The 55,156-nt window shown below is 69.0% G+C and carries 52 protein-coding genes and 1 pseudogene (1 of these 53 cut by a window edge); 24 read left to right on the forward strand and 29 right to left on the reverse strand.

What is annotated here, in order from left to right:
- The 3 genes and pseudogenes from AC6LKG_RS13980 to AC6LKG_RS13990 all read right to left on the reverse strand — a co-directional run.
- A pseudogene (locus AC6LKG_RS13980) lies at window positions 1-175 on the reverse strand (Zn-dependent hydrolase); the annotation flags it as partial.
- A gap of 26 nt (window positions 176-201) precedes the next feature.
- A complete protein-coding gene (locus tag AC6LKG_RS13985; RefSeq protein WP_498165193.1) occupies window positions 202-1,596 on the reverse strand; it encodes an MATE family efflux transporter in 1,395 nt (464 codons plus the stop codon).
- Between the two features lie 116 nt (window positions 1,597-1,712).
- Entirely contained in the window at window positions 1,713-2,504 is a 792-nt protein-coding gene (locus AC6LKG_RS13990; RefSeq protein ID WP_498165195.1) for an enoyl-CoA hydratase/isomerase family protein, read from the reverse strand.
- A gap of 135 nt (window positions 2,505-2,639) precedes the next feature.
- On the opposite strand from AC6LKG_RS13990, the gene AC6LKG_RS13995 reads away from it, so the two are divergent.
- Window positions 2,640-3,551: an SDR family oxidoreductase gene (locus tag AC6LKG_RS13995; protein ID WP_498165196.1), complete on the forward strand. Its 912-nt coding sequence runs from the start codon at window positions 2,640-2,642 to the stop codon at window positions 3,549-3,551.
- Here the strand turns inward: AC6LKG_RS13995 and AC6LKG_RS14000 are convergent.
- Complete coding sequence (locus AC6LKG_RS14000; protein ID WP_049074811.1) at window positions 3,515-4,240, reverse strand: TetR/AcrR family transcriptional regulator; 726 nt, start codon at window positions 4,238-4,240, stop codon at window positions 3,515-3,517. The two genes, AC6LKG_RS13995 and AC6LKG_RS14000, sit on opposite strands and share 37 nt — an antisense overlap.
- Before the next feature lie 132 nt (window positions 4,241-4,372).
- On the opposite strand from AC6LKG_RS14000, the gene AC6LKG_RS14005 reads away from it, so the two are divergent.
- The 10 genes from AC6LKG_RS14005 to AC6LKG_RS14050 all read left to right on the forward strand — a co-directional run bounded on the left by AC6LKG_RS14005 (window position 4,373) and on the right by AC6LKG_RS14050 (window position 15,205).
- A complete protein-coding gene (locus tag AC6LKG_RS14005) occupies window positions 4,373-5,995 on the forward strand; it encodes an acyl-CoA synthetase (protein ID WP_498165198.1) in 1,623 nt (540 codons plus the stop codon).
- Between the two features lie 166 nt (window positions 5,996-6,161).
- A complete protein-coding gene (locus AC6LKG_RS14010) occupies window positions 6,162-8,018 on the forward strand; it encodes a phosphoenolpyruvate carboxykinase (GTP) (protein WP_498165199.1) in 1,857 nt (618 codons plus the stop codon).
- A 69-nt stretch (window positions 8,019-8,087) separates the two neighbouring features.
- Complete coding sequence (locus tag AC6LKG_RS14015) at window positions 8,088-8,717, forward strand: class I SAM-dependent DNA methyltransferase (RefSeq protein ID WP_498165201.1); 630 nt, start codon at window positions 8,088-8,090, stop codon at window positions 8,715-8,717.
- A 381-nt stretch (window positions 8,718-9,098) separates the two neighbouring features.
- A complete protein-coding gene (locus AC6LKG_RS14020; protein WP_498165203.1) occupies window positions 9,099-9,887 on the forward strand; it encodes an SDR family oxidoreductase in 789 nt (262 codons plus the stop codon).
- 68 nt (window positions 9,888-9,955) lie between these two features.
- Entirely contained in the window at window positions 9,956-11,197 is a 1,242-nt protein-coding gene (locus AC6LKG_RS14025) for a styrene monooxygenase/indole monooxygenase family protein (protein ID WP_498165205.1), read from the forward strand.
- A complete protein-coding gene (locus AC6LKG_RS14030) occupies window positions 11,197-11,700 on the forward strand; it encodes a flavin reductase family protein (RefSeq protein WP_498165206.1) in 504 nt (167 codons plus the stop codon). Before AC6LKG_RS14025 ends, AC6LKG_RS14030 begins: the two co-directional genes overlap by 1 nt.
- Complete coding sequence (locus AC6LKG_RS14035) at window positions 11,700-13,328, forward strand: phytoene desaturase family protein (protein WP_498165286.1); 1,629 nt, start codon at window positions 11,700-11,702, stop codon at window positions 13,326-13,328. The genes AC6LKG_RS14030 and AC6LKG_RS14035 overlap by 1 nt, the downstream gene beginning before the upstream one ends.
- Window positions 13,325-14,224, forward strand: coding sequence for a SphA family protein (locus tag AC6LKG_RS14040; RefSeq protein WP_498165208.1), 900 nt, complete (start codon window positions 13,325-13,327; stop codon window positions 14,222-14,224). The genes AC6LKG_RS14035 and AC6LKG_RS14040 overlap by 4 nt, the downstream gene beginning before the upstream one ends.
- A gap of 171 nt (window positions 14,225-14,395) precedes the next feature.
- Window positions 14,396-14,770: a glutaredoxin family protein gene (locus AC6LKG_RS14045; protein WP_498165210.1), complete on the forward strand. Its 375-nt coding sequence runs from the start codon at window positions 14,396-14,398 to the stop codon at window positions 14,768-14,770.
- A 12-nt stretch (window positions 14,771-14,782) separates the two neighbouring features.
- Window positions 14,783-15,205, forward strand: a complete 423-nt coding sequence (locus AC6LKG_RS14050) for a hypothetical protein (protein WP_498165212.1) — start codon at window positions 14,783-14,785, stop codon at window positions 15,203-15,205.
- An 87-nt stretch (window positions 15,206-15,292) separates the two neighbouring features.
- Here the strand turns inward: AC6LKG_RS14050 and AC6LKG_RS14055 are convergent, their stop codons facing one another.
- The 5 genes from AC6LKG_RS14055 to AC6LKG_RS14075 form a co-directional block, all read right to left on the reverse strand.
- Entirely contained in the window at window positions 15,293-16,360 is a 1,068-nt protein-coding gene (locus AC6LKG_RS14055; protein WP_498165214.1) for an AraC family transcriptional regulator, read from the reverse strand.
- Window positions 16,361-16,660: 300 nt separating this feature from the next.
- Complete coding sequence (locus tag AC6LKG_RS14060) at window positions 16,661-17,650, reverse strand: Bug family tripartite tricarboxylate transporter substrate binding protein (protein WP_498165215.1); 990 nt, start codon at window positions 17,648-17,650, stop codon at window positions 16,661-16,663.
- 74 nt (window positions 17,651-17,724) lie between these two features.
- Window positions 17,725-18,768 (reverse strand): hydroxyacid dehydrogenase, encoded by a 1,044-nt coding sequence (locus tag AC6LKG_RS14065; protein WP_498165216.1) that lies wholly within the window; start codon window positions 18,766-18,768, stop codon window positions 17,725-17,727.
- Window positions 18,765-19,433, reverse strand: a complete 669-nt coding sequence (locus AC6LKG_RS14070; protein WP_498165217.1) for an RraA family protein — start codon at window positions 19,431-19,433, stop codon at window positions 18,765-18,767. Before AC6LKG_RS14070 ends, AC6LKG_RS14065 begins: the two co-directional genes overlap by 4 nt.
- 132 nt (window positions 19,434-19,565) lie before the next feature.
- The gene (locus tag AC6LKG_RS14075) at window positions 19,566-20,465 is read right to left on the reverse strand and encodes a LysR family transcriptional regulator (RefSeq protein WP_498165218.1); all 900 of its coding nucleotides are present in this window, start codon (window positions 20,463-20,465) and stop codon (window positions 19,566-19,568) included.
- A gap of 171 nt (window positions 20,466-20,636) precedes the next feature.
- Between AC6LKG_RS14075 and AC6LKG_RS14080 the strand changes: the two genes are divergently transcribed.
- Window positions 20,637-21,794, forward strand: a complete 1,158-nt coding sequence (locus tag AC6LKG_RS14080; protein ID WP_498165220.1) for an alpha-hydroxy acid oxidase — start codon at window positions 20,637-20,639, stop codon at window positions 21,792-21,794.
- Between the two features lie 10 nt (window positions 21,795-21,804).
- Here the strand turns inward: AC6LKG_RS14080 and AC6LKG_RS14085 are convergent, their stop codons facing one another.
- From AC6LKG_RS14085 to AC6LKG_RS14095, 3 genes are read right to left on the reverse strand one after another with little or no spacing between them, the layout of a single operon-like run.
- Window positions 21,805-22,029, reverse strand: coding sequence for a hypothetical protein (locus tag AC6LKG_RS14085; protein ID WP_498165222.1), 225 nt, complete (start codon window positions 22,027-22,029; stop codon window positions 21,805-21,807).
- Window positions 21,996-22,289, reverse strand: coding sequence for a cold-shock protein (locus AC6LKG_RS14090; protein WP_498165223.1), 294 nt, complete (start codon window positions 22,287-22,289; stop codon window positions 21,996-21,998). The genes AC6LKG_RS14085 and AC6LKG_RS14090 overlap by 34 nt, the downstream gene beginning before the upstream one ends.
- A gap of 15 nt (window positions 22,290-22,304) precedes the next feature.
- Window positions 22,305-23,405: an NAD(P)-dependent alcohol dehydrogenase gene (locus tag AC6LKG_RS14095; RefSeq protein ID WP_498165225.1), complete on the reverse strand. Its 1,101-nt coding sequence runs from the start codon at window positions 23,403-23,405 to the stop codon at window positions 22,305-22,307.
- A 225-nt stretch (window positions 23,406-23,630) separates the two neighbouring features.
- On the opposite strand from AC6LKG_RS14095, the gene AC6LKG_RS14100 reads away from it, so the two are divergent.
- Window positions 23,631-23,786, forward strand: a complete 156-nt coding sequence (locus AC6LKG_RS14100) for a hypothetical protein (RefSeq protein WP_498165227.1) — start codon at window positions 23,631-23,633, stop codon at window positions 23,784-23,786.
- A 56-nt stretch (window positions 23,787-23,842) separates the two neighbouring features.
- Here AC6LKG_RS14100 and AC6LKG_RS14105 read toward each other — a convergent pair whose 3' ends face one another.
- The 3 genes from AC6LKG_RS14105 to AC6LKG_RS14115 form a co-directional block, all read right to left on the reverse strand.
- Entirely contained in the window at window positions 23,843-24,604 is a 762-nt protein-coding gene (locus tag AC6LKG_RS14105) for a class I SAM-dependent methyltransferase (RefSeq protein ID WP_498165228.1), read from the reverse strand.
- A gap of 154 nt (window positions 24,605-24,758) precedes the next feature.
- The gene (locus AC6LKG_RS14110; protein WP_498165229.1) at window positions 24,759-26,234 is read right to left on the reverse strand and encodes a GGDEF domain-containing protein; all 1,476 of its coding nucleotides are present in this window, start codon (window positions 26,232-26,234) and stop codon (window positions 24,759-24,761) included.
- A gap of 489 nt (window positions 26,235-26,723) precedes the next feature.
- On the reverse strand, window positions 26,724-27,587 hold the full coding sequence (locus tag AC6LKG_RS14115; RefSeq protein WP_498165230.1) for a pirin family protein: 864 nt from the start codon (window positions 27,585-27,587) through the stop codon (window positions 26,724-26,726).
- Between the two features lie 252 nt (window positions 27,588-27,839).
- Between AC6LKG_RS14115 and AC6LKG_RS14120 the strand changes: the two genes are divergently transcribed.
- The gene (locus tag AC6LKG_RS14120) at window positions 27,840-28,382 is read left to right on the forward strand and encodes a DNA-deoxyinosine glycosylase (RefSeq protein WP_498165232.1); all 543 of its coding nucleotides are present in this window, start codon (window positions 27,840-27,842) and stop codon (window positions 28,380-28,382) included.
- A 114-nt stretch (window positions 28,383-28,496) separates the two neighbouring features.
- Here AC6LKG_RS14120 and ccmI read toward each other — a convergent pair whose 3' ends face one another.
- From ccmI to ccmA, 9 genes are read right to left on the reverse strand one after another with little or no spacing between them, the layout of a single operon-like run.
- Window positions 28,497-29,504, reverse strand: a complete 1,008-nt coding sequence (gene ccmI, locus AC6LKG_RS14125; RefSeq protein WP_498165233.1) for a c-type cytochrome biogenesis protein CcmI — start codon at window positions 29,502-29,504, stop codon at window positions 28,497-28,499.
- A complete protein-coding gene (locus AC6LKG_RS14130; RefSeq protein ID WP_498165234.1) occupies window positions 29,501-30,064 on the reverse strand; it encodes a cytochrome c-type biogenesis protein in 564 nt (187 codons plus the stop codon). Before AC6LKG_RS14130 ends, ccmI begins: the two co-directional genes overlap by 4 nt.
- A complete protein-coding gene (locus AC6LKG_RS14135) occupies window positions 30,054-30,587 on the reverse strand; it encodes a DsbE family thiol:disulfide interchange protein (RefSeq protein WP_498165236.1) in 534 nt (177 codons plus the stop codon). The genes AC6LKG_RS14130 and AC6LKG_RS14135 overlap by 11 nt, the downstream gene beginning before the upstream one ends.
- The gene (locus tag AC6LKG_RS14140; protein WP_498165238.1) at window positions 30,584-32,575 is read right to left on the reverse strand and encodes a heme lyase CcmF/NrfE family subunit; all 1,992 of its coding nucleotides are present in this window, start codon (window positions 32,573-32,575) and stop codon (window positions 30,584-30,586) included. Before AC6LKG_RS14140 ends, AC6LKG_RS14135 begins: the two co-directional genes overlap by 4 nt.
- Entirely contained in the window at window positions 32,572-33,021 is a 450-nt protein-coding gene (gene ccmE / locus AC6LKG_RS14145) for a cytochrome c maturation protein CcmE (protein ID WP_498165240.1), read from the reverse strand. Before ccmE ends, AC6LKG_RS14140 begins: the two co-directional genes overlap by 4 nt.
- A complete protein-coding gene (gene ccmD / locus AC6LKG_RS14150; protein ID WP_498165241.1) occupies window positions 33,018-33,227 on the reverse strand; it encodes a heme exporter protein CcmD in 210 nt (69 codons plus the stop codon). Before ccmD ends, ccmE begins: the two co-directional genes overlap by 4 nt.
- On the reverse strand, window positions 33,224-34,027 hold the full coding sequence (ccmC, locus tag AC6LKG_RS14155; RefSeq protein ID WP_498165242.1) for a heme ABC transporter permease CcmC: 804 nt from the start codon (window positions 34,025-34,027) through the stop codon (window positions 33,224-33,226). Before ccmC ends, ccmD begins: the two co-directional genes overlap by 4 nt.
- Window positions 34,028-34,029: 2 nt before the next feature.
- Window positions 34,030-34,710, reverse strand: coding sequence for a heme exporter protein CcmB (gene ccmB / locus AC6LKG_RS14160; protein WP_498165244.1), 681 nt, complete (start codon window positions 34,708-34,710; stop codon window positions 34,030-34,032).
- Window positions 34,707-35,333: a cytochrome c biogenesis heme-transporting ATPase CcmA gene (ccmA, locus tag AC6LKG_RS14165; RefSeq protein ID WP_498165245.1), complete on the reverse strand. Its 627-nt coding sequence runs from the start codon at window positions 35,331-35,333 to the stop codon at window positions 34,707-34,709. Before ccmA ends, ccmB begins: the two co-directional genes overlap by 4 nt.
- Before the next feature lie 413 nt (window positions 35,334-35,746).
- On the opposite strand from ccmA, the gene AC6LKG_RS14170 reads away from it, so the two are divergent.
- The 7 genes from AC6LKG_RS14170 to AC6LKG_RS14200 all read left to right on the forward strand — a co-directional run bounded on the left by AC6LKG_RS14170 (window position 35,747) and on the right by AC6LKG_RS14200 (window position 45,587).
- Window positions 35,747-35,911, forward strand: a complete 165-nt coding sequence (locus tag AC6LKG_RS14170) for a periplasmic nitrate reductase, NapE protein (protein ID WP_498165247.1) — start codon at window positions 35,747-35,749, stop codon at window positions 35,909-35,911.
- A gap of 38 nt (window positions 35,912-35,949) precedes the next feature.
- The gene (gene torC / locus AC6LKG_RS14175) at window positions 35,950-37,170 is read left to right on the forward strand and encodes a pentaheme c-type cytochrome TorC (protein ID WP_498165248.1); all 1,221 of its coding nucleotides are present in this window, start codon (window positions 35,950-35,952) and stop codon (window positions 37,168-37,170) included.
- 7 nt (window positions 37,171-37,177) lie between these two features.
- The gene (torA, locus tag AC6LKG_RS14180) at window positions 37,178-39,709 is read left to right on the forward strand and encodes a trimethylamine-N-oxide reductase TorA (RefSeq protein ID WP_498165249.1); all 2,532 of its coding nucleotides are present in this window, start codon (window positions 37,178-37,180) and stop codon (window positions 39,707-39,709) included.
- Window positions 39,710-39,812: 103 nt separating this feature from the next.
- On the forward strand, window positions 39,813-40,439 hold the full coding sequence (gene torD / locus AC6LKG_RS14185; protein ID WP_498165288.1) for a molecular chaperone TorD: 627 nt from the start codon (window positions 39,813-39,815) through the stop codon (window positions 40,437-40,439).
- A 106-nt stretch (window positions 40,440-40,545) separates the two neighbouring features.
- A complete protein-coding gene (gene dsrO / locus AC6LKG_RS14190; RefSeq protein WP_498165251.1) occupies window positions 40,546-41,313 on the forward strand; it encodes a sulfate reduction electron transfer complex DsrMKJOP subunit DsrO in 768 nt (255 codons plus the stop codon).
- A 13-nt stretch (window positions 41,314-41,326) separates the two neighbouring features.
- The gene (nrfD, locus tag AC6LKG_RS14195; RefSeq protein WP_498165252.1) at window positions 41,327-42,361 is read left to right on the forward strand and encodes an NrfD/PsrC family molybdoenzyme membrane anchor subunit; all 1,035 of its coding nucleotides are present in this window, start codon (window positions 41,327-41,329) and stop codon (window positions 42,359-42,361) included.
- Window positions 42,362-42,398: 37 nt separating this feature from the next.
- Complete coding sequence (locus tag AC6LKG_RS14200; protein WP_498165253.1) at window positions 42,399-45,587, forward strand: tetrathionate reductase subunit A; 3,189 nt, start codon at window positions 42,399-42,401, stop codon at window positions 45,585-45,587.
- Window positions 45,588-45,659: 72 nt separating this feature from the next.
- Here AC6LKG_RS14200 and AC6LKG_RS14205 read toward each other — a convergent pair whose 3' ends face one another.
- Entirely contained in the window at window positions 45,660-46,514 is an 855-nt protein-coding gene (locus AC6LKG_RS14205; RefSeq protein ID WP_498165255.1) for a beta-keto acid cleavage family enzyme, read from the reverse strand.
- Window positions 46,511-47,473 (reverse strand): 3-hydroxyacyl-CoA dehydrogenase family protein, encoded by a 963-nt coding sequence (locus AC6LKG_RS14210; protein ID WP_498165257.1) that lies wholly within the window; start codon window positions 47,471-47,473, stop codon window positions 46,511-46,513. Before AC6LKG_RS14210 ends, AC6LKG_RS14205 begins: the two co-directional genes overlap by 4 nt.
- 146 nt (window positions 47,474-47,619) lie before the next feature.
- Between AC6LKG_RS14210 and AC6LKG_RS14215 the strand changes: the two genes are divergently transcribed.
- Window positions 47,620-48,528 (forward strand): LysR family transcriptional regulator, encoded by a 909-nt coding sequence (locus AC6LKG_RS14215; RefSeq protein WP_498165259.1) that lies wholly within the window; start codon window positions 47,620-47,622, stop codon window positions 48,526-48,528.
- Between the two features lie 137 nt (window positions 48,529-48,665).
- On the opposite strand, the gene AC6LKG_RS14220 is transcribed toward AC6LKG_RS14215, so the two are convergent.
- Both AC6LKG_RS14220 and AC6LKG_RS14225 read right to left on the reverse strand, forming a co-directional pair.
- On the reverse strand, window positions 48,666-49,349 hold the full coding sequence (locus AC6LKG_RS14220) for a GntR family transcriptional regulator (protein WP_498165261.1): 684 nt from the start codon (window positions 49,347-49,349) through the stop codon (window positions 48,666-48,668).
- Between the two features lie 17 nt (window positions 49,350-49,366).
- Window positions 49,367-51,142 (reverse strand): IlvD/Edd family dehydratase, encoded by a 1,776-nt coding sequence (locus AC6LKG_RS14225; protein ID WP_498165263.1) that lies wholly within the window; start codon window positions 51,140-51,142, stop codon window positions 49,367-49,369.
- A gap of 220 nt (window positions 51,143-51,362) precedes the next feature.
- On the opposite strand from AC6LKG_RS14225, the gene AC6LKG_RS14230 reads away from it, so the two are divergent.
- Together AC6LKG_RS14230 and pdeR are read left to right on the forward strand one after the other, a co-directional pair.
- Window positions 51,363-52,358 (forward strand): tripartite tricarboxylate transporter substrate binding protein, encoded by a 996-nt coding sequence (locus tag AC6LKG_RS14230; protein WP_498165265.1) that lies wholly within the window; start codon window positions 51,363-51,365, stop codon window positions 52,356-52,358.
- Between the two features lie 309 nt (window positions 52,359-52,667).
- The gene (gene pdeR, locus AC6LKG_RS14235) at window positions 52,668-54,665 is read left to right on the forward strand and encodes a cyclic di-GMP phosphodiesterase (RefSeq protein WP_498165267.1); all 1,998 of its coding nucleotides are present in this window, start codon (window positions 52,668-52,670) and stop codon (window positions 54,663-54,665) included.
- Between the two features lie 22 nt (window positions 54,666-54,687).
- Here pdeR and AC6LKG_RS14240 read toward each other — a convergent pair whose 3' ends face one another.
- Window positions 54,688-55,156, reverse strand: partial view of a crotonase/enoyl-CoA hydratase family protein gene (locus AC6LKG_RS14240; RefSeq protein ID WP_498165269.1) — the 3' portion only. The gene runs 416 nt beyond the window's last position; 469 of the gene's 885 nt are visible here — the last part of the coding sequence; its start codon lies beyond the right edge, outside the window — the gene reads right to left on this strand; its stop codon occupies window positions 54,688-54,690.

Below are 55,156 nucleotides of genomic sequence, written 5' to 3' on the forward strand. Positions count from 1 at the left end.
CCAGGCCGGCGGCCTCGAACTCACCGCGCAGCCAGTCGCGCGCTTGCAGGAACAGCGGCGAGAAGGCGCGGCGGGTCCAGGGTTGGTCGGGCAGGGTGTAGCGCGACAGGGTCTCGACGCGCGACCACAGGCGCTCGGCGTTCAACGGGGGAAAAACGGGCAAGGCGGTGGGCATGGAGGTTCCAGAAAATGCATCGGCGATTATGGCATGTGGGACACGCGCCGCCCCACCAGCCCCAGTGGCGCGCGGCGCGTCCAGCGCTGCATCATCAGCACCGCCACCACCGCCAGGCCGATGGCCAGCCCGCTCCAGATGCCGACGCCGCGCCAGCCGGCCCGGAACGCCAGCCAGGCCCCGCACGGCAAACCCACGCCCCAATAGCCGATGGCCGCGTAGATCATCGGCACGCGCGTGTCGTGCAGGCCACGCAGCATGCCCGCGCCCAGCACCTGCGCGCCGTCGACGATCTGGAACACCGCCGCCACCGCCAGGTAGCTGACCGCGAAGGCCAGCACCTTGGCGTTGGCCGGGTCGTGCACGTCCATGAATACCGACACCAGCGCGTACGGCACGGTCAGCATCAGGGCCGCGGCGATCACCATCGAGCCGATGCCCAGGCCGAAAGCGCTCCAGCCGGCGCGCGTCACGCCCACGCCGTCGCCCGCGCCCTGGGCGTAGCCGACCCGCACCGTGGCCGCCTGCGCCACGCCGTAGGGAATCATGAAGGTCACGCTGGCGATCTGGATGGCGATGGCATGCGCCGCCAGTTCGGCCTCGCCCAGCCAGCCGATGAGGAAAGCGGCGGCGTTGAAGATGGTGACCTCGAAGGCGGTTGCGACGGCGATCGGCAGGCCCAGTTTCCAGAAGGCGCGCAAGCGCTGCCAATCGGGTTGCAGCAGGTCGCCGAACAAGCGGTAGCGGCGAAAGCGCCGGTCACGCAGCACCACCACGACCATGCCCACGAACAGCGACAGGCTGGCCAGGGCGCTGGCCACGCCCGCGCCGATCAAACCCATGGCGGGAAAGCCGAGATTGCCGAACACCAGCACCCAATTGCCGAACACATTGAATAGGATCGCGCCCACCGCCACGATGAAGGCCCAGCGCGGCTGCTGCAGCGCGGCCACGAACGAGCGCAGCACCAGGAAACCCAGGAACGGCGGCATGGCCCACAGCAGCGCGCGCAGGTACTGGCCGGCCGGCGCGGCCAGCTCGGGCGGCTGGCGCAGCAACAGCAGGATGTGTTCGCCGAACCACAGCGCCAGGCAGCCCGGCACCGAGATCAGCAGCGCGCTCCAGAACCCCTGGCGCACCGTGCGGCGCACTTCCCGCACCGAGTTGCGGCGCGCGCCCTCGGCACGCGCCGCCATGGGCGCGGTGGCGCTGACCAGGCCGAGTGCGAAGAAAGCAATCGCCGAATACAGGTTGGCGCCCAGCGCGCTGGCCGCCAGCGCTTGCGAGCCCAGGTGGCCGATGAACATCACATCGGTCACCGTCATCGCGATCTGCGCCAGGTTGGTCAGCACCAGCGGCAGGCTCAGCAGCAGGGTGGCGACGATTTCACGTTTCCAGGCGGCGCGGCGTAGGGCGGGCATGCGGCTTCTCTTGTGGACGAAGTCCGCATCTTAAACGTCGTTCCGGGTTAACCCGGATATCCCCCTGGCCTGGGCGGGGCATCTTGCTTGCCGTGTTCGCGCCGCCGCAGCTTGCGTCAGGACGCGCGCCAGGCCGGCGGGCGCTTTTCCAGGAATGCGCTGACACCTTCCCGCGCTTCATCCGAGGCACGCACCGCCGCGATGCGTTCGACCGAATCGGCCACCAGCGCGTCGTCCAGCGGCCGGCTGGCAAAGTCGCGCACCAGCCGCTTGCTGGCCTGCACCGCCTGCGGGCCGTTGTCGCACAGCGCGCGGCAGACGGCGTCGGCTTCGTCCTGCAGCCGCGCCAGCGGCACCACGCCATGCAGCAGCCCCATGCGGTACGCGGCCGCGGCGTCGAAGCGTTCGGCGGTCAGGAAGTAACGATTGGCGGCGCGTTCGCCCATGGCGCGGATCACGTAGGGGCTGATGGTGGCCGGCAGCAGGCCCAGGCGCGTTTCCGACAGGCAGAACTGGGCGTGATCGGCGGCGATGGCGACGTCGCAGGCCGCCACCAGGCCCATGCCGCCCGCATAGGCGTCGCCGTTGACCGCCGCCACCACGGGTTTGGGGCAGGACCAGATGGCGCGCAGCATCCGCGCCAGGCGGTCGGCGTCGGCGCGATTGTCGGCGTCGGTCAGCGTGGCCATCCTGCGCATCCAGTTCAGGTCGCCGCCCGCGCAGAACGCCTTGCCCGCGCCGGTCAGCAGCAGCACCCGCACGGCCGGGTCGTCCGCCGCCTCGCGCACCGCCGTCGTCAGCGCCGCGATCAGCGTCTCGTCGAAGGCATTGCGCATGTCCGGGCGGTTCAGCGTCAGGCGGGCGACGGGGCCGTCGCGGTCCACCAGCAGCGGGGTCGGCGTGCTCATGCGGGTCTCCGAATTATTGATAAAAGCTCAATTAATATCCTGAATCGACGCATTGTTTCCATAGGGTTATACGCCTACATGGCGTGCTTTTCGTCAAGTAATTGAGTTATCCTCAAAAAAACAATGGAGCGAGACATGAACCCATCCCCCGACGGCGCCGCCGCGGCGGCGCGCTACGCGTCGGTGTTCCGGCCGGGCCTGTTCGACGGCAAGACCGTCATGGTCACCGGCGGCGGCAGCGGCCTGGGGCGCTGCACCGCGCACGAGCTGGCCTCGCTCGGCGCGCGCCTGGCGCTGGTGGGCCGCAAGCCGGAAAAACTGCAGGCCGCGCGCGATGAACTGGCGCGCATCTATCCCGAGGCCGCCGGCCACATCACGCTGCACGCCTGCGACATCCGCGACGAAACCGGCGTGCGCGGCGCGGTGGCCGACGCGCTGGCCGCGCATGGCGCCATCGACGGCCTGTTCAACTGCGCCGGCGGCCAGTTTCCGGCGCCGCTGGAGCAGATCAGCTTCAATGGCTGGAACGCGGTGGTGCATAACAACCTGCACGGCACCTTCCTGATGGCGCGCGAGGTCTACACCCAGCACATGCGCCAGCACGGCGGCGCCATCGTCAACATGCTGGCCGACATCTGGGGCGGCATGCCCGGCATGGGGCATTCCGGCGCGGCCCGCGCCGGCGTCTGGAACCTGACCGAAACGGCGGCCTGCGAATGGGCCCACGCCGGTGTGCGCGTGAACGCGGTGGCGCCGGGCTGGATCGCCTCCAGCGGCATGGACAGCTACGACGAGGACTACCGCGCGGTGTTGCGCGGGCTGGCCGCCAAGGTGCCGCTGCAGCGCTTCGGTACCGAGGCCGAGCTGGCGGCGGCGGTGGTGTTCCTGCTGTCGCCGGCGGCGGCCTTCATCAACGGCAGCGTCATCCGCGTCGATGGCGGCGTGCCCAACGCGCGCCATTCCTGGACGCTGGCGCCGGCCGCGCGCGGCGAGACCTACGACGGTTTTCCTCAGTACGCGCCGCCGTCCTTGTTCTCGGCGGACTGAAGCCGATGCAGGGCGTCTTGCACCTCGCCCCGGAATCGCGCCAGCGCCAGCGCGTCGCGGCGCGGCGGCTGCAGCGCCTGCCACAGGAAGTCGACCAGCTGGTCGGCGGTGGCCGCCACGTCGACCCGCGTGCCGCGCAGGATGGCGTCCCACAGCACGTGTTCCATCGGGCCATAAATGGCCGAGCGCAGCAGGCGCAGCGGCATGTCCTGGCGGATGTGGCCGTCGGCCTGGCCTTGCGCCAGGATGCGCATCAACGGCGCGGTGTAGCGCCGCTGCAGGCCGGCGTAGATCTCGCCGAAATCGTCATTACGGGCCCGGCCTTCGGACAGGATGAAGGCGCACAGCCCGGTGCCCTCGGCCAGCAGGTGGCGCAGGTGTGCATGCACCAGGTAGTGCAGTTGCGCCCGCGCGCCCTGCACGTGCGGCAGGTAGTCCTCGACCTTGGCGATGATCTCGTCGTACCAGTCGCTGATGACGCGCACGCACAGCTCGCGCTTGCCGCCGAAGTAGGTGAAAACCGTGCCTTCGGACACGCCCAGCCGCTGCGCGATCTCGGTGGTGGTGGCGGCCTGGAAGCCGGCCTCGGAAAACACCTGCCGCGCGACCCGCAGGATGTCCCGTATCCGTTGCTCGGACTTGGCGCTGGCCGGCGGGCGGCGCATCGGGACGGCGGCGGTTTTTTCCATGGGGGCGGCGGGGCGATGGGAAGTGACCAGGGCTTACTATCATAACGACCCGCGGCGCCGCGCCTCAAAGCCCCCGCCATGAATACAAAAGAACAGCGAACACAAGAACCGCGACACGGAGACCCGAGCATCATGCTGTCCAGAACCGAAACCTACGCGCAGTTGGCGTCTTCCTTCCAATGGCGCGTGCCGGCGGCCTACAACATCGGCGTGGATGCCTGCGACAAGTGGGCCGACGGCAGCGGCCGCCTGGCGCTGATCCACGAGAAAAGCGACGGCAGCCAGACGCGCTACAGCTTCGACGACATCAAGGCGCGCGCCAACCAGTTGGCCAACGCGCTGCGGCGCCAGGGCGTGCGGCGCGGCGACCGGGTGGCGGTGTACCTGCCGCAGGCGCCCGAGACCGCCGTGACCCACATCGCCGTGTACAAGCTGGGCGCGGTGGCGGTGCCGCTGTTCACCTTGTTCGGGGTCGACGCGATCCAGTACCGACTGGCCGACAGCGGCGCCGCCGCGCTGGTCACCGACGCCGAGGGCTGCCGCCGCCTGCGCGAGATCCGCGCCACGCTGCCGGCCCTGCGAACGGTCTATTGCATCGACGGCCCGGGCGAGGGCGGGGCGCTGCCGTTTCACGCGTCGCTCGACGCCGAATCCGCGCAGTTCGAAGCCGAACCCACGGCGGCCGACGACCCGGCCGTCATCATCTACACGTCGGGCACCACCGGCAAGCCCAAGGGCGCGCTGCACGCCCACCGCGTGCTGCTGGGCCACCTGCCGGGCGTGGAGATGTCGCACGAATTCTTTCCCGAGCACGCCACGCTGATGTGGACGCCGGCCGACTGGGCCTGGATCGGCGGCCTGCTGGACGTGCTGCTGCCGGCCTGGCACCACGGCGTGCCGGTGCTGGCGCGGCGCTTCGAGAAATTCGACGGCGCCGCGGCCTTCGACCTGATGGCGCGCCATGGCGTCACCCACACCTTCCTGCCGCCCACCGCGCTCAAGATGATGCGCGGCGTGGACAGCCCGCCGGCGCCGGGCGCGCTGGCGCTGCGCTCGGTGGCCAGCGGCGGCGAATCGCTCGGCGCCGAGCTGATCGACTGGGGCCGCCGGGTGCTGGGCGTGACCATCAACGAGTTCTACGGCCAGACCGAATGCAACATGCTGGTGTCGTCGTGCTCGTCGCTGTTCGCGCCGCGCATCGGCAGCATCGGCCGCGCCGCGCCCGGCCACCGGGTCGCCATCGTGGATGAACAGGGCGCCGAAATGGCCGATGGTCAGGAGGGCAACATCGGCGTATTGCGGCCCGACCCGGTGATGTTCCTGGGCTACTGGAACAACCCGCAGGCCACCGCCGAGAAATTCGCCGGCGATTACCTGCTGACCGGCGACATGGGCGTGCGCGACGCCGATGGCTTCATCCGCTTCGTCGGCCGCAACGACGACGTCATCACCAGCGCCGGCTACCGCATCGGCCCCGGGCCGATCGAGGACTGCCTGCTGGGCCACCCGGCGGTGCGCATGGCCGCCGTGGTGGGCGTGCCCGACGCCGAGCGCACCGAGGTGGTGATGGCCTACGTGGTGCTGCACGATGGCGTGGCCGGCGACGACGCGCTGGTCAAGGCCCTGCAGGCACACGTACGCAACCGCCTGGCGGCCCATGAATACCCGCGCCGCATCCGCTTTGTAACGAGTTTGCCGACCACCGCCACCGGCAAGATCATCCGCCGTTCCCTGCGCGACGGCAGCTATGCCTGAGTCCTGGCGGCGCGGCGAAAACCGGGTGACAAACCCGGTGACAAACTCGTCCGTTTGGTCGGGTTGACGGCCTGCCCGGCGCTGCAAGTATGATGGCGCAAACATGTATACGGCCCCAGTCAAACGGGGCCGTATCGCCATCAGCCTTAGTATGGAGATAACCCTGATGAATAAGCCCTTGGACGGGGGCCTGGCGGCCTTGAACGTACCCGCGTACGTCAAGCACCGCGGCCTGATCGACTGGGTCGCCAGCGTCGTGGCGCTGGCCAAGCCGGACCGCGTCGAATGGTGCGATGGTTCGCAGGAGGAATACGACCGCCTCTGCGAACAGATGGTCCAGGCCGGCACCATGCGCCGGCTCAACCCGGCCAAGCGGCCCAATTCCTTCCTGGCCTGTTCCGACCCGTCGGACGTGGCGCGCGTCGAGGACCGCACCTTCATCTGCTCCGACCGCGCCGAGGATGCCGGCCCGACCAACAACTGGGCCGACCCGGCCGAGATGCGCGCCACCCTCAACGGCCTGTTCGACGGCGCTATGCGCGGCCGCACGCTGTACGTGGTGCCGTTCTCGATGGGTCCGCTGGGTTCGGACATCGCCCACATCGGCGTCGAACTGTCCGACAGCCCCTACGTCGTGGTCAACATGCGCATCATGACGCGCATGGGCAAGCAGGTCTACGACGTGCTCGGCGCAGACGGCGACTTCGTGCCCTGCGTGCACTCGGTCGGCAAGCCGCTGGCCGCCGGCGAGGCCGACGTGGCCTGGCCCTGCAACGCCACCAAGTACATCGTGCACTTCCCCAAGAGCCGCGAGATCTGGAGCTTCGGCTCGGGCTACGGCGGCAACGCGCTGCTGGGCAAGAAGTGCTTCGCGCTGCGCATCGCCTCCACCATGGGCCGCGACCAGGGCTGGCTGGCCGAACACATGCTGATCCTGGGCGTGACCTCGCCCAAGGGCCGCAAGTACCACGTCGCCGCCGCCTTCCCGTCGGCCTGCGGCAAGACCAACTTCGCCATGCTGATCCCGCCGCAGGGCATGGACGGCTGGAAGGTCACCACCATCGGCGACGACATCGCCTGGATCAAGCCCGGTGCCGACGGCCGCCTGCATGCCATCAACCCCGAGGCCGGCTATTTCGGCGTGGCCCCGGGCACCAGCGAACAGACCAACTTCAACGCCATGGCCACGCTCAAGGCCAACGTCATCTTCACCAACGTCGCCCTGACCGACGACGGCGACGTCTGGTGGGAAGGCATGACCGACACGCCGCCGGCGCACCTGATCGACTGGCAGGGGCAGGACTGGACGCCCGCCATCGCCCGCGAAACCGGCCGCAAGGCCGCCCACCCCAACGCGCGCTTCACCGCCCCGGCGGCGCAGTGCCCGTCGATCGACCCCGAATGGGAAAACCCGCAGGGCGTGGTGATCGACGCCTTCATCTTCGGCGGCCGCCGCTCCACCACCGTGCCGCTGGTGACCGAGGCGCGCAACTGGGTCGAAGGCGTCTACATGGCCGCCACCATGGGCTCGGAAACCACCGCCGCCGCCGTCGGCCAGCAGGGCGTGGTGCGGCGCGATCCGTTCGCCATGCTGCCGTTCTGCGGCTACAACATGAGCGACTACTTCACGCACTGGCTCAAGCTGGGCAAGCAGCTCGAAGCCGCCGGCGCCACGCTGCCGCGCATCTACTGCGTCAACTGGTTCCGCAAGGGCCCCGACGGCAAGTTCGTCTGGCCCGGCTTCGGCGAGAACATGCGCGTGCTGCGCTGGATGCTGGGCCGCATCGACGGCCAGGCCGGCGGCGTCGACCAGGTGTTCGGCATCTCGCCCAGCTACCAGGACATCGACTGGACCGGCCTGGAATTCAGCCCCGACAAGTTCGAACAGGTCATGTCGGTCGACGACGGCGCCTGGCGCGACGAACTGGCGCTGCACGACGAGCTGTTCGGCCAGCTGGCCCAGGGCCTGCCCGACGACCTGCCCGCCGCCAAGGCCCGGATCGAAGGCCGTCTGGCCGCCTGAGCCGGCCGCGCCCGACCCCAAACCCGCGCAGGGTGACGTGCGCGGGTTTTTTTGCGGCACAATCGTTCCATGAAACTCGACGCCGAAGACCTCGCCAAGATCACCGAACTGACCCTGGCCCACTACGAAGAAAGCGCCCGGTCCTTCGAGGCCGGCACGCGCGACCACGACGTCAGCCAGAACATCGCCGCGCTGCTGCGCCATATCGACGGCGAGCCGCCCTACGACATCCTCGACCTCGGCTGCGGCCCCGGCCGCGACCTCAAGACCTTCGCCGCCCTTGGCCACCGCCCTGTCGGCCTGGACGGCACCCCCAGCTTCGTCGCCATGGCCCGCGCCGCCAGCGGCCGCGAAGTCTGGCACCAGGACTTCCTGCGCCTGCAACTGCCCACCGCCCGCTTCGACGGCATCTTCGCCAACGCCGTCCTGTTCCACGTCCCCACCCAGGAACTGCCCCGCGTCCTGCGCGACCTGCGCGCCACCCTCAAACCCGGCGGCGTCCTCTTCAGCTCCAACCCGCGCGGCGGCAATCAGGAAGGCTGGAACCGCGGCCGCTACGGCGCTTACCACGACCTGGCCGGCTGGCGCACCCTGCTGCAAGCCGCGGGCTTCGAAGAACTCGAACACTACTACCGCCCCGACGGCCTGCCATGCGAACAACAACCGTGGCTCGCCAGTGTGTGGAGAAGGGTGGACTGACCGCGCGACGCGATACACGCGTCACTTTCCGCTCCCCGCATCGGTGGAATGGCCAACCCCTCTCTATCTCCCAGCAAGTTGCGGAAGATGGATATGCATCGATCACCGGCGCGCAGCGCATTCGCCACCCCCTCAAACGCCTGCCCGAGGGGCGACCTACGAAGCACCTCCTCCCAAAGCCACAACTCCCCCCCGCTCGCATACATACGAAGCAAAAACCGGATACCCACCGCAGCCACCGGCCATCCCCCCCTGACGGCCATCAACCCGCCCCGCAATACCCGCACTCCCCGGATACCCACCGCCAAATCCGGCTACCCCCCAGCAAGCGCCCAGCCGCAACATCCGCCTCACGATCTCAGCAATCCAGGAGGCAAGCAAATGAAGGGACTGGTCCACAAAACCGCCATCGTCACCGGCGGCGCCACGCTGATCGGCGCCGGCGTCGTCGCCGCGCTGCGCGCCAACGGCGTGCGCGTCGCCATCTTCGACATCGACGCCGACGGCGCCGCCCGCGTCGCCGCCACCGACCCCGACGGCATCCGCGCCTGGCCGATCGACATCACCGACGACGCCCAGCTGGCCCGCGCCGTCGCCGAGGTCGCCGCCCACTTCGGCCGCATCGATTACCTCGTCAACCTCGCCGCCACCTACCTCGACGACGGCGCCGCCTCCGGCCGCGCCGACTGGCTGCGCGCCCTGGACATCAACGTCGTCAGCGCCGTCATGGCCGCCCGCGCCGTGCACCCGCACCTGGTGGCCGCCGGCGGCGGCGCCATCGTCAACTTCACCAGCATCTCGTCGCGCGTCGCGCAGACCGGCCGCTGGCTCTATCCGGTCTCCAAGGCCGCCTTGCTGCAGGTCACCCGCAGCCTGGCGATGGACTACGCCGGCGACCGCATCCGCGTCAATTCGGTCTCGCCCGGCTGGACCTGGTCGCGCGTGATGGACGAACTGACCCAGGGCAACCGCGCCAAGACCGACCGCGTCGCCGCCGACTTCCACCTGCTGGGCCGCGCCGGCGATCCGGCCGAGGTGGCCGAGGTGGTCGCCTTCCTGCTGTCGGACCACGCCAGCTTCGTCACCGGCGCCGACTACGCCGTCGACGGCGGCTATTCCGCCATGGGTCCCGAACAGGCCCGTCCCGCCATTCCGCGCCTGGCCGAATAAGGCCGGCCTCACCGCCCATCGGCCCGCCAGGAACCCGGCGGACCCGCACACCAAACAGGAGAAGCATCATGCGTCGAATCGCAATCGTCGGAGGCGGGCAGGCCGGCCTGCCGTTGGCCCTGGGCCTGCTGGACAAAGGCTACGAGGTAACCGTGGTCACCAACCGCGAGCCCGCTGACATCCGCCGCGGCAAGGTCATGTCCAGCCAGTGCATGTTCGATGCCTCGCTGCAGATCGAGCGCGACCTGGGCCTGAACCAGTGGGAAGCCGACTGTCCGCCGGTTGAAGGCATCGGCCTGGCCGTGCCGCATCCCGAGCGCCCCGGCCACAAACTGATCGACTGGGCCGCGCGCCTGGACCGCCCGGCGCAGGCCGTGGACCAGCGCATCAAGATGCCAGCCTGGATGGAATTGTTCGCCGCCCGCGGCGGCCGCCTGCTGATCCAGGATGGCGGCGTGGCCGAACTGGAACTGCTGGCCGCCTCGCACGACCTGGTGCTGCTGGCCGCCGGCAAGGGCGACGTGGTCAAGCTGTTCGAGCGCGACACCGCGCGCTCGCGCTTCGACAAGCCGCAGCGCGCGCTGGCCTTGACCTACGTGCACGGCATGCGCCCGGCGCCGGTGTTCTCGCGGGTCGCCTTCAACCTGATCCCCGGCGTCGGCGAGTACTTCGTGTTCCCCGCGCTCGCTGCCACCGGCCCCTGCGAAATCATGGTGTTCGAAGGCGTGCCGGGCGGCCCGATGGACTGCTGGCGCGATATCAAGACGCCGCAGGACCACCTGGCCAGGAGCCTGGACATCCTGCGCACCTTCCTTCCCTGGGAGGCCGAGCGCTGCGCGGCCGTCGAGTTGACCGACGCCAACGGCATCCTGGCCGGCAGCTTCGCGCCCACGGTGCGCAAGCCGGTCATGACCCTGCCGTCCGGCCGCCTGGTATTCGGCCTGGGCGACGCCGTGGTCACCAACGACCCCATCACCGGTCAGGGCTCGAACAATGCCACCAAGGCCTGCGCCGTCTACCTGGAGGCGATCCTGGCGCGCGGCGATCAGGCCTTCACGGCCGAGTGGATGCAGCAGACCTTCGAGCGCTTCTGGGACTACGCCAGCGCCGTGGTCGACTGGACCAACTCGATGCTGCTGCCGCCGCCGCCGCACCTGCTGCACCTGCTGCAGGCCGCCGGCGACGCGCCCGCGCTGGCCAGCGCCGTCGCCAACGGCTTCAACCATCCGCCCAACTTCTTCCCGTGGTGGACCGACGCCACCGCCTGCGAGGCCTTCATCGCCGCCAAATCCACCCGGGCGGCGGCGTGATGGCGGCCCTGGACTGGGGCAGCACCGACCTGCACCCCAAGGTCCTGCGCGGCGTGCTGGGCAGCTACCCGACCGGCGTGGCCATCGTCGCCACGCGCTGTCCGGACGGCCGCAAGGTCGGGCTGACCATCAACTCGTTCGCCTCGCTGTCGCTCGATCCGCCGCTGGTGTTGTGGAGCCTGGTGAACCGCTCGCCCAACCTGGTGGCGTTCCGCGACTGCGACCACTTCACCATCAGCGTGCTGGCCTGCGGCCAGGAGGCGCTGGCGCGGCGTTTCGCCGATCCGGCGGTGCCGGACAAGTTCGAAGGCGCCGAGCTGCACGAGGTGCCCGAGGGCGTGCCCGCCATCGCCGGCGCCGTGGCCACGCTGGTCTGCGCCAACGACCAGCAGAGCCCGGCCGGCGACCATCTGCTGTTGTTCGGCCGGGTGCTGCGCGTGGCCAGCGTGGCCGCCACGCCGCTGGTGTTCCACGCGGGGCGCTTCACGGCGCTGACCCTATGATGTCCTTATCTTCCGCCTCCGACGCCCAGATCATCGTGGTGGGCAGCGGCATGAATTCGCTGGTGTGCGCCGCGCTACTTGCGCAGCGCGGCAAATCGGTGCTGGTGCTGGAGCGCAACGACCGCCTGGGCGGCTGCATCCGCACCGAGGAACTGTTTCCCGGCTACCGTCACGATGTGCTGTCGAGCTGGTATCCGCTGTTCGTCGGCGGCCCCGCCTACGCCGCCCTCAAGCCGGCCCTGCGGGCGGCCGGCCTGGAATTCGTCCAGTGCGACTACACCACCGGCCTGGCGCTGCCCGACGGCAGCGGCATCGCGCTCAAGCAGGACGTTGCCGACAGCGCGCGGCGCCTGGACGCCTGGGCGCCCGGCGACGGCGCCGCGTTCGGCGCCATGGCGCAACGCCTGTTCGGCGAAGACGCGGCGCTGACCTTCGGCCTGCTGGGCCAGAACCCCTATGGCGCCGGCATGCTCAAGCTGCTGTTCGGCGAGTGGCGCCGGCGCGGCCTGGACGGGCTGATGGCGTTCGCCGCCGATTCGCTGGAGAGCTTTCGCCGCTGGTCCGAGCGCGAACTGCGGTCCGATGCGGCGCGCGCGCTGATCGCGCCCTGGGTGCTGCACACCGGCCTGGGCCCTGACGACGCCTGTTCGGCGCTGATCGGCAAGCTGACCTTCGCCGCGGTGGTGGCCGGCGGCATGCCGGTGGTCAAGGGCGGCAGCCAGGGCGTGGTGGACGCCCTGGCCAAGGTCATCGAGCAGCACGGCGGCCGGTTGCACACCGGCGCCGCCGTCGAGCGCATCCTGACGCATGGCGAAGGCCGTCGCCGCCGCGCCGTCGGCGTCATCGCGGCCGGCCGTGAATACCGCGCGAGCGAAGCCGTGGTCTGCAACGTCACGCCCGGCCAGTTGTACGGCGCGCTGCTGCCCGATGCGCCCGAGCCGGTGCGGCGCCGCGCCGCCGGCTACCGCCATGGCCGCGGCGGCATGCAGATCCATTTCGCGCTCGACGCGCCGCCCGACTGGCGCACGCCCGAACTGCGCCACGTGCCGCTGGTGCACCTGACCGAGAGCATGGAGCAGGTCTGCGCCTCGGTCACCGAGGCCAACAACGGCCTGTTGCCGGCGCGGCCGACGTTGGCCATCGGCCAGCCGGTCGCCGTCGATGCGTCGCGCGCGCCGGCCGGCGGCTGGATCCTGTGGGTGCAGATGCAGGAGCTGCCGGTGCGCGTCAAGGGCGATGCCGCCGGCCTGATCGACACGCCCGCCGACGGCCGCTGGACCCAGGCCCTGCGCGAAGCCGTCGCCGACCGGGTGCAGGCGCGGCTAGAGCCGGTCATGCCCGGCCTGGCGCAACGCATCGTCGGCCGCCGCAGCTACTCGCCGGCCGACCTGGAGGCGCTGAACTGCAACCTGGTGGGCGGCGATCCGTACGCGGGCATCTGTTCGCCCGACCAGTTCTTCTGGCTGCGCCCGTTCGCCGGCAGCCAGGGGGCGCGCGGCCACCGCACGCCGTTGCGCAACCTTTTCCACATCGGCGCCGCCACCCACCCGGGCCCCGGACTGGGCGGCGGCTCCGGTTATCTCGTCGCGCAACATCTCGCGCCCCGCGGGGGCAGGAGCGGAACATGAAGAGACACCTGACACGCCGGCTGGCTTGCGCCGCGGCATTGGCATTGGCGTTGGCTGGCGGCGTGGCGCAAGCCACCGAAGGCGGCGGCCTGGGCATCTATCCGGATGGCCTGGAGAACTTCATGTCGGGCGCGCTGCCGCCGCCCGGCGTGCACATGCTGGTCTACGGCGGCGGTGCGCGCTACGACAAGCTGCGCGGCAACGATGGCGAGCGCCTGCCGGTGCCGGACTTCAAGGTCGACGTCAACGTGCTGGCCCCGCGCCTGATCTGGGTCACGCCGCAGCAGGTGCTGGGCGGCCAACTCGCTTTCCATGCCATCGCGCCGCTGCTGGACGTCACCTTCAAGGCCGGCGGCCAGCGTTACCGCAGCACCGGCCTGGGCGACATGACGCTGGGCGTGGCGCTGGGCTATCACCTGTCCGAATCGCTGCACTACGTGGTCGGCCTGGACATGTACGCGCCCACCGGCGAATACGACCGCAAGGACCCGTCCAGCCTGGGCAAGAACTACTGGACCGCCCAGCCCGTGTTCGCGCTCAGCCGTATCAGCCCGGACGGTTTCAACGCCGACCTGAAGCTGATGTACGACTTCAACTTCCGCAACGCCGCCACCGACACCCGCTCGGGCCAGGCCATCCACGCCGACTACGCGGTGGGTTGGGGCGTGGGCAAGGGCTGGGTTCTGGGCGTGGGCGGGCATGCCTTCCAGCAGGTCACCGACGACAAGGGGCCCAACAGCGCCGCCGGCCGCGCCCGTGCCTTCGGCATCGGCCCCTCGGTGCGCTACATGAACGACCGCGGCTGGCTGTTCACCGCCAAGTGGCAGCAGGAATTCCAGGTCAAGAACCGGCCGGAGGGCGCGCAGTTGTACGTCAAGCTGGCGATTCCATTCTAGGGCCCGGGCCGGGTTCCCTTCAGGGGACACAGGCCCTGGGGTAGCGCGCGGCACGCCGGCCCGGCGGCGGGTCCGCCGCGGGGAAGGGGGGCGAAGGCAAGGCGGGCGCCACCCGCCCGCCGCCGCGAATGGGCTAGACTCGAGGCCTCTCTTCGTTTCAAGTTGCCATCCATGATTGTCAAAACCTTGCGTGTCGGTTTGGGTCAACTGATTGTCCTGGGCGATGCGCTGACGCGTCCGCGCCCGCAGCAACGTTCGGCCCAGGGCCAGGCCGCCGTCGACCGCGAGGCGGCCGCGCTGTCGCTCTACCAGTTCCATGCCTGCCCGTTCTGCGTCAAGACGCGGCGCGCCATCCACCGCCTGAACGTGCCCGTTGCGCTGCGCGATGCCAAGCGGGATCCGCAGGCGCGCGCCGAATTGCAGGCCGGCGGCGGCAAAGTCAAGGTGCCGTGCCTGCGCATCGAGGAAGCGGGCGGCACGCGCTGGATGTACGAGTCCAGCGACATCATCGCCTATCTGGAACAACGCTACGCCAACGTGGCCTGACGCGGCGGCTCCATGACACGCCCCGCCCGCCTGGCTCTTCTCGCCCTGTGCGCGGCGGTGGTGCTGGCTGGTTGCGACTCGTCGCTGCCGCCGCCGCCCGCCGGGTCCAGGCTCACGGCGCAAACCCTGGCCACCCAGGAAACGCCACCCGAACTCCAGTTCAAGGGCGCCTTGGCGGGCAAGCCTGTCCACCTGCTCATGCACGAATGCAAGGTCTACAAGGTGGACCCGGCGGAAGGCGGCAATGTTGCCTGGACGCTGGTGCTGGAAGGTGATTTTTCCCTGTTGCCCACGCGCTGCGTGCGCCAGGAACTGACGGCGGGCAAGGGCTTCGTACAGGCCTTCATCGGCCGCCAGGCGTTCGGCGCCGGCGGCTGCTGCACCGGCACCCCGGAGTACCGCTCGACCGACGGGCTGACCTGGAAGCCGCGCTGAACGCATTCAGCGCGAGCGGCTGATCGTTTGCGCCGGGCCATCGCGCGGTAGCTGGAAAGCCAGGCGCGGCGCGTCGGCGTTGCCGCCTCAGCCGTGCCGGCGCACGCTCTGGCTGGGGCTTTCGCCGTAGCGCGCCTTGTAGCTGGCGCTGAAACGCCCCAGGTGCGCGAACCCCCAGCGCAGCGCCACCCCCGCGACGTTCTGGCATTCGCCCGACAGCAGCTCGGCGCGCGCCCGCTCCATGCGCAGGTCGCGCAGATAGTGCATGGGGCTGATCCCCAGGAATTCCTTGAAGCCGGCGTACAGGCTGCGCACGCTGACCCCGGCGATGCGCGCCAGTTGCTCGGCGCTGACCGGCTCGTGCGCATGCGCCTGCAGGTAATCCTGCACGCAGCGCACGTGGCGCGGCAGCACCGCGCCGCGGCGGCCCGCCGGCGTGGCGCTGTAGTTGTGGGGCAGGGTGGACAGCAGCGTCGCCGCCACCAGTTGCTCCATCTGGTGCACGATCAGCTTGTGCTGGGCCAGGTCGGCGTGCTGCGAGGAACAGTCCAGCAGATACGCCATCAGGCAGCGCCAGGCCGGGCACTCGCGCCAGCGGAACCCCAACTGGAAGCGCAGCGGCCGGTCCAGCGTACAGCCCAGGTGGCCCACCAGCGTGCGCTCCAGCAGCGAGCGGCCCACGCGCAACATGAACTGGTCGTTGTCGCCGGTCCAATGCATCGCCAGGTCGTCATCCGGGCTGACCACCGACGCCACGTCCGGCGTCGAATCCACCCGCTGCGGCCCGCTCTCGATCAGCGCGGTGCCCGACAGCGGCATCTGCACCAGGAAGAAGTCCTCCAGCGGTCCCGGCCGGATCTCGACATGCGCCCCGTAGCGCAGCCGGTTCAGCGACACCTCGCCCAGCGGCTGGTGATGCATGCGCGCGTTCAAGCGCTGCGTCGACCCGACCACGCCCAGGTGGTGCGGCCGCATCACCCGGCCCACCATGGCGCGCGCCTCGTCCAGGTCGCCCGAGGCGAACAATTGCTGCGCGGGTGTCGCCAGGATGGTGTCGATGCGCCACCCCGGGGCGCCAGCCATTGCCCCGCCGGGCGCGCGCGGTTCGGCGGCTTGCCATGATGTCTCGGCATCGGACTGCATCGTGTTCAGCATGGCCGGGATTCCTTGCTCAGGTCCTGATGTCCGGCGGGCAGCGGCCGCCGGTTCCCCTGGCGGCCACGTCCGCGGCGCGCCTTTATGATGGTCCTCATAGTAAAACGCCACGCCCGCGGCGGGACTGCTGGAAAACCCGTCCCGGCGGGCATGGGGCTATCCGTTTCTTGCGCTGGCTGTCCAGGGCGTGCGGGAAAACGTCCGGGGCCGGTCGCCCGTCAACGCTTGAGGCAGTTGGACACCGACTCGGTCTGCCGGCGGGCTGGCGCCGGAACCAGCCCGCGCGCGTCCTCGAACCGCCTACTTATCCAGCCACGGCGCTTCCTTCCAGAGCGCCTGGAATTCCGCTTCGCCGGCCGCCAGTTCCTTGGCGTACTCCGGCGGCGGCAGATAGCGCAGCGGGGCGAACATGTCCTTGGCCTTGGCCTGGAATTCCGGATCGTCCACCGTGCGCTTCACCGCGGAGACGAGCCTGGCGCGCACATCGTCGGGCAGGCCTTTGGGCGCGGCCAATCCTCGCAGCGACGCCAGCTCGAAATCGAAGCCCTGTTCCTTGAAGGTGGGCACGTCCGGCAGCGCGGCCGAACGCGTGTTGCCCATCTGTCCCAGCATGCGCAATGGGGTGCCGCCTTTCTGGTATTGCAGCGCTTCGCCCACGTTGATGGCGCCGATCGTGATCTCGCCGCTCGCCAGCGCGCCTCGCACTTCTCCCGCGCCCTTGTAGGGAATATGGCTGAGTTTGCTGCCAGACACGCGTTCGAAGCGAAGCATGGCCAGGTGGTCATCAGAGCCCGTGCCGGTGGTGCCCACGGTGACCTTGCCCGGGTTCTTCTTGGCATAGGCGGACAGGTCGGCCAGGGTCTTGATCGGGTTGTCGTTCAGCACGGAAAACGCGCCGGGGTCGTCGATCAGGTTGCCCAGCAGATCGAAGCTGCGCCAGGTGAAGCTGGTCTTGCGTTCAATGGGAATCGTCAGCAGGTTCGGCGTGTTGATGAAACCGATGGTGTAGCCGTCGGGCTGGGCGCGCGCCAGCTCCGCGAAACCAATTGCGCCACCCGCGCCGGGACGGTTCAGCACGACGATGCGGGCGTCGCCGCCCAGGTGTTTCTGCAGGAAGGGCGCCATCATGCGGGCCACCAGGTCGGTGCCGCCGCCCGGCCCGTAGGACACGATAAGATTGATCGGGCGCTCGGGATAGCCGGCGGCTTGTGCGCCTCCGGTGAACAGGGCGGTACCCGCGAGCAGGATGGCCAGCGCGCGCAGCGTCCGGCGTTTATTGTGTTTTTGCATGAGTTGTCTCCTTTGGGTTTTGGCGGAGGCCTGCGCCTGGCTTGTGGGCTCGGGCGGGCATCCATGCCGTGTTGTTATGCCAGGTTTGCGATGCGTTCGGCCGCCAGCGGCCAGACCTCCGGATTGACGAGTTGCGGTGGGCGTTCGCCGCGCAGCATCGCAACGAGCTGCGTGGCCGATGATCGGGCGACGTTGCGCCGGGCTTCGTGGGTCACGCCGGCGGTATGGAAGGTGGCAACCACGTTGGACAGGCCCAGCAGCGGGGCACCACGGTCGGGCGGCTCCTGTTCCCAGACGTCCAGCCCCGCGCCGCGCAGATGCCCGGCGCGCAGCGCGTCGTGCAGCGCCGTTTCGTCATGGATGCCGCCGCGCGCGGTCGAGATGAACACCGCATCGCGTTTCATGGCCGCGAAGGCCTTTGCGCCGAACAGGCCGCGCGTGGTGGCGTCCAACGGGCAATGCAGCGACACCACGTCGGACTGCGCCAGCAATTCGTCCAGCGACACCGGCTCGGCGCCGCGGTCGCGGATGGCGTCGGCGGACAGCAGCGGATCGTGGGCGATCACGCGCAGGCCGAAGCCGCGCGCAATGCGGGCGACGCTGGTGCCGATCTTGCCGATGCCGACCAGGCCGAGGACGAGGCCATGGATTTCATGGCCCATGAGGTCCTCGCGCGTGAAGCCGGTGTCGTGGCGCAGGCGTTGGTGCGATTCCGCCACGCGACGCTGCACGGCGAGCAGCAACGCATAGGTGTGCTCGGCCACGGACTCCGCGTTGCCGCCAGCCTGATTGACCACGGCGATGCCCGCCGCGGTGCAGGCCGCCACGTCGATCGTGTCGTAGCCGGCGCCGCCGGACGAGACACACACCAGGTCCGGGCATTGCGCGATCAGGTCGGCATTGACGAACCATTGCCGCGGCAGCTCGTCCTTGGCCGCGGAAACGTGATACGCATGGGCCGATTTCAGGCCGGCCAGCGTGCGGGCATCGTCGCCCCTTGCCCGCAGCACCGATAGCGAGATGCCGGGCGCGGCGCCGATGATCTCGTCGAACACCGGATTGAGCCAGAGATCCAGTCGGCAGAGCCGGGCGGTCTTGGGATGGGGCGCCGCGCTCACAGCACGCCTCGCGCCTTGAGCGTCGCGTCGACCCAGGCGCGCTCCAGCGTGCCGCTCGCGATGTCTTCCAGCACGCGCGCTTCCGCGGCGGCGATCGCGCGCACCCGCTCCGCGATGGCGGGCGCCTCGTCGGGGCGGATGGCCAGAAGCCCGTCGGCATCGCCCACCAGCAGGTCGCCGGGCATGACCACCATGCCGTCGATCGACACCGGCACGTTGATCGCGCCGGGACCGTCCTTGTACGGGCCGCGATGCGCGACACCGCGCGCATAGACCGGGAATTCGCCCGCGCCGATCGTTTCGCTGTCGCGGATGGCGCCGTCGATCACGAAGCCGGCCAGCCCGCGCCGGGCGGCCCAGCCCACCATGATCTCGCCGATGATGGCGTTGTTCATGTCGCCGCCGGCATCGACCACGATTACGTCGCCCGGCTCGGCGGCGTCGATCGCCTTGTGCACCATCAGGTTGTCGCCCGGCCGCGTGCGCACGGTGTAGGCGCGGCCCAGGATGCGGCGCGAGCGATGCATAGGACGCAGGGCCGAGGTGCCGGTCGCGCGGCTCATCGCGTCGCTGATGTTGGCCACGGCCAGCGCTTGATAGGCCGCGAGCGTTTCGCGGCTGGGGCCGGCAGGGCATTCCTGCAGGGTGAATCCGTGCTCCGACATGGCGCTTTGTCTCCTTGGATGAATGTCCGGGGGGACTCTACGCCGGGCTCATGGCGGTTTAAAGCGAATAATTTGATGTTGAAAACAACACTTTTTGGAAAGTGTCGCGCATGGCGGGCGGCTGGACAGCGATCAGATCATCCTGGCGGGCGCGTGGAAGTCCAGGCAGGCCTGCGCATGCAGGCGCAGGCTTTCCAGCATGGGCCGCGTGTCGTCGCGGCGCCATTGGAAGGTATAGGGCAGGGGGCGCAATGCCGGAAAGCGTGACAGCGGCCGCAGGTCGCCGCGCTGGATCAGGACACGGGCCCAGGCGGCGGGCAGGAAGCCCAGCCCCAACCCTTGCCGCAGCATGGCGGCGATGCCCGGCCAGCTATTGCAGCATTGATTGCGGCCCGGCGACACGCGCTGCTCGGTCAGCCAGTCGTCGAGAATGCGGATCGCGCCCGAGCTTTGCGGCAGGGTGATAAGCGTCAGGCCAGGCAGGTCGGCCGGTTCGAGCGCGGCCGCGTCCGGCACGGCCCGAGCCGAAACCACCCATTCGAAATCGGCGCTGCCGATCACCCGCGAGGCGAGCGCGGGGCGGGATGACGGGCCCGCGATCACGGCGAAATCGAGCTCGCCTTCCTCCAGCCCGCGCTCGACCAGCTCGCCCACGCCCACGAAGGGCTCGACCAGCAGGTTGGGGTGAGCCCGTTGAATCACTTCGATCAGCCCGGCCATCCACGTCATGGAGGTCAGCTCGCCGGCGCCGAAGCGGCAACGGCCCGAGTAGCTGAGGTTGTTGCTGGCCTGCTGCATGAACTGGTCGGCATTGCGCAGCAGGTCCTTGGCATGGGGCACCAGTTGTTCCCCCAGCGCGGTCAAGGTCGCGCTTCGGGCGCTGCGGCTGAACAACTCGGCGCCGATCGAGGATTCCAGCTCGCCGATCCGCTTGGACAACGACGACACCGAAATATTCAGGCGATTCGCGGCAATGGCAAAGTTCTTGCAGGTGGCGGCCCAGTAAAAGGCCTCGAGTTGCTTGAGTGTCATGGCGTTGTGTCGGGCTTGGCGAAAGAGAGCGGGTGAGGGTGAAGAAAAGTGTAATGAAGCGATTCGATAAAGTCACTTTATTCAAACCTCGGGCCGGCCTATAGTCTTTCGCCGTTGCCGATGCCCTTTGCGCGGCGGATCATCCGCCGCGCGCCGCCAGGAATTCCCGCCATGCCAGACCCGCTGCGCCGCATGCTCAGCCTGCACGACTTCGAAGACGCCGCCCGGCGCATTCTGCCCAAGCCGCTGTATGCCTATGTCTCGGGCGCGGTGGAAGACGGGCAATCCGAGCGGAGCAACCGGCAGGCTTTCGGCGAGTACGGTTTCCGCCCGAAGGTGCTGGTGGACGTGTCCCGCCGCAGCACGCGCTGCACCGTGCTGGGGCGCGACTACGCGACGCCCGTCGGCGTGGCGCCCATGGGCATTTCCGCGCTGACCAGCTATCGCGGGGATATTGTGCTCGCCCGCGCGGCGGCCGAGGCGGGCGTGCCTTGCATCATGAGCGGCTCTTCGTTGATCCGCCTGGAAACCGTGATGGAGGCGGCGCCCGGAACCTGGTTCCAGGCCTACCTGCCCGGCGATAGCGCCCAGATCGCCGCACTGATCGATCGTGTCGCCGCCGCCGGGGTGGACACGCTGGTGCTGACGGTCGACACGCCGGTCGCGGCCAACCGTGAAAACAACGTGAGGGCGGGCTTTTCCACCCCGCTGCGACCCAGCGCCGGCCTGGCCTGGCAGGGCCTCACCCATCCCCGCTGGTTGATCGGGACCCTGCTGCGCACGCTGGCCCGCCACGGCATGCCGCACTTTGAAAACAACTATGCCACGCGCGGCGCGCCGATTCTGTCCAGGCATGTGCTGCGCGACTTTTCCGATCGCGGCCACCTGAACTGGCAGCATGTCGCCGCCATACGCAGGACATGGAAGGGCAGGATGGTGTTGAAGGGCATCCTGCACCCGGACGACGCGCGCAGTGCGCGCGCGCACGGCATGGACGCGGTCATCGTGTCCAACCATGGCGGCCGGCAACTGGACGGCAGCCTGGCGCCCCTGCAGGCCCTGCCCGCGATCGTGGACGCCGCGGGCGCCATGGAAGTGATGCTCGACAGCGGCGTGCGGCGCGGCACGGACGTGCTGAAGGCGCTGGCGCTGGGCGCGCGCTGCGTGTTCGTCGGCCGGCCGTTCAACTACGCGGCCACGGTGGCGGGCCAGCGCGGCGTGGCCCATGCCATCGCGCTGATCGCCGAAGAAGTCAGGCGCGACATGGGCCTGCTGGGTATCGTCGATCTGCGGGAAGTGGACCCGGGCCTGCTGCAACGCGGCCGCTAGCCGCGCCGCGTCAGGCCATGCGCGGCCTGCGGGTCCTTACGATGGTGCCGTCCGGCAGTTGATACGTTCCATACGCGATATGGTCCACGATTTGTCCTTCCGGCAGGCAGCAGTACAGGAACGCGCCGGGCGCGTCGTCGTCGTCGGCGAGCTGCCTGCGCTGCTCGATCCGGTAAGTCCTGCCATCCGGGGCAACGGCGATCACGGCGATGGGGCGTGTGGGATGTGTTTGCATGAGTCTGGCTCCGGGATTGGCGCGCCTCGCGCGCCGTCGGGGGGGAGGGAAGGCGTGGCGAGCACGCAGACCTTGATGGCGAACGGCCCCATCCGCGCGTCGCGGCGTTCGTAGGCCACGCGCTCCAGGCGCTTGAGTGCCCACGGCGGGATGTCGGCGGCGTGGCTGCTGTGAAGGAAAACGTCCTGTCCGCCGGCATCGGGCGCGATCGCGCCTATTCCTTTGGTGGGGCTGTACCACTTGATCTTGCCGGTTTCCATTTTCAGGGGCGCTGCTCAGGTCGGCCTGATGGCTACTTTGAGTACGTTGTCGCGCTGGTTGGCGAACAGGTCGTAGGCCTGGACGATCTGGTCCAGGCCGAAGCGATGCGTGACCATCCGCGTCAGGTCCAGGCGTCCCGATTCAAGCACGTTCATCAGACGGCGCATGCGTTCCTTGCCGCCAGGGCAAAGCGCCGTGTTGATGCGGTGATCCCCGAGCCCGGCCGCGAACGCCGCCAGCGGGATCGTCAGGTCGGTCGAATAGACACCCAGGCTCGACAGCGTGCCGCCCGGCTTGAGGACGCGCAGCGCGGATTCAAAGGTGCTCTGCCGGCCCAGGGCTTCGATGGCGGCATCCACGCCGCGGCCCCGGGTCAGGCGCATGATCTCGGCCACCACGTCGCAGTCGTTGGGATTGAGCAGGACGTCCGCGCCCCAGCGGCTCGCCATTTCCAGGCGGTGGGGATTGGCGTCCACGCCGATGATGGTGGTGGCGCCCAACAGGCGCGCGCCGGCGGTGGCGCACAGGCCGATCGGCCCCTGGGCGAAGATGGCGACGGTATCGCCGATGCGGATGTTGGCGTTCTCGGCCCCCTTGAAGCCCGTGGACATGATGTCGGGGCACATCAGCACCTGCTCGTCGGATAAGCCGTCGGGAATGGGCGCCAGGTTGGCTTGCGCGTCGGGCACCAGCAGGTATTCCGCCTGCGCGCCGTCGATCTTGTTGCCGAAGCGCCAGCCCGCGGTCGCCTGGTGGTCATGGCAACCGCAAAGGCCGGAACCGTGCAGATAGCTGCCGTCCTGCGACGGCGCGCCGTCCTGCGCGGCATAGGAGTTGAAATTGGGGCAGATGGCCCCGGCGATGACGCGTTGACCCTCGGCATAGCCGCGCACCGCGCTGCCGAGTTTCTCGATCACGCCCACCGGTTCATGGCCGATGGTCAGGCCGGACGCCACCGGATACTCGCCCTTGAGAATGTGGACGTCGGTGCCGCAGATGGTGGTGGTGGTGATCCGCATCAAGGCGTCGTTCGGGCCCACTTGGGGAATGGGCTTTTCCCGTATTTCGAGCCGGCCTGGCGCGACGAACACAGTGGCTTTCATCGTGGTGGTCATGGTGATCTCTCTGACATGCCGAACGTCCTGTTTAACCTGGCAGGCGATACAGGGTTTGACGTTTGTCAAAGAATGGCTTCCCTGGGCCGGCGGGCGCGGCAGAGGCGGATCTTGACCTTGGTCAATTCCCGGCGGCCGCGGCGATGCAAGATGGCAGAGAGCGGCGTCGGTTGCGGGCAGGGATGCCGCATCGCCGCGCCACTGCCCACCTTTCCGGAGACTCAGATGGAACATTCACCCAAGGGGCCGGCGCCCCGGCAGGACAAGGCCGCCGCCGACCAGAAAGCCAGCGAGGCGCGCAAAAAGGAGAAGGCCGAGCAGGCCGAGGTGATGGGCCGGCACAAGAACGTCGGCCAGAAGGATCACAAGGGGGCGCGCTGACGCACGCGGATGTGGCGCGGCCCCTGCGCGTGCGCGCCAGCTAGCGCTCCGGCCAATCAACCAGGCGGCCGACTTGCCTCGAAGCTGACGATCCGGGCGCCGTTGCGGGGTGGGTGTCCATGTTGGTAATCGCCCGACACTACCACGTCCACGAAACCCGCTTCGCGCAATGCGAACGCCAATTCCTCTACCCCCCACCAGCGTAGGTGGAACAGGTCGAGTTCTGCCGACAGCAACGTTCCCTGCCGCCAGTGCTCGTAGCGCAGATGGGAAAGGGTCGTTTGCTTGACGTAATCAATTTCGGCGCGATGGGCTGTCATCGTCAGCAGATCGCTGTCTCCCACCGCCCAACTGCGCACGGCGTTCGCCTGTCCAATGACGTTCTCGATGGTGTCGATGTCCACGATCAGCCTTCCACCGGGCAGCAGATGATCCCAAAACCGCTTGAGCACGGCCATGGCCGAGGCGGTCTCGGTAATCAACTGAAGCGATCCCGCCGGCATGACGATGCAGGCGAAGCGTCGGTCGTAGCTGAATTGTTCGAATGTCTGACATGTCAGCGCAGGGACCAGACCCCGGCCGCGGCATTCCTGCCGGCAATATTCAAGCATCTCGTGCGAGGCGTCGAACCCTTCGATGTCCAGCCCCATCTCAAGCATGGGGATGAAGATCCGGCCATTGCCGACGGCAGGTTCCAGGATGGGGCCGTCACACTCGGCCAGGCGCTGCCGATAATATTCCAAGTCGCCGAACGAACGGCCAATGGGCTTATCCAGGTGATAAATCCACGAAGCGAGTTTTCCATACCTGTTTGGCATTGTTTCTCCAGGTCAAGACAAGTGCGCTCACCTTACATGACTTGGGCTCCCTCGATCTCGCCTTCATCAACCGCCGCAGCGGTTCGCAGGCCGGTCTTGCCGCGCTTGCGCGCGGCATGGCCATCATGCTGCGGGCCCAGGCGTCGGGCCCGCGCTATCTCAAGGACACCGATTCGATCCGATTCCGCCCGCGTCGCTTGGCGTAATAGAGCGCGCGGTCGCTGCGGCTGAGCGCCAGTTCCGCGTCTTCGTCGCGCGTATGCAGCGCGGAAATACCGATGCTGACCGTCAGCGGGATGCGCTGTCCGCCCGTCAGATAGGGCGTATCCGCGATGCGGCGCTGCATGTCGCGGGCGAACAGGTGCGCGCTTTCGATGTTGGTGTCGGGCAGCACCACGGCGAATTCCTCGCCGCCGATGCGGCCCACCAGGTCGATCTCGCGCAACTGCGCGCGCAGCATGCGGGCGAAGTGCTGCAGCACGCCGTCGCCGATGGCGTGGCCCCAGGTGTCGTTGATGTGCTTGAAATGGTCCAGGTCGCACATCAGCACGGCCGAACCGTGGCCGCCGTCGCTCTTGATGCGCGTAAGCTCCGCGGCGATGCGCGACATGAAATGGCGACGATTCGGCAGGCTGGTCAGCGCGTCGGTGGCGGCGAGTTCGCGCAGTTCCAGTTCAGCGCGCTTGCGGTCGGTGATGTCCGTGACGAAGCCGTGCCAGACTACGCCGTTGTCTCCCTCGCGGCCCGGGCTGGCGTCGCCTTGCCGCCATCGCACTCCCTGCCGCGGCAGGCAGACGCGGAACTCCAGGTGCCAGCGCGTCAGCGCGGCCGCCGCCTGCTGCAGCGACGCGCGATAGGCGGGCAGGTCCTCGGGGTGGATGCGCCGTTCGATGGCGGTGGCGCTGGCGCAGACCTCTTCGGCGGTGAGTTCGAACATGTCGCGGATGCCGGCGCTGACATACGAGAACCGCGCGCCGCTTCCGGGCACGGCGTGGCACTGAAAGACCAGGCCGGGCACGGCATCGGTGAGGTTGACGACCAGGTCCGCCGTGATCTTGAGGCGTTCCGCCAGGGTGCGGACCGCGCTGATGTCGGTGGTGGTGCCCATCATCCGCAGCGCCTTGCCGGAGGCGTCCCGGCTGACCACCTTGCCCCGGCTACAGATCCATTTGTAGCTGCCATCCTTGCAGCGGATGCGGTGCTCCACTTCGTAGCTTTCGGTCTTGCCGTCGAAATGGTCCTGCATGGCGGCGCGCACGAAGTCCAGATCGTCCGGGTGCAAGCGGGTGTAGGCGTCTTCGATGCGGGTCGTGAGTTCGGACTCGGAATAGCCCAGCAAGGCCTTCCAGCCGGGCGAATAGGTGATCTCGCCGGTCACCACGTTGCGGTCCCAGACCCCCGTGCCGCTACCGGCGATGGCCAGCGACAACTTCCTGGCTTCTTCCCGCCAGGTGTCTTCGTCGGCGCGTTCGCGCGATGGCGCGGGATGGGGGGCGATGAGGGCCGCCGCGAGATCCGCAAGGTCCTGCAGGGTCTGGCTGTCTTCATCCGTGAAATCGCGTCTCTGTCCGTGCAACAGACGCAGGCGCCCCAGCAGGTGTCCGTCGGCGGCGCGTATGGTCGATTCCATGGACCATGGCTGAGAGGGCGCGGGGGGCGCGCCAGCGACCGCCTGGAATGCGCCTGCGGCGTCGGTGCAGGCAACGACCACGGTGTCGACATCGAGCAGTCGCCGTGCCAGGCGCGCCAGCCGGTCCAGGCAAACGTGGGGCCCGGAATGGACTCCGCCCAAGCCATCGCCAGGAGGTCGGGTTGGGTACGGATCGCCGGTAACGGGCATTTCAGGACCTGATCAATACGGGGTTCAGCGGTACAGCCGGGGCACGGGTGCCCGATATTCTGTCACGTTCCTCGCAAAAATTGCATTACTTTGGCGGCGATGAGGGACGCGCCATGAGACGCTCCGGCCGGGGCGCGCTGGCGCGTCAGCGATGCGCTTCGGGCCTCGTGCGGCCCTGGCGCCGCGTCACGGCTCGAAGCCCAAGAAAAAGCCGCGTTCCCCAACCCAGGAAATGCGGCCTTATCCAGCAGGACCGACCAGCTATCGCCGGTCCCCCCTTCAATGCATCTGCCCATACTTCCCGGCATTGAAATCCTGGATCGCCTCGACGATCTCCGCCTGGGAGTTCATCACAAACGGCCCATATCCCACCACCGGCTCGTCGATCGGCTCGCCGCTCAACACCAGGAACACGGCGTCGTTGTTGGCCTCGACCGTGATCGCTTCACCATCCTGCGAGAACAGCGTCAGTTGCGCGTCGCGCGCCACGGCTTCGCCGTTGACCAGCACCGTGCCGCGCAGCATCACCAGCATGCTGTTGCGGCCCGCCGGGATCGCGAAGGTCGCGGTCTTGCCGGCGGCCAGGCGCACGTCCCACACGTCGATCGGCGTGAAGGTGCGCGCCGGCCCGGTCTGGCCGCCGTAGCTGCCGGCGATCACGCGCAGCGTGCCGGCATCGCCGGGCAGCGACACCACCGGGATCTCCGCATTCAGCAGGCTCTGGTAGCCGGCCGGGGCCTTCTTGTCCTTGGCCGGCAGGTTGACCCACAGCTGCACCATCTCCAGCTCGCCGCCCTGGCGGGTGAACGCGGGGGAGTGGAACTCTTCATGCAGGATGCCCGAGGCGGCCGTCATCCACTGCACGTCGCCGGGCCCGATGACGCCGCCGTTGCCGGTGGAGTCGCGGTGCTCGACCTCGCCGCTGTAGACGATGGTCACGGTTTCGAAGCCGCGGTGCGGATGCTGGCCGACGCCGCGCGGTTGCGTGGCCGGCGCGAATTGCGCCGGGCCGGCGTAGTCCAGGAGCAGGAACGGGCTGACGTTCTTGCCCTTGTCGTTGTACGAGAACATCGAGCGCACCGGAAAGCCATCGCCCACCCAGTGGGGACGCGGGCTGGCATGCACACCCAGAATCTTCTTCATGATCGTCATTCCTGTTGCGCGGCCCCTGCGGGGCCGTTCGTCATACCCATCAAGATAAGGGCGGAGCACCGCTTTCGGTAGTCCCCGCCATTGATAAGCACTGTTCCAGGAATAGGACGCTGATAGCGCCAGACCCGGGCAGGTGTTGCCAGTGAGGCACGAGCGGAGCCGGCAGGATTCCGGGCCCGGGCCCGTTCCGGTGGCCGGCGCGGGCCGCGGCGGAAGGCCCGCAAACCCGGGTATTCTTGCGCCATGCAACGAACCGCCGACACCACCGTGGCCGACCGATATGCCCACGTCCAGGGCTTCGCCCCGGTTGCCGCCGCCGACGCTCGCATCCTGGTGCTGGGCTCCATGCCCGGCGTCGCCTCGCTGCGGCAGGCGCGTTATTACGCCCATCCGCGCAACGCTTTCTGGCCCATCGCGGGCCAGGTGCTCGGGTTCGATCCCGCCGCCGACTACCCGCAGCGCCTGCAAGCGCTGCGCTCCGCCGGCGTCGCGCTCTGGGACGTGCTGCAGGCCTGCGAACGGCCGGGCAGCCTGGATGCGGACATCCGCGGCGATACCCTGGTGCCCAACGACTTCGCGGCGTTCCTGCAGGCGCATCCGCGCCTGCTGCGGGTCTGCTTCAACGGCGCCAAGGCGGCCAGCCTGTACCGCCGCCATGTGTTGCCGCGCCTGCCGGCGCGGCCGCTGGAGTACGTCGACCTGCCATCCACCAGCCCGGCCCACGCGGCCGCGCCGTTCGAGAAGAAGCTGGCCGCCTGGCGCGAGGCGTTGACGGTGCCTGCCTGATCCTGCGCCGGGGCGCTGGCGTCGCCCGGGCAGCGACGCACGGCTGGAGATCTCGCGCCGAAAGGGCAACGGGAACAGGGGGGGGCGTGGATTGGCCGTGAGGAATGCGGACGGTCAATCCTGCCGGCCGCGGCCGCCACTGGCGCGAACCCCCGGCGGGAAGGCGGGGCCTTCCGCACCGGCCGCCGCGCGATCAGCCGCTGTACGATCAGCCGCTCCACCATCGGTCGCCGCACCCTCGGCCGCCCCACCATCAGCCGCCGCACCTTCGGCCGCCCGGCGGGCCTGCGCCAGGCTGGCCTCGACCTGCTCGTGGACCGGACCATCCGGGTCGACCAGCGGCAGCAGGCGTTCCCAGGCGTCGATGGCGCCGTGGAAGTCGCCTCGGAAAAACGCGCTGGTGCCGGCCAGGGCCAGGCCTTTCACGTCGTCGGGCGCAAGCGCCAGCAGCCGGCCGATCAGGCGGTCGGGTTCGCCCGAAAAGTCTCCGTCCGCCGCGGTGGCCAGGAGGTCGGCCCAGTCCGCCAGCACGCCGGGATCCTGCGGCGCCTGGGCGCCCATGCGCGCCCAGGTTGCCGCGCCGCCAGCGAAATCCCCCAGCGTGGCGTAGGTGTGGGCCAATGTCGTCCAGCCCTCGGTGTCGTCCGGGTGGGCCTGCAGGTGCTGGATCAGGCCGGCCAGCCGTTCGGCCATGGGATCGTCGGGGTCATGGCCGGCGCTGGCGGAGGGCGACGCGTGCGGGTCGGCGTCTGCCGGCGCCAGGGCCGCCGGGTTGCCGAGCGCGGCGTACAGGCCGACGCTGATCGCGCCCAGCCCCAAGGCCACCGCCAGGGCCCAGCGGGGCGCGGATCGGGTATCGAGGCGGTCCGGCGCCGCGCAGCCTTCTCGCAGGGCGCGCCGTTCGATCTCGGTGCGCGCCTGGGCATAGTGGTCCGGGGTGATGCGCCCGCTGGCATGATCGGCCTGCAATTGCGCCAGTTGTTCGCGCAGCACCGCCAGGGATGCCTGCGCCTGGGGCGAGCCGCCGCGGCGGCCGGCGGCCTGCGGCGCCAACAGGGGCGGCAGCACGAACAGCAGGGCGACGGCGACCATGCCGGCCGCGAGGAGCCAGAACAGGGTCATGGAGCGCGCTCCCCGCCGGCGACGAACGGCGCGGCGTCTTGCGGGGGCTCGGCCAGCAGGGCCCGGGCCGCCTGCGCTTGCGGCGCCGGCAAGGGCGGCTCCGGCGCGCGGGCATGGCGCCGCAAGCGCCACAGCAGGCCGCCCAGGGCGCCGGCAAGCAGCACGCCGGGCCCGATCCACAGCAGCGCGGTGCGGGCTTTCAGCGGGGGGCGATAGAGCACGTAGTCGCCATAGCGCGACACCAGGAACTGGCGCACCTGGACCTCGTCCTGGCCCGAGCGGAACAGGCGGCGCACTTCGTCGCGCAGGTCGCGCGCCAGCGGCGCGCGCGAGTCCGCCAGGGATTCGTTCTGGCACACCAGGCAGCGCAGGTCGCGCGTGAAGGCCAGGACATGGGCTTCCAGGGCGGGGTCGGACGCGGCGGCGGGCGCCTCGCCAGCCACGGCCCGGGCCGCGATGAGCAGCGCCAGCGCGAGGCCGCGGCAGGCGGCATGCAAACCGCTGGCCAGGGCGGCGCGCCCCAGCGGGGGGCGAGGCTGGCGGCGGATGTCAGGGTTCATTCAGCGCCTCCCGCGCCCGGGGGATCAGGATGTTGTCGAGCACGTCCTGCGTGACCGGCCCGACGTGCTTGTAGCGGATGACGCCCTGGGCGTCGATGAGAAAGGTCTCGGGCACGCCGTACACGCCATAGTCGATGCCGAGTTTGCCGCGCGGGTCGAGCACCGTGGCGATGTAGGGGTTGCCCAGGCGCGCCAGCCATTCGCGCGCCGCGCTGTCTTCGTCCTTGTAGTCCAGGCCGACGATGGCGATGCTGCCTTCGCGGGCGGCGCGCAGCAGCGCGGGGTGTTCGACGCGGCAGGCGACGCACCAACTGGCCCAGACATTGAGCAGCCAGACCTGGCCGCGCATGTCGTCCGGCCCGAACTGACTTCCTGGCGCGTCCAGCCGCGCCAGCGTGAAAGGCGGCGCGGGCCGGCGAACCAGGGGCGAGGGCAGTTCGCGCGGGTCCAGACCCAGGCCGACGGCCAGCATGGCCGCCAGCCCGAGAAACAACAGCAGGGGCACAAGGGATCGCAGTTTCATGGCAGTTCGCTTTGCGGGGGCCGGGCATGGCCCGGGGGCGAGGCGCCGCGCCGCGATGCCGGCTTGCGGTAGCGGCGGTCAGCGGCGGCGGCCAGGCCGCCCAGGATCATCAGCGCGCAGCCGGCCCAGATCCAGCTGATGAACGGCTTGTGGAACAGGTTCACGATCCAGCCGCCGTCGGGCAGGCTTTCGCCCAGCGCGGTGTAGAGATCGCGCAAGGGGCCGACGTCGATGGCCGATTGCGTCATCGGCATCGCTTGCGTCACGTAGTGGCGGGTCTCCGGCCGCAGCGTGGCGACATGCCTGCCGCCGCGCGCGACATCGAGGGTGGCGCGCGCGGCGATCCAGTTGGGGCCGGCGACCTGCTCGACGCCGCCGAAGGTGAAGGTGTACCCGGCCAGATGGGCGGTCTGGCCCGGCAGCATGCGCACGTCCAGTTGGGACTGGAAGCTGTTGACCATGGTGACGCCGATGATGAACACGCCCAGTCCGAGATGGGCCAGCCACATGCCCCACCAGCTCCCGGGGATGCCGCGCAGGCGGGTGGCGATGTCGGCCCGCCCGCCGCCGTGCAGGCGCTCCGCCAGCAATTGCAGGCTGCCCAGCGCGATCCAGGCCGCCAGCGCCAGGCCCAGGCAGGTGCGCCAGGTGAGGTGCCCGAGCCCGTAGCCCAGCGCCGAGCCCAGCAGCGCGCTGGCGAGCGCGGCCGGCCCCAGGCGGCGCGCCAGCCGTTGCCAGGTGTCGGCCTTCCAGCGCGCCACGGCGCCGGGCACCAGCAGCACGAGCACCGGCGTCATCAACGGCACGAAGGTGGTGTCGAAGTAGGGCGGTCCCACCGAAATCTTGCCCAGGCCCAGGGCGTCGAGCAACAGCGGGTAGAGGGTGCCGAGCAGCACCGCCGCGCAGGCCACGGAAAGCAGCGCGTTGTTGGCCAGCAAGGCGGCGTCGCGCGATACCAATTGGAAGTGGCCGCCGCCCTGCAGCCGCGGGGCGCGCCAGGCGTATAGCAGCAGCGATGCGCCCACCACCGTCACCAGCAGGCACAGGATGAACAGGCCGCGCGCCGGGTCGGTGGCGAAGGCGTGCACCGAGGTGACGACGCCGGATCGCACCAGGAACGTGCCCAGCAGCGATAGCGAGAAGGTGCCGATCGCCAGCAGCACGGTCCAGCCGCGGAACGCGCCGCGCTTTTCCGTCACGGCCAGCGAGTGGATCAGCGCGGTGCCCAGCAGCCACGGCATGAACGAGGCGTTCTCGACCGGATCCCAGAACCACCAGCCGCCCCAGCCCAGCTCGTAATAGGCCCAGCTCGATCCCACCGCGATGCCGGCGGTCAGCAGCACCCAGGCGGCCACGGTCCAGGGCCGCGACCAGCGCGCCCAGGCGGCATCCAGGCGTCCCGTCATCAGGGCCGCGATGGCAAAGGCGAAGGCGATGCTGAAGCCCACGTAGCCCAGGTACAGCAAGGGCGGGTGGATGATCATGCCGGGGTCCTGCAACAGCGGGTTCAGGTCGCGGCCCTCGCGCGCCGCAGGCAACAGGCGGGCGAAGGGGTTGGAGGTCAGCAGCGTGAAGGCGGTGAAGCCCGCGCCGACCGCGCCCAGCACGCCCAGGACCCGCGCCGTGAAGGCCTCGGGCAGCCCGCGGCTCCAGCGCGTCACCGCCACCGTCCACAGCGACAGCGAAACGATCCACAGCAACATGGAGCCCTCGTGGTTGCCCCAGACCGCGGTGATCCGGTAGATCAGCGGCGTGCGGCTGTGGCTGTTGTCCGCCACCAGCCGCACGGAGAAATCATTGGCGATGAACAGCAGGTGCAGGCAGGCGTATGACAGCAGCACGAACAGCAGTTGCCCGCGCGCGGCGCCGCGGCCGACCGCCATCAGCGCCGCGCGGCCGCGCCAGGCGCCATACAGCGGCACGATGGCCTGCACCAGCGCCAGCGCGAAGCCAAGCATCAGGGAAAAGTGGCCGACTTCGGCGATCATGGCCGCACCGTCCTGCTGGCGCCGTGGGCGCGCGCGATGGCGTCGCGCACTTCGATGGGCGTGTAGTTCTCGTCGTGGCGCGCCAGCACGCTGGTCGCGGTGAACACGCCGTCGGCGTCCAGCGTGCCCTGGGCCACCACGCCCGTGCCTTCGCGGAACAGGTCGGGCAGGGCGCCGCGATACATCACGGGCACCTCGTGGGCGGTGTCGGTGACGATGAAACGCACGCCCAGGCCGTCCGCCTCGCGTTGCAGCGAGCCGGCCAGCACCATGCCGCCGACGCGGAACAGCCGCTGTCGTGGCGCCTCGCCGCGCGCAATTTCGCTGGGCGTGTGGAAGAACACCAGGTTCTGGCGCATGGCCGTCAGGATCAGGGCGGCGGCCGCGCTCAACAGCGCGACCGCACAGAGCAGCAGGAGCAGGCGCCGGCGGCGGGGGGAAGTCATGCCGGTCCTCCATCCTGCGGTTGCCGCCCGGCCGCCGGGTTGGCCCGAGCCAGCGCCGTCAGGCGCCGCAAGGCGCGCCGCCGCCGCCGGGCCAGCGACACGCATTCGGCCAGCACCAGCAGGGCCAGCATGCCGTAGCTGCCCCAGACGAAGGCGGCGCGCCCGCCCATGTGCCAGAACGCGGCCCAGGACTGCCAGTGCATCATGCCGGCTCCTTGCGCGTCGCCGTCTCGCGGCGCGCCAGGTCGCGCACCCAGCCGGCCGGCCACTCCCGTTCCAGCACCATGACGCGCGCGCGCGCCAGCGCCACGGCGGCGGTGTAGGCCCACGCGGCCAGCGCCATCAGCAGCATGGCGGCCAGCATGGTCGCCGCCATGGACGGCGCGCGCGTCAGGCTGACCGAAGCGCCCTGGTGCAGTGTGCTCCACCACGACACCGAGAAATAGATGATGGGCACGTTGATGGCGCCCACCAGGGCCACCAGCGCCCCGCCGCGGTCGCCGCGATGGGGATCGACGGTCAGGGCGGTCAGCGCCAGGTAGCCCAGGTACAGGAACCCCAGGATCAGTTGCGAGGTGAGCCGCGCGTCCCAGACCCAGTAGGCGCCCCAGGTCGGCCGGCCCCACAGCGCGCCGCTCCAGAGCGCGATGAAGCAGAACAGCGCGCCAGTGGGGGCCAGCGCGCGCGCCATGATGAACGACAGGCGGGTGCGCAGGATCAGGCCGAGCGCGGACCAGAGCGCCATCAGCAGATAGATGAACATCGACATCCACGCGGCGGCGACGTGGATGAAAATAATGCGGTAGACCTCGCCCTGGGTGGCATCGGTGGGCGCGACGAAAAAACCGATCGCCAGGGCGCAGGCGGCCAGCACGATGGCAAGCCCGGCGCACCAGCGGACCAGCCTGCCCGCCAGCGGATAGAAGGCCTGCGGCGCGGCGAACCGCAGCAGACGGGTGGCGCGGCGGGCGGGAGGAGCGGGCGGGAGGGCAGGCATGGGAGGCATCTTCATTCTTCGACGGCAAAGCGCAGCGCCAGGACACAGGCGGGCGGGGCCAGCGCCAGCGCCGCCAGCAGCGCGCCGCCAAGCAGCAGGAACGGGGTGGCGGGCGGCTGGCCGGCGCCACACGAGTCCACCGAGCCCGCGCCAAAGATCAGCACCGGCACGAACCAGGGCAGCAGCAACAGGGCCTGCAGCACGCCGCCGCCGCGCATCCCGAGGGACAGTGCGGCGCCGATTGCGCCGACCAGGGCCAGCACCGGCGTTCCCAGCGCGAAAGATAGCGACAGGGTCAGGCGCGAACACTGACCCAGGTCAAACAGCAGGCCCATGACGGGCGCCACGGCGACCAAAGGCAGACCGGTTCCGATCCAGTGCGCGGTGATCTTGGCCAGCACCCAGAGCGAGGCGGCGCCCGGCGAAAGCAAGAGTTGTTCGAGCGTGCCGTCGGCGTGGTCCTGCGCGAACAGCCGATGCTGCGACAACAGCGCGGCGAGCAGCGCGGCCACCCACAGCACGCCTGGTGCGAGCGCACGCAGGAAGGCCGCATCGGCGCCCACGCCCAGCGGGAACAGGCAGGCGACCAGCACGAAGAAAAGCAGCGAGACGATGACGTCGGCGCGGCCGCGGCCAAGCAGCAGCAGGTCGCGCCGGAGTACGGCGAAGAAGGGGCTGGCCAGCCGCGTCATGGCGCGCGCGGACCGAGGTCTAGGGTGTGCACCGGCCGGTCGAAGGCCACCTCCTGGTGCGTGGTCAGCAGGACGAGCCCGCCGTTGTCGCAATGGCTTGCCAGCGTCCGCGTCAGCGCCGCCACCGTGGCCGCGTCGAGCAGGTTGAAGGGTTCGTCCAGGATCCATAGCGGCCGCGCCGGGCGCAGCGACAGCCGCGCCAGCATCACGCGGCGCCGCTGGCCGCGCGACAGCAGGCGCGCCGGCAGGTCGAGCATCGCGGTCAGGCCCATCCGGCAAAGCGCGTCGCGACAGGCCGCCGTGGTGACGGCATCGGCCTGGGCCTGGCACAGGAAGCACAGGTTTTCGAGCGGAGTCAGGGAATCGGCGAGCGCGTCGGCATGACCCAGGTAGAGCATCTGCTGGCGGTAGGCCGACCCCAGGCGGTGGATGTCGTCCCCGCGCCAGCACACCGTGCCGGCGTCGGCGCGCGCCAGGCCGCACAGGATGCGCAGCAGGCTGGTCTTGCCATGGCCGTTGGGCGCGGTCACACGCAGCAGTTGCCCCGCGCCCAACTGGAACGACAGGTCTTCGAACAGCAGACGGGTTCCTTTCGAACAGGTGAGCCCTTGCGCTTCAAGCATGGCCGGTGCCCATCCAGATACTCATCACAACAATCCCCGCTGCATCAAGGGCGGCGCGAAGCCGACAACGGGATCGGATATTAATGAATCCGGATCGTGGTTTTGCGGGGCCGCGGCGCAATTGAATTTATGTCGGACGTGTTTACCGTCAGGCCAGGCGCGGTGCCGCTTGTCGCGCGCAGCCATTCGTTTTGCCGGCGTTTCCCGCCTGCGGCTTCGGATCTGTCTGAGTAATCGGCGCTACAGCGGGCATCGCATGACGGGTTTGATGGATGTCAACGTGCAGGCCGGGGCTGCGCGTCGATCATGAAAAGGCTTCGAACCGTCATCGGCCTTCGCGACGACCGTCGGTTTTGCTTGTGCCGCGGCGCAGTTCGGGGCGGTAGCCGTTCAAATCCAAAATGTTGTATCCCGTGAAAAACAAACCCAAGCACAGCAGTAGTGGTGGTGGGGCCGAGTGGGCAAAGTTCCTGTCGCTGGCCTTTGTGGCGTGTCCCGCCGTGGCGTTCCTGATGATCTGCATCTACGGATTCATCGTCTGGTTCGGGCAGATACTGTTCTGGGGGCCGCCGGCATGAATGCTCCGTTCTACAAAGCCGCAGCCTGAGCCACCGACATGAAAAATCCCTTCAAGATCGCCAAATCCGTCATCCAATGGACGGGCGCGCTGTTGCTGCGTCCCGCCACCCGCATCGGCCTGGGCGTGCTGGTCATCGGCGGGTTCCTGGGCGGCGTGACGTTCCTGGCCCTGTTCAATACCGGCATGAACGCCACCAACTCCGAAGCCTTCTGTATTTCCTGCCATTCGATGCGCGACACCGTGCTGCCCGAGCTGCAGCAGAGCGTGCACTGGAAGAACCGCTCGGGCGTGCGCGCCCACTGTCCGGACTGCCACGTGCCGCATGACTTCACCTCCAAGGTCGCGCGCAAGATGCAGGCCTCGCGCGAAGTGCTGGGGCACCTGATGGGCACCATCGGCACGCCCGAGAAATTCCAGGAACACCGCATCGTGCTGGCCACGCGCGAGTGGGCCCGCTTCAAGGCGAACAATTCCAAGGAATGCCGCAATTGCCATGATTACGCCAGCATGGATTTCGACAAGATGCGGGTGACCTCGCAGACCACCATGCACGGCGCGGCCGAACGCGACGCCAGTTGTGTCGACTGCCACAAGGGCATCGCGCACCGGCTGCCCGAGGTCAAGTCGCAGGGCAACCCGGCGCTGGCGGCGCTCACGGCCGACGCTCGCGGCGCCGCCATCGACGCCGGCCGCGACTACTACAGCGTCATGCCGCAGCCGCTCTACGCGGACGAGACCCTGGCCCACGAGATCGGCGCCATCGAGATCGCCACCGGCGTGAAGGTGCTGCAGAAGAAAAAGGACGCGGTGCAGGTCGAGTTGCAGCTCTGGCGAAAGAACAAGGGTTATGCCCGCGTGCTGTACGGCCGCTTCGGCATGAATATCACCAGCGCCGTGCTGAGCCAGGACGTGTCGCGCGACGACGGCGTGGTCCATGTGATCGAAAGCCGCATCGACGACGTGACCGGCCTGCAGTGGCAGAAGATCTCCGCGACGGTCTGGCTGCGCGGCGGCGGCCTGGTGGCTGATGTCGAGCCGATCTGGGCGGTGGCGCGCAAGAGCTATTCGCAAAGCTGCAGCGTGTGCCATCGCCAGCCGAACGAGGCCTCGCACGACGCCAACCAATGGCCGGGGCTGTTTGGCGGCATGGTCGGGTTCACCAACATGGATGACCCGACCGCCAGGCTGGTCCTGAAGTACCTGCAGTTGCATTCTTCCGATTTCGTAGCCAAGGACGGTGTGGCTTCGGCCCACTGAGCAAGAAATGAAAATCTCCCGTCGACGTTTCATGGGCGGTGTCGCCGCTTCACTGGGTTCCTTCGTGGTGCCGCCGCTTCTGCGCAATGGCAATGTCGTGCGGGCCGCGGCCGCCACCAAGGCCGCGGCCGATCCCGGCCGCTGGAAGTTCTCGGGGGCCCATTGGGGCGCCTTCCGGGCCCGGGTCGTGGCCGGCCACGTGGTGGAAATAAAGCCGTTCGAGTTCGACAAGCACCCCACGCCGATTCTGGACGGCACGCTCGACGTGCTGTACAGCCCATCGCGGGTGCGTTATCCAATGGTGCGCCTGGACTGGTATCGCAATCGGCGCGCGGGCGCGGCACCGAGCCAGGCGGGCCAGGCGTCGCGCGGCGACAACCGGTTCATCCGGGTGGGCTGGGACGAAGCCCTGGACCTGCTCTATGACGAGCTGGAGCGCATCCAGAAGGACTACGGTCCGTGGGCGCTGCATGTGGGCAACGTCGGCTGGCACGCGGTGGGCCTGATGCACAGTTGCGGCAACCATATGCTGCGGGCGATGGGGATGCACGGCAACAGCGTCGGCACGGCCGGCGACTACTCGACCGGCGCCGGCCAGACCATCCTGCCCTACGTGCTCGGGTCGACCGAGGTGTACTCGCAGGGCACGTCGTGGGAGATCATCCTCAAGGAGACGCAGGTGCTGGTGTTCTGGGCCAGCGACCCGATCAAGAACCTGCAGGTGGGCTGGAACACCGAAACGCACGAGGCCTACGAGCATCTGGCGCGGCTCAAGCAGAAGGTGGCCAGCGGCGAGATCTCGGTGATCAGCGTCGACCCGGTGAAAAGCAAGACGCGCAACTACCTGGGCTGCGAACACCAATACGTCAACCCCATGACGGATGTGGCGCTGATGCTGGGCCTTATCCATACCCTGTGGAAAGAGGAGTTGTACGACAAGAAATTCATCGAGACCTATGCCGTGGGCTTCGAGGAATTCATCGCCTATGTCGAGGGCAAGACCGAGGACAAGATCGAGCGCACCCCCGAATGGGCCGAGTCCATCTGCGGCGTGCCGGCCGGGCGCATCCGCGAACTGGCGCGCCTGATGGCGGGCAATCGCACGCAACTGATCTTCGGTTGGGCGATCCAGCGCCAGCAGCACGGCGAACAGCCTTACTGGATGGCCGCGATCCTGGCCACGATGCTGGGCCAGATCGGCTTGCCGGGAGGCGGCATCAGCTACGTCCACCACTACGCTTCGGCGGGCGTGCCGGCCTCGGGGGCGTCGATGCCTGGCTCGTTCCCGCTGAACCTGGACCCCGGCCGCAAGCCCCAGCACGAGAACGACGACTTTCAAGGCTACAGCGCGGTGGTGCCGGTGGCCCGCGTGATCGACGCGCTGCTGGAGCCGGGCAAGGAAATCAACTACAACGGCCACAAGGTCAAGCTGCCGCCCTACAAGATGGCCATTTTCTCGGGCGGCAACCAGTGGCACCGGCATCAGGATCGCAATCGCATGAAGCGGGCCTACCAGAAGCTGGAGACGGTGGTCGCGATCGATTACAACTGGACGGCCACCTGCCGCTTTGCGGACATTGTGTTGCCGGCCTGCACGCCGTTCGAGCGCAATGACATCGATGCCTACGGGACCTTCTCCAACCGGGGCGTGATCGCCATGCACAAGCTGGTCGATCCGCTGTTTCACTCGCGTTCGGATTTCGACATCTGGACCGACTTCTGCAAGCGCATGAAGCGCGATGTGGAATACACCCGCAACATGAACGAGATGCAGTGGGTCGAATTCCTGTACGAGGAATGCCGCAAGGAGAACGCCGGCAAGGGCTTCGCCATGCCGCCTTTCGCGCAGTTCTGGGAACAGGGCTACGTGCTGTTCCCGGAGGGCAAGCCGTGGGTGCGGCATGCCGATTTCCGCGAGGATCCGGAAGTCAACGCCCTGGGCACGCCGTCCGGGTTCATCGAAATCTACAGCCGCAAGCTTGCCAGCTTCGGCTACCGCGACTGCAAGGGGCATCCGCTCTGGATGGAAAAGGCGGAACGTTCGCACAACGGTCCGCGTTCGGACAAGTACCCGCTCTGGATGCAGTCCTCGCATCCCAACGAGCGCATCCATTCGCAGACGTGCGAATCACCGTCGCGGCGGGCGACCTACACCATCCAGGGGCGCGAGCCCGTCTATATCAGCCCCGAGGACGCGCGGCAGCGCGGCATCCGCCAGGGCGACCTGGTGCGGGTCTTCAACGACCGCGGGCAATTGCTGGCGGGCGCCGCCATCTCCAGCGACTTCCCGCCCGGGGTGGTCCGCATTCACGAGGGCGCCTGGTATGGGCCCACCGGACCCGAGATCGGCGCGCTGGATACCTACGGCGATCCCAACACATTGACGCTGGACGTCGGTTCATCCGAACTGGCGCAGGCGACCAGCGCCAATACCTGCCTGGTGGAAATCGAGCTGTTCAAGGGCGTCGCGCCGGCGGTAACGGCATTCGGCGGTCCGGCCGAGGTCGATATCGACGGCAAGGTCATGGCCAGCCTCTGAGGCCAGCGGATAGCCGGGGAGGGCGCGTTGCCTTCCCTCTTTTTTTGCGGAGCAGCAGTTGAACAGCGAGCATATCGACCCTGAATGGGTGGCGGCGTCCCATATGCGGTCGCAGTTGTATGGATGGTTTTCCACCCTCTTTGCCCGGGAGCTGGGGCGGGACGCCATGGCGCTTTACCAGGCCGGGGGCGCCGCGGAAATCATGTCCGTCCTTGCCCAACTCGGCATGGCGCGCGAGGCGGACGCCGTGGCTGGCGTGTTGCAGGAGTGGGCGCGGCACGCGGATGCCGCGGTCGAGAACGCCGCCGACTTCGCCACCCTGTTCCTGATGGAGGGGCGGGCCCGCCCGCTTCCCTACGCCTCGCACTATCTGGACGGCGGCGGGCAGTTGTACGGCAAGCCGGCGCTGCTGATGCGCGCGATGCTGGCGTCCAATCGGTTGCGGCTCGATGAGCCGTTCAAGGAGCCGGAGGACCATCTCGCCGTGATGCTGGGATTGATGTCCCACTGGGCCAAGGCCTGCGATCGGTCCGCCGATTGCGCGGGCCAGGCGCGGGAGCAGGCCGCGTTCATCGAATCCGCCCTCTTGTCCTGGATCGACGTCTGGCTGGCGGGCATGCACGCCATCAAGACCCTGACGTTCCGCTTCTACCCGGCCTTAGGCGCGCTGCTGGCCGCCTTTCTGCGCCAGGATCGCGACTACCTGCGGTCTGTCGGGGCGGGGGCATAAGAAGAAAGGTCTGAAATAAATCCGTCCCCTATTGATCGGCATCAAATCCCTATATAACCGGAAGCGATAAGTTAATGGCACAACGACATGATTCGCGGAGAAGTCTGTGCCTCACCCCCCACCCGAAGTCCCCCTCCCGGGCAAACGTGGTTTCCTGAAGAACCTGCTTGGCCTGAGCGCCGCGGCCACCATCATCCCCATCCGTGCCGAAGCCGGCACCGGCATCAACCAGCAACCCCCCCGTCGTCCCGGCATCCCCGGCAAGCGCTACGGCATGCTGGTCGACCTGCGCAAATGCATTGGCTGCCAGTCCTGTACGGTCAGTTGTTCGCTCGAGAACCTACCGCCCGTCGGCCAGTTCCGCACCACCGTCCTGCAGTACGAAGTGCAGCCCGACAATGGCGGCTCCTGTGCCATGGTGATGCTGCCGCGCCTGTGCAACCACTGCGACAACCCGCCCTGCGTGCCGGTCTGTCCGGTGCAGGCCACGTTCCAGCGCGAGGACGGCATCGTGCTGGTCGACAACCAGCGCTGCGTCGGCTGCGGCTATTGCGTGCAGGCCTGTCCCTATGACGTCCGCTTCATCAACCACGATACCCAGACCGCCGACAAGTGCACCTTCTGCGAGCACCGGCTCGAAGCCGGCCTGCTGCCGGCCTGTGTCGAAAGCTGCGTGGGCGGCGCCCGCATCATCGGCGACCTGAACGATCCGGACAGCGCCATTTCGCGGCTGATGGCCGAGCATCGCGCCGACATCAAGGTGCTCAAGCCCGAGATGAAGACCGACCCGCACGTCTATTACATCGGCCTGCCCGATGCCTTCGTGCACCAGATCGACGGCCAGGCCGGCGTGCGGCTGGCCGGCGGCCATTGAGAAGGGGAGCGCCATGCAGATCACCGAATTGCTGACCCCGGTCTATGACGCCGCCTGGCTGCCGTGGGCCGTGCAGTACTTTTTCCTCATCGGGATTGCCGCGACCGCGGCCCTGACCGCCGCCGGCGCCGCCTTTGGCGAGGCGGGATCGTCCGCGCGCCGCCTGCTGCCGGCCGCGGTCACCGTGTTGCTGGTTTGCGCCATCGCCGCGCCCGTTTCGCTGCTGGCCGACCTGCACCAGCCGGGCCGCTTCTGGCATTTCTATACCCGCCTGACGCCGTGGTCGTGGATGTGGCTGGGAGCGCTGCTGCTGCCGGTCTTCACCGGGCTGGCGGTGCTGTTCTGCGCCGCCTGGTGGTGGGGCCGCATGGTGTGGGTGCGGCTGCTGGGCATCGCGCTGGCGCTGTCGGCGGTGTCGATCCTGGTCTACACCGGCGCCGAAGTGATGGTGTTGCGGGCGCGGCCGCTGTGGCACACGCCGTTCCTGCCGCTGAACTTCGCGCTGACTGCGTGGCTGGGGGCGCTGGGGGCGATGTTCCTGGTAGGGCGCTGGCTGCCTGGCGGCATGAAGGCGCTGCCGGTCGAACTGCTGCGCCGCCTGAGCGTGACGGCGGTGGTGATGATGGCCATCGGCGCGGGCGCCTGGATGCTGCTGGGCCTGCTGGGCGTGGACCCCTCGTTCGAGGCGGCAGTGCGCCTGTTCGGCGAGTTTCCGGTATGGCGCGCCAGCCTGGCCGGCGCCGTGATCACCGCGTTCTGCATGATCGCGCTGTTGCAGCGCGCGCCGCGCACCCTGGCGGCGCCGCTGCCCTCGGCCGCGCTGGCGCTGACCATGCTGGCCGCCGCCTGGATCTTCCGCTGGGTCGTGTTCATGAGCGTGCAGGGCGTGCCGAAGTACGGCGCCGGCCTGTACCTGTACGACATGCCCTGGGGCAGCGACGGGCTGCTGGGCATGATCGGCGTGCTGGGCCTGTGCGCCGCGCTGGTCGCCGCCGTGACCTGCGCGCTGGAATTGTTCCCGGCCCGCATCCGCGGCCTGGCGGCCTGAGCCGCCGGCCCCGACAAGAATTCGCATCGAGATGACCATGGACAAGCAACACCGAGAAGACACGCCCGACGCCCACGCCGACGGACCCGATCAACCCGACAACGCCGCGCGCCGCAAGCTGATCGCGCGCGGCGGCGTGGTCGCCGGCGGCCTGGCCGCGTTCGCGGCCGGCTACGGCGAGACCGTCGGCAAGGCCGTCAAGGGCCTGGCGCAAGGCACCGCCGGCGTGCCCACCGCGCACGCCGTGCGCGGCAACTCGCTGACGCCGGAGTTCCGCATCGACCCGGTCACGGGCCTGCTGTCGACCCAGCCCGGCCAGACCGTCAGCCCCTCCAGTTGTCTTGGCTGCTGGACGCAGTGCGGGGTGCGGTTGCGCGTCGACACCGAGGCCAACCGCATCCTGCGGGTGGCGGGCAACCCGTACCACCCGCTGGCCACGACCCGGCCGGCGGCGATGGATACGCCGGTGCGCGAGACCTACGCGCAACTGGGCGGCGACAACGGCCTGGAAGGGCGCGCCACGTCCTGTGCGCGCGGTTCGGCCATGCTGGAACAGATGCACAGCCCGTACCGCGTGCTGCAGCCGCTCAAGCGCGTCGGCGGCCGCGGCGAGGGCAGGTGGCAGACGATTTCCTTCGAGCAACTGGTGCAGGAGGTGTGCGAGGGCGGCGACCTGTTCGGCGAGGGCCACGTCGATGGCCTGCGCGCGATCTTCGACCGCGACACGCCGCTGGATCCGGCCAACCCGGAGTACGGCGCCAAGGTCAATCAGTTCCTGTTCACCGATGCGTCCAACGAAGGCCGCACGCCGTTGATCCAGCGTTTTGCCGGCCAGTCGTTCGGCACTGTCAACTTCAGCAACCACGGCTCGTACTGCGGACAGAGCTTCCGCGTTGGCGCCGGCGCCGCGCTGGGCGACCTGAAGAGCATGCCGCATGGCAAGCCGGATTGGGACAACGCCCGCTTTGGCCTGTTCATCGGCGCGGCGCCGGCGCAGGCCGGCAACCCGTTCCAGCGCCAGGCGCGCCAACTGGCCGAGGCCCGCACCCGGCCCGAGGCGGAAGGCTTTGCCTACGTGGTGGTGTCACCGGTGCTGCCGGCTTCGTCCAGCCTGTCGGCCGGCTCGGGCAACGAATGGGTGCCGGTCAACCCGGCCAGCGACCTGGCGCTGGTGATGGGGCTGATCCGCTGGATTCTCGACCACGAGCGCTTTGATGCGCAGGCGCTGGCGCAACCCGGCCCGGCGGCCATGAAGGCGGCGGGCGAGGCGGCATGGACCAACGCCACGCATCTGGTGATCGCCGAGCCTGGCCATCCGCGGCAGGGCACTTTCCTGCGCGGCGCCGACCTGGGCTGGGCCAGGCCGGCCGATGCGGGTGAAAAGTGGGAGGACGTGTACGTGGTGCGTCTGGCGGACGGCACGCTGGCGCCGCACACGGTGGCGGCGCCGGCCACGCTGTTCGCGGACGAAACCGTGGCCGCGCCCGGTCTGGCTGGGGCGCCGGCCGCGCTGCGGGTGCGCAGCGCGCTGACGCTGCTGCGCGACGAGGCGCACCGCAAGTCGCTGGATGAATACGCGGCGCTTTGCGGCGTGCCGGCGGCCAAGATCGCCGAACTGGCCGAGCGCTTCACCAGCCACGGCAAGCGCGCCGTGGCGGATGCGCACGGCGGCACCATGAGCGGCGCGGGCTTCTACACCGCCTACGCCATCGCCATGCTCAACACGCTGGTGGGCAACCTCAACGTCGAGGGCGGCCTGGTGCTGGATGCCGGGCCGTTCCCGCCCTATGGCGCGGGGCCGCGCTACAACATCGCGGGCTTCGCCAATCGCGCCACGCCCAAGGGCGTGGCCCTGTCGCGCAACCGCTTCCCGTACGAGAAGTCGAGCGAGTTCAAGCGCAAGCAGGCCGCCGGCCAGCCGGTCTATCCGGCCGCCGCGCCCTGGTATCCGGCCACCGGTGGCCTGAGCTCAGAGATGCTGGCGTCGGCGCTGGCGGGCTATCCGTACCGCGCCAAGGTCTGGTTCAACCACATGAGCAACCCGGTCTACGGCATCGCCGGGTTCAGGAACGTGCTGCTGGACAAGCTGAAGGACCCGAAGATCCTGCCGCTGGCGGTGTCGATCAATCCGTTCATCAACGAGACCAACGCGCTGGCCGACTACATCGTGCCCGACACCGTCACCTACGAAAGCTGGGGCGTGTCGGCGCCGTGGGCCGACGTGGTGGCCAAGGCGTCGACGGTGCGCTGGCCGGCGGTCGAACCGCGCGTGGCGCGCACCGCCGAGGGCGCGCCGGTGTGCCTGGAGTCGTTCCTGATCGCCTGCGCCAAGCGCATCGGCATGCCGGGCTTCGGCGCCAACGCCATCGCCGATGCGGACGGCAACCGCTATCCGCTGGACACGGCCGAGGACTTCTTCCTGCGCGGCATCGCCAACATCGCCTTCGGCGCCGGGCGGCCGGTGCCCGAGGCCAGCGACGACGACCTGGCGCTGACCGGCGTGGCGCGCTACCGCGATGCGCTGCAAGGCAAGCTCAAGCCCGAGGAGTGGCGCCGCGTGGCCATGGTGATGAGCCGCGGCGGGCGCTTCGACCGCGTGCGCGAGGCCTGGAGCGACGCCGGCCAGACCCGCAAGGCCTGGGCCAAGCCGCTGCAGGTGTGGAGCGAGGAACTGGCGGGATTCCGCCATGCCATGACGGGCGAGCGCTATAGCGGCTGTCCCACCTGGTATCCGGCGCGGCTGGCCGACGGCCGCGACGTGCGCGAGCAGTATCCGCGCGCCGACTGGCCGTTCCTGCTGAGTTCATTCAAGTCCAACCTGATGAGCTCGATGTCCATCGGCGTGGACCGCTTGCGCCAGGTGCATCCGCACAATCCGGTGTCGATCAACCGGCAGGACGGCGAGCGGCTTGGCCTGCGCAACGGCGATCCGGTGCGCATCGTCACGCCGGGCGGCGCGGTGACCGGCCTGGCGCTGCTGCGCGATGGCATCCAGCCGGGCGCGGTCGGCATCGAGCATGGTTATGGCCACACCGAACTGGGCGCGCGCGCCCACCTGGTCGATGGCAAGCCGATGCCGCACGATCCGGCGCTGGCGGCCGGCGTGAACCTGAACGACCTGGGCTTCAGCGATGCGACGCGTGGCGAGCATGCCAACGTCTGGATCGACTGGGTCTCGGGCGCGGCGGTGCGGCAGGGACTGCCGGCGCGCATCGAGCGGGCCTAGGGCCGCCCTGGACGGGCTGGCAAGGCCGGCCGGGGCGCGTGGCGCGCCGCCGCCCCGGGGCTTGTCCCGGCGTCAGGCAATCGCGCCGTAGATCCGGCGCGCCTGCGCCGCGTCCGCCAACGGCCGTCCCAGCGCGCGCGCGCCCTCGACGGCCTGGCGCACCAGGTCGGCATTGCCGGCGGCGATGCTTCCGTCCCGCAGCTTCAGATTGTTCTCGAACCCCACCCGCATATGCCCGCCGAAGGCCGCCGCCGTCGTCACGCAGGCGTTCTCCTGCGCCCCGAACGCGCACACCGCCCAAGGCAGCGAATGGTCATAGGCCGTCAGGAACGGCAGCAGGTCATAGGCCGACGAGGTCTGCCCCACGCTGTAGCGTCCCAGCACGAATAGCACCGACCATGCGCCCGGCGGCACCAGCCCGCGCGCGCGCAGCGATAGCCAGCGCCGCACGTCGCCTTCGTCGTACAGAATGATCTGCGTCATGATGCGGCGCTCGGCGACCCAGGCCAGGAACGCCGCCAGTTCGTCTTCCGGAATCTCCGGCACCGCGATCTCGCGCAGGCCGATCGACACCGCCTCCGGCTGCAGCTCGCGCACCAGCGCCATCTGCTCGGCCGCCTGGTACACGCCAGCCGCCTCGCTCGTCACCTGCACCAGCAGCTCGTCGCCCACCGCGCGGCGCACCGCCGCCAGCGCCTCGCGGTACGCCTGCGCGTCCAGCAGATGGCTGCCGTCCGGCTTGCGCACGTGCATGTGCATCATCGCCGCGCCCGCGTCCAGGCAGGCACGCGCTTCCCGAGCCAGGGCCTCGGCCGTCAGCGGCACCGCCGGATGGTCGGCGGCCTTTTTGTAGGCGCCGTTGGGCGCCACCGTCACGATGACGGGCGACTCGGCCAGGGCCGGGCGGGGGAGGTTCACGGCGCTCATGGCTGGATCTCCGGCAGTTCCGGCGCGATCAGGTCCAGGCCCGCGCGCAGCAGGCGGTCATAGCGCGCGCGTTCGGCGGCAATGGTTTCCGGCGTCCAGGCATAGAAGCCTTCGCCCGCCTTCATGCCGTAGCGGCCGTCGGCGGCGCGCTCGGTCAGGCAGCGCGCCGGATGGTCATCATTGCAGAAGGTCGGGTACATGGTCGCGCCCGCCGCCGCGTGCACGTCGATGCCGGCGTGGTCGCGCTGCATCACCGGCCCGGCCGCCAGGAAGCGGAAGCCGAAGCCGAAGCGCACCGCCGCATCCACGTCCTCGGGCGAGGCGATGCCGCGGTCGATCAGGTTGAAGGCTTCGCGCGACAGCGCGTGCTGCAGGCGGTTGGCCAGGAAACCCGGCAGGTCCTGGCGCACCTTCACCGGCACGCTGCCGCAGCGGCGCATGAAGGCGATCAGCGCGTCGGCGCGGGCCTCGTCGCTGGTCTCGGCCATCACCACCTCGACCAGCGGCACCAGGTGCGCCGGCATGAAGAAGTGCAGGCCCAGCATGCGTTCGCGCGTGGCCAGGCCCTGGCCGATGGCGCTGATCGGGAAGCTGGAACTGTTGCTCGCCAGGATGGCGTCGGGCCGGGCGCGCTGCACCAGCCCGGCGAACAGCGCCTGCTTGATGTCGAGCCGCTCCGGCACGCACTCGATCACCAGGTCGACGCCGGTCCAATCCACGTCGTCCAGGCTGGCCGCCGTCGCCAGTTGCGACACCAGCGCCTTGCGGCCGATGGTCTCGAGGTTGTCCGCCACGCGCGCCGGCAGCGCGGCCGCGCGCGCCGCGTCGGGCTCGATCACCGTGGTGCGGCAGGCGGCGCGCGTCAGCACCACCGCCACGTCGGCGCCCATGGTGCCGCCGCCCACCACCACCGCATGCGCCGCGCCCGGATTGGGCAGGGCCTTCGCGTCCGTCTGCATGCTTTGCTCCTTGTCCTGAAACCGCTGTTGCATCAGCGTCTGTCTGTATTGGGCGCCGAGTGTAGAGAAGCTTGTTTGATTGATGAATCAGATTTTTTGGATAGAATGATCGACAAACAAGATCAATCAAAAAGGCGCTCGCCGCGATGCAGATCAATCTCTCGATGCGCGATATCGACACCACCCTGGTGCTGGGCCGCACCCTCAATTTCCGCCAGGCGGCGGCGCAACTGCACCTGTCGCAGTCGGCGCTGTCGACGCAGGTCCAGCGTATCGAGGACGCGCTCGGCGTGCGCCTGTTCGACCGCACCACCCGCACCGTGCGGCTGACGGCGGCGGGCGAGGTCTTCATGCAGCAGGCGGCGGCCCTGCAGGTGGCGTTCCGCGATGCCATTGCCGCGGTCAGCGGCATCGCCAGCGCCGAACACGGCCAGGTCTCGGTGGCGGCGCTGCCGTCGCTGGCTGCGCGGCTGTTGCCGCGGGTGTTGATGGCCTACCGCCAGGCGCATCCGCAGGTGGCCCTGAAGGTGCGCGATACGCTGTCCGGCCCGGCCTTCGACCTGGTGCGCGCGGGCGACGTGGATTTCGCCTTGACCGCCGCCGACCCGCAGCACGCCGACCTGCATTACCAGCCGCTGATGTCCGACAGCTTTCTGCTGCTGATCCCCGAGGGCCACGCCCTGGCGCGCGCCAAGGGGCCATTGCGCTGGGCCGACACGGCCGGCGCCGCGCATGTGTCCATGGTGCATCCGAGCAGCGTGCGCCAATACACCGAATGGGCCTTCCTGCAGAACCGCATCCGCTTCACGCCGGCCTTCGAGGCCGAGCACCTGACCACCATCGTGGCGATGGTGGAATGCGGTTTCGGGGTGGCGGCGCTGCCCGAAATCGCGGCCGGCGCGGTGGCGCAGCACGGCATCGTGCAGCGGCCGCTGACCGGCCCGGTGGCCGAACGCTCGATCGGGCTGGTGACGGCGCGCAACCGCAGCCTGCCGCCGGCGGCCGCGGCGCTGGTGGCGATGCTGCGCCAGTATCTGGCCGAAGAGGCCCGCTGAGGCGTGACCTTGGCAAGACAAGGCGGCCGCCAGGTCATGCCCCGTCGTGGCGTTCGATGCGTCATGCGCGTGCGCCGCGTTCGGTCCGCGCGTGGGGGGGGGCGGCCGTCCGCTGCCAGGTTCCGCGTGGTGCCCGTTCAGGCGCCGCGGCGCGCCTGTTCCGATGCCAGGTAGGCGTCGCGCGAGGGCAGCAGGTGCTCGCGGCACAATGCCATCAGGGCCGCGCGGTCGCCGTCGCGCAGCGCGTGGATCATGGCCCAGTGTTCCTGGCGGGCCCGCTCGCGGTAATGGGCGGCCGCCAGCGAGCCGAAGCGGATCGGGTGGGTGCGGCGCGCGTATTCCTCGATAGCCTGGCCCAGCACCGCGTTGTCGAGCAGGCCGAACAACTCACGGTGAAAGCGCTGGTTGCTGCGGAACACGCGGCGCGCGTCGCCGTCGGCCACCGCCGCGTCATGTTCGCGCTGCACCGTCACCAGCGCCGCCAGCCGCGCCGGGGCCACCGGCAGCGGCATCTGGCTGGCGGCATGCACTTCCAGCACTTCGCGCAGCGCATACAGTTCCATGACCTCGCGCGCCGAGTAGGCCCGCACCACCGCGCCGATGTTGCGCTTGCGTTCGACCACCCCCAGCAGTTCCAGGTCCGCCAGCACCTGGCGCACCGCGTGGCGCTTGAGGCCGAAGCGCGCCATCAGATCGTCCTCGGTCAGCCGCTCGCGCGGATGCAACCGGCCGAAGACGATGTCTTCCTCCAGCGCGGCTACCGCCGCCGCCAGGGCGTCGGGCGCTTGCGGTTGCAGGGAGGCGGGGGAGATGGCGTTCATGGGCGTCAGGCAGGGTGTCAAGGCTTGGGCACGGTATCGTGCGTGGCGCCGGCGCGCAGGAAGTCGAAGTCCACGCCCTGGTCGGCCTGCGTCACGGTCTGCAGGAACAGCTTGCGGTAGCCGCGCTCGGCGGCCGGGCGTTCGACCGGGCCGGCGGCCATGCGGCGCGCCAGCTCGGCGTCTTCGACCAGCAGGGCAATTTCGCGCCGCGCCACCGACAGGCGGATCCGGTCGCCATTCTGCACGTAGGCGAGCGGCCCGCCAATCGCGGCCTCGGGGGTGACGTGCAGCACGATGGTGCCGGCCGCCGTGCCGCTCATGCGGCCGTCGGAAATCCGCACCATGTCCTTGACGCCGGCGCGCGCCAGCTTCTTGGGGATCGGCATATAGCCGGCCTCGGGCATGCCGGGCGCGCCGGTGGGGCCGATGCGCTTGAGCACCAGCACGTCGTCGGCGGTCACGTCCAGCGCCTCGTCGTCGATGCGGCGGGCCATGTCCTCGGCGTCCTCGAACACCACGGCGCGACCTTCATGCTCCATCAGCTCGGGATTGGCGGCCGACTGCTTGATGATGGCGCCGCCGGGCGCCAGGTTGCCGCGCAGCACGGCCAGGCCGCCCACCGGATAGATCGGCGCGGCGACGCTGCGGATCACGTCCTGCTTGAAGGGCGCGGGGGCGTCGTCCAGCTCCTCGCCCAGGGTGCGGCCCGACACCGTCAGCGCGTCCAGGTGCAGCAGCGGCCGTAGTTCGCGCAGCAGCGCCAGCATGCCGCCGGCGTGGTGGAAGTCTTCCATATAGTGCTGGCCGGAGGGCTTCAGGTCCACCAGCACGGGCGTTTCGCGGCTCATGCGGTCGAGTCCGGCCAGGTCGATGTCGATGCCCAGGCGGCCGGCGATGGCGGTCAGGTGCACGATGCCGTTGGTCGAGCCGCCGATGGCCAGCAGCACGCGCAGCGCGTTCTCGATGGACTTGCCGGTGATGATGCGGTCGGGCGTCAGGCGGGCCGCCGCCATGGCGACGGCGGTGGCGCCGGTGCGCTCGGCCACGCGCACGCGGTCGGCGGTGACAGCGGGGGCGGACGCGCCGCCGGACACCATCATGCCCATGGCTTCGGTCAGGCAGGCCATGGTGCTGGCGGTGCCCATCACCGAACAGGTGCCGACGCTGGCCACCAGCTGGTTGTTGACGTCGGCGATCTCGGGCGCGTCGATTTCCTCGGCGCGGTAGCGGCCCCAGTAGCGGCGGCAATCGGTGCAGGCGCCGACCCGTTCGCCGCGATGCGAGCCGGTCAGCATCGAGCCGGTCACCAACTGGATCGCGGGCACGCCGGCCGACGAGGCGCCCATCAGTTGCGCCGGCACGGTCTTGTCGCAGCCGCCGATCAGCACCACCGCGTCCATCGGCTGGGCGCGGATCATTTCCTCGGTGTCCATCGACATGAGGTTGCGCAGGTACATGCTGGTGGGCTGCGAGAAGCTCTCGTGCACCGAGATGGTGGGGAAGTCCATCGGCAGGCCGCCGGCCAGCATCACGCCGCGCTTGACCGCCTCGATCAGTTGCGGCGCGTTGCCATGGCACGGGTTGTAGCTGCTGCCGGTGTTGACGATGCCGATGATGGGACGCGCCAGCGCGCCGTCGGACAGACCGGCGCCCTTGATGAAGGCCTTGCGCAGGAACAGCGAAAAGCCGGTGTCGCCGTAGTTGGTGAGCCCGCGCGCCACGCCGGTGCTGCGCGCGCCGTCGCTGTCGAAGGGGCCCTGGGCGGGCTTGCCGCCCTTGGTCTCGTCCGTCATTTTTCTTCCCGATAATATTATCGATAATCCAGGGCGATGATCATATACAGCCTTGGAAATGCCCGGCAAGCGCTTTTGGTGGAAATGTTTATTGATCTTGAATTTAGATCAGTCGATAGAAAAATTCTGATTCATCAATCAAGATGAGCCTCCTACACTGGCGCCGATGACGAGCCGGGCGTCCATTCCATTCCTATACCCATCCCGGCAGGAGACCTACATGTCAGACCTGCGTCTGCGGCCCCGCCGCGCCTTGCTGCTTTCCCTGTTGGCCTTGTGTACCGGCGCCGCGGCGCCCGCCCTGGCCGCCGACGCCTATCCCGACAAGCCCATCCGCCTGATCGTGCCGTACCCGCCCGGCGGCGCCACCGACGTGATCGGCCGCGTGCTGGCGCAGGAACTGACCGGCGCGCTGGGCCAATCGGTGATTGTCGAGAACCGCGCCGGCGCCGCCGGCAACATCGGCGCCGACCAGGTCGCCAAGGCCCAGCCCGACGGCTACACGCTGCTGATGGGCGCGCTCACCAGCCATTCGATCAACGCGGCGCTGTACCGCGGCCGCGTCACCTATGACGTGGAAAAGAGCTTCGCGCCGGTGTCCATCGTCGGCACCGTGCCGCTGGTGTTCGTGGTCAATCCCTCGGTGCAGGCCAATGACCTGAAGCAATTGATCGCGCTGGCCAAGTCGCGTCCGGGCTATATCACCATGGCCTCGGCCGGCAACGGCTCGCCGCAGCACCTGGCCGGTGAAATGTTCAAGCGCGCCGCGGGCGTGGACATCCTGCACGTCCCGTACAAGGGCAGCGGCCCGGCCATGACCGATCTGATGGGGGGCCAGGTGCTCAGCATGATCGAGACGGTGCCCGCGTCGCAGTCGAGCATCAAGGCGGGCAAGCTGCGCGCCCTGGCGGTGACTTCGGCGCAGCGCGTCGCCGCGCTGCCCGACGTGCCGACGGCGGCCGAGGCCGGCCTGCCGGGGTTCGAAGTCAGCTCCATGTTCGGCATCGTCGCGCCGGCCGGCACGCCGGCGCCGGTGATTGATCGGCTGAACGGCGAACTCAAGAAGATCCTGGCCAAGCCGGGCGTGAAGGCATCGCTGCTGAACCAGGGCGCCATCGCCGAATGGACCACGCCGGCCGATGCCGGCGCCCGCGTGTCGGCCGAGGTGGCGCGCTGGACCAAGGTCATCGACGAGGCCGGGGTCAAGCCCGAATAAGCCATTCGGGCGAGGGGCGGGGACCGGCGCGCCCCGCCCGCTGCTTCATTTGCGCCACATTCAGGAAATAGTCACAAATTTTCGACGAAATTGTTTGCATGCCTGGCGGCACGCCGCGCAACCGGTCTGAAGCCGGTGCGCGTCCCGTGAATCATCCGTAGCGCGGTGGTGGGAGGGCACCCTGCCATCGCCGAGCCCCGTGAAATAATCCGCAATAGTGGCCAAACGCGGTTCACGCGGGTGGTTGACCCCGAACTGACTAGGCCGTAATGTTTGTCGCAGGCCTTCCTAGGATGGCGGGGGACACCAATGACTCAGACTCAGGACGAAAAATCGATCCTGTACCTGCATTTCGGTACGCCTAGCCCCTATTGGAGGCTGGCGGCCGACAGCGACGCGATCGAACTATCCGCCGTCAAGGGCGCCACCAACATCGCCATGGCGCTCAAGCCCGAGCAGGCGCAGGCGATTCGCGCCCTGACCGGCATCACCGCCAGCCTGCGCATCGACATCGTGCTCTATGGCGACCCGGTGCAGTTGCGGCTGGTCGGCCGCAAGATCAATCCCAACGAGTGGGCCGGCACGGCCTCGGCGCATACCGACACCGATTCGGTGGCGCGCGATCTGGTCGAAGGCCTGTCGTTCGCCGAGACCGTGGTATCCGAAGCCAATTCGGTCATCGTCATCGTCGACCAGCACGGGCGCGTGCAGCGCTTCAACAAGGTCAGCGAGGAATACACCGGCAAGCGCGAGCAGGACATCGTCGGGCGCAGCGTGTTCGACATGTTCATGACACGCGAAGAGGCCGCCGCCTCGCGCCGCAACATCGCCGAGTTCTACAAGCGCGGACAGTCCTATGAGGTCGAGCGCCTGATCAACACGGTCAAGGGGCCGCGGCTGTTCCTGTTCCGCAACAAGTTCGTCACCAGCGGCAGCGGCGAGAAGCGCGTCTACCTGATCTGCTCGGGCACCGACATCACCGAGGAACGCCAGGCGCAGGAGCGCCTGCGGGTGTTGGCCAACACCGACATGTTGACCAACCTGCCCAACCGCCACGCCATCACCACGCGCCTGAAGGCGGCGCTGGCCGAAGGCGAGGGCGCCAGCGGAGGCGTGCTGTTCCTGGACCTGGACAACTTCAAGCGCATCAACGACCACTACGGCCATGGTTTCGGCGACCGCCTGCTCAAGTCGGTGGCGGTGGCCATTTCCAGTTGCCTGGCGCCTGGCCAGACGCTGGCGCGGCTGGGCGGCGACGAATTCCTGGTGCTGCAGGAACATGCCGAGGCCTGGCAACTGGAGGCCACCGCCGCGCGCATCATCGAACGCCTGCGCGAACCGTTCCGCCAGGAGCTGATCGAGGTCTACACCAGTTGCTCCATCGGCATCGCCATGTATCCCGAGCATGGCGAGGACCTGGACAGCGTGGTGCGCAGCGCCGACATTGCCATGTACGTGGCCAAGGAAGCCGGCCGCCACACCTACCGCGTGTTCCAGCCCGAGATGGACCGCCGCAACGCCGACTATGTCTGGCTCGATACCAATCTGCGCAAGGCGCTGGCCGAAGGCCACCTGATGCTGTACTACCAGCCCAAGCTGGCTGGCCGCGGCGGCGAGGTCGACGGGGTCGAGGCGCTGCTGCGCTGGCGTTCGCCCGAACGCGGCATGATCTGTCCCAGCGTCTTCATTCCCTACGCGGAAGAGTCCGGCCTGATCTCGCAACTGGGCGTGTGGGTGATGCGCGAGGCCGCGCGCCAGGCCGCGGCCTGGAAGCGCGACGGCCTGAACCTGAGGGTGGCGGTGAACGTGTCGGCGCGCCAGTTGGACGACAAGGGCGTGGTCAGCGAGTTCATGCGCGCCATCAATGACGCCGGCCTGGCCCCCTGCCTGCTCGACATCGAACTGACCGAAAGCTGCCTGATCGAGGACGAGGTCGCGGCGATCGAACTGATGAAGCAGTTCCGCCAACTGGGCGCCCGGGTCCACCTGGACGATTTCGGCACCGGCTATTCGTCGCTGTCGCAATTGGCGCGCATTCCGCTGGACGCGATCAAGCTGGACGCCAGCTTCGTGCGCGGGGTCAACGAGAATCCGGTGTCGCAGGCGCTGGCGCGGGCCATCGTGGCGGTGGCCCGCACGCTCGAACTGGAGGTGATTGCCGAGGGCGTCGAAACCCAGGAAGAGACCGCCTTCCTGGATACGCTGGGCGTGGATGCCAAGCAGGGCTACCTGTATGCCAAGCCCATGCCCGCCGCCGAACTGACCACCTGGCTGGCGCAGCGGCGCCGGCTGCATCTGATCGCCTGATGCGGCCGGCGCTCGCCGGCACTCAATGCATGGTGGCGTCCACCAGACTTTCGGGGCCGGCCGGCGCGCGCCGGTTCTGCGCCAGCACCAGCCGCTCCATATAGGCACGGTCCTTCGGATCGATCATGAAGGCGGCCTCGACCCAGTCCTCGGTGATGTCCATCAGCTCGGAGCGAGTCAGTTGCAGCACGCGCTGGCGGGCCCGCAGCATGGCGCGCATGCCGTTGAGCTTGGGCCGCATCACGTCGATGAAGGTGCGGGTGGCCTTGTAGGCATCGCCCGGCTCGAACAGCACGTCCACCAGCCCGCGCGCCTGGAACCATTCGGCGGTGTGCGATTCGCCCGTGCCGATCAGTTCCTCGGCCAGCTTCATGCCCGCGCGCCGCGCCACCAGCGAATAGCCGCCCATGCCGGGAAACAGGTTGAAGGCCATTTCGGGGAAGCCCATGCGGGCGTTGTTCTGCGCCAGCACGAAATGGTGCGCCAGCGCC

The organism is Achromobacter sp. 46006 (assembly GCF_059761975.1).

Bases quoted from the DNA above. Each gene is read 5' to 3' on its own strand.
- AC6LKG_RS13985 (WP_498165193.1), bottom strand. From the start codon at position 1,596: ATGCCCGCCCTACGCCGCGCCGCCTGGAAACGTGAAATCGTCGCCACC.
- AC6LKG_RS13990 (WP_498165195.1), bottom strand. From the start codon at position 2,504: ATGAGCACGCCGACCCCGCTGCTGGTGGACCGCGACGGCCCCGTCGCC.
- AC6LKG_RS13995 (WP_498165196.1), top strand. From the start codon at position 2,640: ATGAACCCATCCCCCGACGGCGCCGCCGCGGCGGCGCGCTACGCGTCG.
- AC6LKG_RS14000 (WP_049074811.1), bottom strand. From the start codon at position 4,240: ATGGAAAAAACCGCCGCCGTCCCGATGCGCCGCCCGCCGGCCAGCGCC.
- AC6LKG_RS14005 (WP_498165198.1), top strand. From the start codon at position 4,373: ATGCTGTCCAGAACCGAAACCTACGCGCAGTTGGCGTCTTCCTTCCAA.
- AC6LKG_RS14010 (WP_498165199.1), top strand. From the start codon at position 6,162: ATGAATAAGCCCTTGGACGGGGGCCTGGCGGCCTTGAACGTACCCGCG.
- AC6LKG_RS14015 (WP_498165201.1), top strand. From the start codon at position 8,088: ATGAAACTCGACGCCGAAGACCTCGCCAAGATCACCGAACTGACCCTG.
- AC6LKG_RS14020 (WP_498165203.1), top strand. From the start codon at position 9,099: ATGAAGGGACTGGTCCACAAAACCGCCATCGTCACCGGCGGCGCCACG.
- AC6LKG_RS14025 (WP_498165205.1), top strand. From the start codon at position 9,956: ATGCGTCGAATCGCAATCGTCGGAGGCGGGCAGGCCGGCCTGCCGTTG.
- AC6LKG_RS14030 (WP_498165206.1), top strand. From the start codon at position 11,197: ATGGCGGCCCTGGACTGGGGCAGCACCGACCTGCACCCCAAGGTCCTG.
- AC6LKG_RS14035 (WP_498165286.1), top strand. From the start codon at position 11,700: ATGTCCTTATCTTCCGCCTCCGACGCCCAGATCATCGTGGTGGGCAGC.
- AC6LKG_RS14040 (WP_498165208.1), top strand. From the start codon at position 13,325: ATGAAGAGACACCTGACACGCCGGCTGGCTTGCGCCGCGGCATTGGCA.
- AC6LKG_RS14045 (WP_498165210.1), top strand. From the start codon at position 14,396: ATGATTGTCAAAACCTTGCGTGTCGGTTTGGGTCAACTGATTGTCCTG.
- AC6LKG_RS14050 (WP_498165212.1), top strand. From the start codon at position 14,783: ATGACACGCCCCGCCCGCCTGGCTCTTCTCGCCCTGTGCGCGGCGGTG.
- AC6LKG_RS14055 (WP_498165214.1), bottom strand. From the start codon at position 16,360: ATGCTGAACACGATGCAGTCCGATGCCGAGACATCATGGCAAGCCGCC.
- AC6LKG_RS14060 (WP_498165215.1), bottom strand. From the start codon at position 17,650: ATGCAAAAACACAATAAACGCCGGACGCTGCGCGCGCTGGCCATCCTG.
- AC6LKG_RS14070 (WP_498165217.1), bottom strand. From the start codon at position 19,433: ATGTCGGAGCACGGATTCACCCTGCAGGAATGCCCTGCCGGCCCCAGC.
- AC6LKG_RS14075 (WP_498165218.1), bottom strand. From the start codon at position 20,465: ATGACACTCAAGCAACTCGAGGCCTTTTACTGGGCCGCCACCTGCAAG.
- AC6LKG_RS14080 (WP_498165220.1), top strand. From the start codon at position 20,637: ATGCCAGACCCGCTGCGCCGCATGCTCAGCCTGCACGACTTCGAAGAC.
- AC6LKG_RS14085 (WP_498165222.1), bottom strand. From the start codon at position 22,029: ATGCAAACACATCCCACACGCCCCATCGCCGTGATCGCCGTTGCCCCG.
- AC6LKG_RS14090 (WP_498165223.1), bottom strand. From the start codon at position 22,289: ATGGAAACCGGCAAGATCAAGTGGTACAGCCCCACCAAAGGAATAGGC.
- AC6LKG_RS14095 (WP_498165225.1), bottom strand. From the start codon at position 23,405: ATGACCACCACGATGAAAGCCACTGTGTTCGTCGCGCCAGGCCGGCTC.
- AC6LKG_RS14100 (WP_498165227.1), top strand. From the start codon at position 23,631: ATGGAACATTCACCCAAGGGGCCGGCGCCCCGGCAGGACAAGGCCGCC.
- AC6LKG_RS14105 (WP_498165228.1), bottom strand. From the start codon at position 24,604: ATGCCAAACAGGTATGGAAAACTCGCTTCGTGGATTTATCACCTGGAT.
- AC6LKG_RS14110 (WP_498165229.1), bottom strand. From the start codon at position 26,234: ATGGAATCGACCATACGCGCCGCCGACGGACACCTGCTGGGGCGCCTG.
- AC6LKG_RS14115 (WP_498165230.1), bottom strand. From the start codon at position 27,587: ATGAAGAAGATTCTGGGTGTGCATGCCAGCCCGCGTCCCCACTGGGTG.
- AC6LKG_RS14120 (WP_498165232.1), top strand. From the start codon at position 27,840: ATGCAACGAACCGCCGACACCACCGTGGCCGACCGATATGCCCACGTC.
- ccmI (WP_498165233.1), bottom strand. From the start codon at position 29,504: ATGACCCTGTTCTGGCTCCTCGCGGCCGGCATGGTCGCCGTCGCCCTG.
- AC6LKG_RS14130 (WP_498165234.1), bottom strand. From the start codon at position 30,064: ATGAACCCTGACATCCGCCGCCAGCCTCGCCCCCCGCTGGGGCGCGCC.
- AC6LKG_RS14135 (WP_498165236.1), bottom strand. From the start codon at position 30,587: ATGAAACTGCGATCCCTTGTGCCCCTGCTGTTGTTTCTCGGGCTGGCG.
- AC6LKG_RS14140 (WP_498165238.1), bottom strand. From the start codon at position 32,575: ATGATCGCCGAAGTCGGCCACTTTTCCCTGATGCTTGGCTTCGCGCTG.
- ccmE (WP_498165240.1), bottom strand. From the start codon at position 33,021: ATGACTTCCCCCCGCCGCCGGCGCCTGCTCCTGCTGCTCTGTGCGGTC.
- ccmD (WP_498165241.1), bottom strand. From the start codon at position 33,227: ATGATGCACTGGCAGTCCTGGGCCGCGTTCTGGCACATGGGCGGGCGC.
- ccmC (WP_498165242.1), bottom strand. From the start codon at position 34,027: ATGCCTCCCATGCCTGCCCTCCCGCCCGCTCCTCCCGCCCGCCGCGCC.
- ccmB (WP_498165244.1), bottom strand. From the start codon at position 34,710: ATGACGCGGCTGGCCAGCCCCTTCTTCGCCGTACTCCGGCGCGACCTG.
- ccmA (WP_498165245.1), bottom strand. From the start codon at position 35,333: ATGCTTGAAGCGCAAGGGCTCACCTGTTCGAAAGGAACCCGTCTGCTG.
- torC (WP_498165248.1), top strand. From the start codon at position 35,950: ATGAAAAATCCCTTCAAGATCGCCAAATCCGTCATCCAATGGACGGGC.
- torA (WP_498165249.1), top strand. From the start codon at position 37,178: ATGAAAATCTCCCGTCGACGTTTCATGGGCGGTGTCGCCGCTTCACTG.
- torD (WP_498165288.1), top strand. From the start codon at position 39,813: ATGCGGTCGCAGTTGTATGGATGGTTTTCCACCCTCTTTGCCCGGGAG.
- nrfD (WP_498165252.1), top strand. From the start codon at position 41,327: ATGCAGATCACCGAATTGCTGACCCCGGTCTATGACGCCGCCTGGCTG.
- AC6LKG_RS14200 (WP_498165253.1), top strand. From the start codon at position 42,399: ATGGACAAGCAACACCGAGAAGACACGCCCGACGCCCACGCCGACGGA.
- AC6LKG_RS14205 (WP_498165255.1), bottom strand. From the start codon at position 46,514: ATGAGCGCCGTGAACCTCCCCCGCCCGGCCCTGGCCGAGTCGCCCGTC.
- AC6LKG_RS14210 (WP_498165257.1), bottom strand. From the start codon at position 47,473: ATGCAGACGGACGCGAAGGCCCTGCCCAATCCGGGCGCGGCGCATGCG.
- AC6LKG_RS14215 (WP_498165259.1), top strand. From the start codon at position 47,620: ATGCAGATCAATCTCTCGATGCGCGATATCGACACCACCCTGGTGCTG.
- AC6LKG_RS14220 (WP_498165261.1), bottom strand. From the start codon at position 49,349: ATGAACGCCATCTCCCCCGCCTCCCTGCAACCGCAAGCGCCCGACGCC.
- AC6LKG_RS14225 (WP_498165263.1), bottom strand. From the start codon at position 51,142: ATGACGGACGAGACCAAGGGCGGCAAGCCCGCCCAGGGCCCCTTCGAC.
- AC6LKG_RS14230 (WP_498165265.1), top strand. From the start codon at position 51,363: ATGTCAGACCTGCGTCTGCGGCCCCGCCGCGCCTTGCTGCTTTCCCTG.
- pdeR (WP_498165267.1), top strand. From the start codon at position 52,668: ATGACTCAGACTCAGGACGAAAAATCGATCCTGTACCTGCATTTCGGT.